Origin of the sequence: Cupriavidus sp. D39 (genome assembly GCF_026627925.1) — a bacterium.
GTDB lineage: Bacteria > Pseudomonadota > Gammaproteobacteria > Burkholderiales > Burkholderiaceae > Cupriavidus > Cupriavidus ulmosensis.
In genome coordinates, this window is record NZ_JAPNLE010000009.1 from 1,137,361 (window position 1) to 1,194,423 (window position 57,063).

Annotated in this window: 42 protein-coding genes and 13 pseudogenes (2 of these 55 cut by a window edge); 19 read left to right on the top strand and 36 right to left on the bottom strand. The window is 66.3% G+C overall.

Features of this window, described 5'->3' with window-relative positions; translation table 11 throughout:
* Positions 1-794 (top strand): annotated as a pseudogene (locus tag OMK73_RS39280) (CMD domain protein); it begins 327 nt to the left of the window's first position.
* A 184-nt stretch (positions 795-978) separates the two neighbouring features.
* On the opposite strand, the gene OMK73_RS17140 reads toward OMK73_RS39280, so the two are convergent.
* A complete protein-coding gene (locus OMK73_RS17140) occupies positions 979-1,350 on the bottom strand; it encodes a cupin domain-containing protein (RefSeq protein WP_267603060.1) in 372 nt (123 codons plus the stop codon).
* Between the two features lie 37 nt (positions 1,351-1,387).
* A pseudogene (locus tag OMK73_RS17145) lies at positions 1,388-4,992 on the bottom strand (DNA translocase FtsK).
* A 275-nt stretch (positions 4,993-5,267) separates the two neighbouring features.
* Here OMK73_RS17145 and OMK73_RS17150 point away from each other — a divergent pair.
* The gene (locus tag OMK73_RS17150; protein ID WP_324291747.1) at positions 5,268-6,518 is read left to right on the top strand and encodes an EAL domain-containing protein; all 1,251 of its coding nucleotides are present in this window, start codon (positions 5,268-5,270) and stop codon (positions 6,516-6,518) included.
* Here OMK73_RS17150 and OMK73_RS17155 read toward each other — a convergent pair.
* Together OMK73_RS17155 and OMK73_RS17160 are read right to left on the bottom strand one after the other, a co-directional pair.
* On the bottom strand, positions 6,515-6,928 hold the full coding sequence (locus tag OMK73_RS17155; protein WP_267603061.1) for a DoxX family protein: 414 nt from the start codon (positions 6,926-6,928) through the stop codon (positions 6,515-6,517). The two genes, OMK73_RS17150 and OMK73_RS17155, sit on opposite strands and share 4 nt — an antisense overlap.
* A 143-nt stretch (positions 6,929-7,071) precedes the next feature.
* Positions 7,072-8,028: a LysR family transcriptional regulator gene (locus OMK73_RS17160; RefSeq protein WP_267603062.1), complete on the bottom strand. Its 957-nt coding sequence runs from the start codon at positions 8,026-8,028 to the stop codon at positions 7,072-7,074.
* 150 nt (positions 8,029-8,178) lie between these two features.
* On the opposite strand from OMK73_RS17160, the gene OMK73_RS17165 reads away from it, so the two are divergent.
* Both OMK73_RS17165 and egtB read left to right on the top strand, forming a co-directional pair.
* Positions 8,179-8,781, top strand: a complete 603-nt coding sequence (locus tag OMK73_RS17165) for an FMN-dependent NADH-azoreductase (RefSeq protein ID WP_267603063.1) — start codon at positions 8,179-8,181, stop codon at positions 8,779-8,781.
* A 334-nt stretch (positions 8,782-9,115) separates the two neighbouring features.
* On the top strand, positions 9,116-10,405 hold the full coding sequence (gene egtB / locus OMK73_RS17170) for an ergothioneine biosynthesis protein EgtB (protein ID WP_267603064.1): 1,290 nt from the start codon (positions 9,116-9,118) through the stop codon (positions 10,403-10,405).
* Between the two features lie 352 nt (positions 10,406-10,757).
* Here the strand turns inward: egtB and OMK73_RS17175 are convergent, their stop codons facing one another.
* From OMK73_RS17175 to mltG, 7 genes and pseudogenes are all read right to left on the bottom strand, one after another.
* On the bottom strand, positions 10,758-11,447 hold the full coding sequence (locus OMK73_RS17175; protein ID WP_267603065.1) for an ankyrin repeat domain-containing protein: 690 nt from the start codon (positions 11,445-11,447) through the stop codon (positions 10,758-10,760).
* 1 nt (position 11,448) lies between these two features.
* Positions 11,449-12,241 (bottom strand): annotated as a pseudogene (locus OMK73_RS17180) (TatD family hydrolase).
* 107 nt (positions 12,242-12,348) lie between these two features.
* Positions 12,349-12,870, bottom strand: coding sequence for a GNAT family N-acetyltransferase (locus OMK73_RS17185; protein ID WP_267603066.1), 522 nt, complete (start codon positions 12,868-12,870; stop codon positions 12,349-12,351).
* An 84-nt stretch (positions 12,871-12,954) separates the two neighbouring features.
* Positions 12,955-13,392, bottom strand: coding sequence for a PilZ domain-containing protein (locus OMK73_RS17190; RefSeq protein WP_267603067.1), 438 nt, complete (start codon positions 13,390-13,392; stop codon positions 12,955-12,957).
* A gap of 64 nt (positions 13,393-13,456) precedes the next feature.
* Positions 13,457-14,464 (bottom strand): DNA polymerase III subunit delta', encoded by a 1,008-nt coding sequence (locus OMK73_RS17195; RefSeq protein WP_267603068.1) that lies wholly within the window; start codon positions 14,462-14,464, stop codon positions 13,457-13,459.
* 117 nt (positions 14,465-14,581) lie between these two features.
* A complete protein-coding gene (tmk, locus tag OMK73_RS17200) occupies positions 14,582-15,196 on the bottom strand; it encodes a dTMP kinase (protein ID WP_267603069.1) in 615 nt (204 codons plus the stop codon).
* Between the two features lie 8 nt (positions 15,197-15,204).
* Positions 15,205-16,200, bottom strand: a complete 996-nt coding sequence (mltG, locus tag OMK73_RS17205) for an endolytic transglycosylase MltG (RefSeq protein ID WP_267603070.1) — start codon at positions 16,198-16,200, stop codon at positions 15,205-15,207.
* Between the two features lie 188 nt (positions 16,201-16,388).
* Between mltG and OMK73_RS17210 the strand changes: the two genes are divergently transcribed.
* The 3 genes and pseudogenes from OMK73_RS17210 (at position 16,389) to OMK73_RS17220 (ending at position 18,646) form a co-directional block, all read left to right on the top strand.
* The gene (locus OMK73_RS17210) at positions 16,389-17,384 is read left to right on the top strand and encodes a YgfZ/GcvT domain-containing protein (RefSeq protein WP_267603072.1); all 996 of its coding nucleotides are present in this window, start codon (positions 16,389-16,391) and stop codon (positions 17,382-17,384) included.
* Between the two features lie 31 nt (positions 17,385-17,415).
* On the top strand, positions 17,416-17,706 hold the full coding sequence (locus tag OMK73_RS17215; RefSeq protein WP_150990383.1) for a DUF4936 family protein: 291 nt from the start codon (positions 17,416-17,418) through the stop codon (positions 17,704-17,706).
* Positions 17,707-17,820: 114 nt separating this feature from the next.
* Positions 17,821-18,646, top strand: a pseudogene (locus OMK73_RS17220) (NRDE family protein).
* A 10-nt stretch (positions 18,647-18,656) separates the two neighbouring features.
* Here OMK73_RS17220 and OMK73_RS17230 read toward each other — a convergent pair.
* Positions 18,657-19,139, bottom strand: a complete 483-nt coding sequence (locus OMK73_RS17230; protein WP_267603077.1) for a hypothetical protein — start codon at positions 19,137-19,139, stop codon at positions 18,657-18,659.
* Positions 19,140-19,229: 90 nt separating this feature from the next.
* The gene (locus OMK73_RS17235; protein WP_267603078.1) at positions 19,230-20,129 is read right to left on the bottom strand and encodes a LysR substrate-binding domain-containing protein; all 900 of its coding nucleotides are present in this window, start codon (positions 20,127-20,129) and stop codon (positions 19,230-19,232) included.
* A 156-nt stretch (positions 20,130-20,285) separates the two neighbouring features.
* Here OMK73_RS17235 and OMK73_RS17240 point away from each other — a divergent pair, with 156 nt between their 5' ends.
* Positions 20,286-21,557, top strand: a complete 1,272-nt coding sequence (locus OMK73_RS17240; protein ID WP_267606416.1) for an MFS transporter — start codon at positions 20,286-20,288, stop codon at positions 21,555-21,557.
* Positions 21,558-21,577: 20 nt separating this feature from the next.
* On the opposite strand, the gene OMK73_RS17245 is transcribed toward OMK73_RS17240, so the two are convergent.
* Complete coding sequence (locus OMK73_RS17245) at positions 21,578-22,003, bottom strand: GNAT family N-acetyltransferase (RefSeq protein WP_267603080.1); 426 nt, start codon at positions 22,001-22,003, stop codon at positions 21,578-21,580.
* Between the two features lie 209 nt (positions 22,004-22,212).
* Between OMK73_RS17245 and OMK73_RS17250 the strand changes: the two genes are divergently transcribed.
* The 7 genes and pseudogenes from OMK73_RS17250 (at position 22,213) to denD (ending at position 29,272) form a co-directional block, all read left to right on the top strand.
* The gene (locus OMK73_RS17250; RefSeq protein WP_267603082.1) at positions 22,213-22,965 is read left to right on the top strand and encodes a FadR/GntR family transcriptional regulator; all 753 of its coding nucleotides are present in this window, start codon (positions 22,213-22,215) and stop codon (positions 22,963-22,965) included.
* 42 nt (positions 22,966-23,007) lie between these two features.
* Positions 23,008-23,904 carry an L-threonate dehydrogenase gene (gene ltnD / locus OMK73_RS17255; protein WP_267603084.1) on the top strand — a complete coding sequence of 299 codons (897 nt, stop codon included), beginning with the start codon at positions 23,008-23,010 and terminating at the stop codon, positions 23,902-23,904.
* 11 nt (positions 23,905-23,915) lie between these two features.
* A pseudogene (gene otnK, locus OMK73_RS17260) lies at positions 23,916-25,219 on the top strand (3-oxo-tetronate kinase).
* Positions 25,216-25,854, top strand: coding sequence for an aldolase (locus tag OMK73_RS17265; RefSeq protein ID WP_267603086.1), 639 nt, complete (start codon positions 25,216-25,218; stop codon positions 25,852-25,854). The pseudogene otnK and the gene OMK73_RS17265 overlap by 4 nt, the downstream one beginning before the upstream one ends.
* A gap of 184 nt (positions 25,855-26,038) precedes the next feature.
* Positions 26,039-27,369 (top strand): annotated as a pseudogene (locus OMK73_RS17270) (MFS transporter).
* 57 nt (positions 27,370-27,426) lie between these two features.
* Positions 27,427-28,209, top strand: coding sequence for a 2-oxo-tetronate isomerase (gene otnI / locus OMK73_RS17275; protein ID WP_267603089.1), 783 nt, complete (start codon positions 27,427-27,429; stop codon positions 28,207-28,209).
* Between the two features lie 73 nt (positions 28,210-28,282).
* Positions 28,283-29,272: a D-erythronate dehydrogenase gene (denD, locus tag OMK73_RS17280; protein ID WP_267603092.1), complete on the top strand. Its 990-nt coding sequence runs from the start codon at positions 28,283-28,285 to the stop codon at positions 29,270-29,272.
* Positions 29,273-29,352: 80 nt separating this feature from the next.
* On the opposite strand, the gene OMK73_RS17285 is transcribed toward denD, so the two are convergent.
* From OMK73_RS17285 to OMK73_RS17300, 4 genes and pseudogenes are all read right to left on the bottom strand, one after another.
* Positions 29,353-29,790: a YbgC/FadM family acyl-CoA thioesterase gene (locus OMK73_RS17285; RefSeq protein WP_150990356.1), complete on the bottom strand. Its 438-nt coding sequence runs from the start codon at positions 29,788-29,790 to the stop codon at positions 29,353-29,355.
* Positions 29,791-29,918: 128 nt separating this feature from the next.
* Positions 29,919-31,288 (bottom strand): annotated as a pseudogene (gene ltrA, locus OMK73_RS17290) (group II intron reverse transcriptase/maturase).
* Positions 31,289-31,746: 458 nt separating this feature from the next.
* Positions 31,747-32,733 (bottom strand): tripartite tricarboxylate transporter substrate binding protein, encoded by a 987-nt coding sequence (locus tag OMK73_RS17295; RefSeq protein WP_267603095.1) that lies wholly within the window; start codon positions 32,731-32,733, stop codon positions 31,747-31,749.
* Between the two features lie 116 nt (positions 32,734-32,849).
* A complete protein-coding gene (locus tag OMK73_RS17300; protein WP_267606417.1) occupies positions 32,850-33,815 on the bottom strand; it encodes an alpha/beta hydrolase in 966 nt (321 codons plus the stop codon).
* Positions 33,816-34,122: 307 nt separating this feature from the next.
* Between OMK73_RS17300 and OMK73_RS17305 the strand changes: the two are divergent.
* Together OMK73_RS17305 and OMK73_RS17310 are read left to right on the top strand one after the other, a co-directional pair.
* Positions 34,123-35,270, top strand: a pseudogene (locus OMK73_RS17305) (iron-containing alcohol dehydrogenase).
* A gap of 81 nt (positions 35,271-35,351) precedes the next feature.
* Positions 35,352-35,873: an O-acetyl-ADP-ribose deacetylase gene (locus OMK73_RS17310; RefSeq protein WP_267603097.1), complete on the top strand. Its 522-nt coding sequence runs from the start codon at positions 35,352-35,354 to the stop codon at positions 35,871-35,873.
* A gap of 129 nt (positions 35,874-36,002) precedes the next feature.
* Here the strand turns inward: OMK73_RS17310 and OMK73_RS17315 are convergent, their stop codons facing one another.
* The 15 genes and pseudogenes from OMK73_RS17315 to OMK73_RS17385 form a co-directional block, all read right to left on the bottom strand.
* A complete protein-coding gene (locus tag OMK73_RS17315; RefSeq protein WP_267603099.1) occupies positions 36,003-36,713 on the bottom strand; it encodes an aspartate/glutamate racemase family protein in 711 nt (236 codons plus the stop codon).
* Between the two features lie 157 nt (positions 36,714-36,870).
* Positions 36,871-37,792, bottom strand: a pseudogene (locus OMK73_RS17320) (alpha/beta fold hydrolase).
* A 76-nt stretch (positions 37,793-37,868) separates the two neighbouring features.
* Positions 37,869-38,771: an SDR family oxidoreductase gene (locus OMK73_RS17325; protein ID WP_267603101.1), complete on the bottom strand. Its 903-nt coding sequence runs from the start codon at positions 38,769-38,771 to the stop codon at positions 37,869-37,871.
* A gap of 55 nt (positions 38,772-38,826) precedes the next feature.
* A pseudogene (locus OMK73_RS17330) lies at positions 38,827-39,761 on the bottom strand (glutathione S-transferase family protein).
* A 147-nt stretch (positions 39,762-39,908) separates the two neighbouring features.
* The gene (locus OMK73_RS17335; RefSeq protein WP_267603102.1) at positions 39,909-40,730 is read right to left on the bottom strand and encodes an SDR family oxidoreductase; all 822 of its coding nucleotides are present in this window, start codon (positions 40,728-40,730) and stop codon (positions 39,909-39,911) included.
* Positions 40,731-40,734: 4 nt separating this feature from the next.
* Entirely contained in the window at positions 40,735-41,589 is an 855-nt protein-coding gene (locus OMK73_RS17340) for a class II aldolase/adducin family protein (protein WP_267603106.1), read from the bottom strand.
* A 237-nt stretch (positions 41,590-41,826) separates the two neighbouring features.
* Positions 41,827-42,837 (bottom strand): NADP-dependent oxidoreductase, encoded by a 1,011-nt coding sequence (locus tag OMK73_RS17345; RefSeq protein WP_267603110.1) that lies wholly within the window; start codon positions 42,835-42,837, stop codon positions 41,827-41,829.
* An 80-nt stretch (positions 42,838-42,917) separates the two neighbouring features.
* A pseudogene (locus OMK73_RS17350) lies at positions 42,918-44,214 on the bottom strand (serine hydrolase domain-containing protein).
* Positions 44,215-44,392: 178 nt separating this feature from the next.
* Positions 44,393-44,836: a PaaI family thioesterase gene (locus tag OMK73_RS17355; RefSeq protein WP_267603111.1), complete on the bottom strand. Its 444-nt coding sequence runs from the start codon at positions 44,834-44,836 to the stop codon at positions 44,393-44,395.
* A 91-nt stretch (positions 44,837-44,927) separates the two neighbouring features.
* Positions 44,928-45,709, bottom strand: a pseudogene (locus OMK73_RS17360) (SDR family oxidoreductase).
* 70 nt (positions 45,710-45,779) lie between these two features.
* Positions 45,780-47,630 (bottom strand): acyl-CoA dehydrogenase, encoded by a 1,851-nt coding sequence (locus OMK73_RS17365; protein WP_267603112.1) that lies wholly within the window; start codon positions 47,628-47,630, stop codon positions 45,780-45,782.
* 204 nt (positions 47,631-47,834) lie between these two features.
* The gene (locus tag OMK73_RS17370; protein ID WP_267606418.1) at positions 47,835-48,242 is read right to left on the bottom strand and encodes a PaaI family thioesterase; all 408 of its coding nucleotides are present in this window, start codon (positions 48,240-48,242) and stop codon (positions 47,835-47,837) included.
* A gap of 37 nt (positions 48,243-48,279) precedes the next feature.
* Entirely contained in the window at positions 48,280-49,458 is a 1,179-nt protein-coding gene (locus OMK73_RS17375) for an acetyl-CoA C-acyltransferase (RefSeq protein WP_267603113.1), read from the bottom strand.
* 138 nt (positions 49,459-49,596) lie between these two features.
* Positions 49,597-50,232, bottom strand: a complete 636-nt coding sequence (gene pncA, locus OMK73_RS17380; protein WP_267603114.1) for a bifunctional nicotinamidase/pyrazinamidase — start codon at positions 50,230-50,232, stop codon at positions 49,597-49,599.
* A 92-nt stretch (positions 50,233-50,324) separates the two neighbouring features.
* Positions 50,325-52,405: pseudogene (locus OMK73_RS17385) on the bottom strand (3-hydroxyacyl-CoA dehydrogenase NAD-binding domain-containing protein).
* Positions 52,406-52,870: 465 nt separating this feature from the next.
* Here OMK73_RS17385 and OMK73_RS17390 point away from each other — a divergent pair.
* Positions 52,871-54,391 carry an amino acid permease gene (locus tag OMK73_RS17390; RefSeq protein ID WP_267603116.1) on the top strand — a complete coding sequence of 507 codons (1,521 nt, stop codon included), beginning with the start codon at positions 52,871-52,873 and terminating at the stop codon, positions 54,389-54,391.
* Positions 54,392-54,593: 202 nt separating this feature from the next.
* Here OMK73_RS17390 and OMK73_RS17395 read toward each other — a convergent pair whose 3' ends face one another.
* Genes OMK73_RS17395 through OMK73_RS17405 form a run of 3 tightly spaced genes read right to left on the bottom strand, consistent with a single transcriptional unit; the run spans position 54,594 to position 55,746 of the window.
* Complete coding sequence (locus tag OMK73_RS17395) at positions 54,594-54,836, bottom strand: hypothetical protein (protein ID WP_267603117.1); 243 nt, start codon at positions 54,834-54,836, stop codon at positions 54,594-54,596.
* A 50-nt stretch (positions 54,837-54,886) separates the two neighbouring features.
* Entirely contained in the window at positions 54,887-55,426 is a 540-nt protein-coding gene (locus OMK73_RS17400) for an RNA polymerase sigma factor (RefSeq protein ID WP_267603118.1), read from the bottom strand.
* A 2-nt stretch (positions 55,427-55,428) separates the two neighbouring features.
* Positions 55,429-55,746 carry a YgaP family membrane protein gene (locus tag OMK73_RS17405; protein ID WP_267603119.1) on the bottom strand — a complete coding sequence of 106 codons (318 nt, stop codon included), beginning with the start codon at positions 55,744-55,746 and terminating at the stop codon, positions 55,429-55,431.
* A 240-nt stretch (positions 55,747-55,986) separates the two neighbouring features.
* Here OMK73_RS17405 and OMK73_RS17410 point away from each other — a divergent pair, with 240 nt between their 5' ends.
* Positions 55,987-57,063, top strand: partial view of an IS630 family transposase gene (locus tag OMK73_RS17410; protein ID WP_267603120.1) — the 5' portion only. Its footprint extends 9 nt past the window's final position; only the first 1,077 of its 1,086 coding nucleotides appear in the window; its start codon is at positions 55,987-55,989; its stop codon lies off the right edge, out of view.

The window sequence follows — 57,063 nt, forward strand, 5'->3', positions numbered from 1 at the left end:
GCCATCCTCGCCTTCACCCGCACCCTGATCGAGAACCCGGTCGCCGGCGACGAAGCCGCCCTCAAGGCCCTGCCCGCCGCCGGCCTGGCCACGCCTGACGTGGTGACGCTGGCCCAGCTGATTGCATTCCTGTCCTACCAGGTGCGCCTGGTAGCCGGCCTGAAGGCCCTGAAAACCCTGCAATCCCAGGAGGCCGCAGCATGAGCGCACCCATCAAGGCAAACGGCTTCACCAACGAGGTACTTGACTGGAAGGCCTGGCTGGACGTGGTACAGGTGGACCAGGCCACGCCCGAGCAGATCGCGGTGCTGGAAGAAAGCCATCCCAAGGCCAAGGTATCGGACTACTACCTGTTCCTGGTGCACCAGCCCGAGATCCTGCGCCAGCGCTCCACGGCCTTCAACGCCATCATGTACGCCCCCGGCGGCATGGCGCGCGCCGAGCGGGAGCTGGCCAGCACGGTGGTGTCGCGCATCAACGGCTGCGTGTACTGCGCGTCGGTGCATGCCCAGCGCTTCGAGCAACTGGCCAAGCGCAACGATGTGATCACCCAGGTCTTCGAGGACCCGCATACGGCGGGCACCACCGCGCGCGAGCAGGCGATCTCGAAGTTCTCGATCGCGCTGACCGAGCGGCCGGATGCGGTCAACGCCGACACCTTGCGCGCCCTGCGCGAGGTGGGCGTGAGCGACGCAGAGATCCTCGACCTGATTCACTCGATCGCGATCTTTGCGTGGGCGAACCGGTTGATGCTGAACCTGGGGGAGCCGGTGTTTCCGGTTGACGGGGGCTGAGTGTAGTGTTAAGCGCTGCCGGCTTCGGCTCGCGCCCGCCCTCTCCCCAACCCCTCTCCCGCACGCGGGAGAGGGGAGCTAAGCCTGCGAGAGATTGAGGCTATGCGCTTGCGGATCGCTCGGTTTGCTCCCTCTCCCACGCAGTGGGAGAGGGGCCGGGGAGAGGGCGGGCGCTCGCTCGACGCTAGCCTTCAATCTGGCTTGGAGCACTGCAATGCACCGCCAGCCAGACGGTCGGCTGTTGCGCATCGGTCCACGCCACGCGATGCCGGCAATGCGCCGGCAGATGCAGATAGTCGCCGCACGCAAGCTTGCGCGGCTCGGCCTCGCCCTCGATATGCAGGCCGGCGCTGCCGCTCACCAGCAGCACCCATTCGTCCTGCGCGCTGTCGTACCAGAAGCCCTTCGGGCTGGCCTGGCCGTTCGAGACGATGCGCTCGATCTTCAGGCCGGGCCGTTCCAGCAAGGCGTCGAAGCGCTCGGCAGTCCGGTCCACCGGTACCTGCGCCAGCAGGTTCCCCTGCGGCACAGGCGGCGGGTTGCCCTTGGCATCCATCATCGTCTCCGGTTGAGCGGCACGCCTGCCGCCAACGTCATTCGCCCGAGCCCGGCGCGAGCACGTCGCGCGCACCATTGCGGCCCATCGGCGAAACCAGTCCCGCCACCTCCATCTGCTCGATCAGGCGCGCGGCACGGTTGTAGCCGATGCGCAACTGGCGCTGCACGGCGGAAATCGACGCCCGGCGGCTGGTGAGCACGAAGGAGGCGGCTTCGTCGTACAACGGGTCGGCCTCCGCATCGCCACCGCCTTCGCCGAACAGGTCCGACGCTGCGGCCTCGCCAGGATCGCCCGCGAGGATGGCCTCGTCGTAGTCGGGCTCGCCGAACTGCTTCCAGTGCTCCACCACGCGGTGCACTTCGTCATCGGCCACAAAGGCGCCGTGCACGCGTTGCGGATAGCCGGTGCCCGGCGGCAGGAACAGCATGTCGCCCTGCCCCAGCAGGCTCTCGGCGCCCATCTGGTCGAGGATGGTACGCGAGTCGATCTTGGACGAGACCTGGAATGCCACCCGGGTGGGGATATTGGCCTTGATCAGGCCGGTGATCACGTCCACCGACGGGCGCTGCGTGGCCAGGATCAGGTGGATGCCGGCGGCGCGGGCCTTCTGCGCCAGACGCGCGATCAGCTCTTCGATCTTCTTGCCGGCCACCATCATCAGGTCGGCCAGCTCGTCGATCACCACCACGATGAACGGCAGCGTGCGCAGCGGCTCGGGCGCATCGGGCGTGAGCGAGAACGGATTGGGCACATGCTCGCCCGCGGCCTCGGCGGCGCGGATCTTCTGGTTGAAGCCGGCCAGGTTGCGCACGCCCAGCGCCGACATCAGGCGGTAGCGCTTTTCCATTTCGCCCACGCACCAGTTCAGCGCGTGCGCGGCCTGCTTCATGTCGGTCACCACCGGCGAGAGCAGGTGCGGGATACCTTCGTAGACCGATAGCTCCAGCATCTTGGGGTCGATCATGATCAGGCGCACATCGTCCGGCGTGGCCTTGTACAGCAAGGACAGGATCATGGCGTTGACCGCCACGGACTTGCCCGAGCCGGTGGTGCCGGCCACCAGCAAGTGCGGCGCGCGCGCAAGATCGGTCACCACCGGGTTGCCGGTGATGTCCTTGCCCATCGCCAGCACCAGATGGGAGTTATGCGCGAGGAACGACGAGGCGGCCACGATCTCGGACAGGCGGATCATCTGGCGCCGCGCGTTGGGCAGCTCCAGCCCCATGCAGGTCTTGCCGGGAATGGTCTCGACCACGCGGATGGAGGTCACGCCCAGCGCCCGCGCCAGGTCCTTCATCAGGCCCACCACCTGCGCGCCGCGCACGCCCATGGCGGGATCCACCTCGAAGCGCGTGATGACCGGGCCGGCCGAGGCGCCGACCACCGACACCGGCACCTTGAACTCCGCCAGGCGCTGCGCGATCAGGTTGCCGGTTTCCTGCAACTGCTCCTCGGTCACCTGCTGGATGTCGGCCGTGGCGGTTTCCAGCAAACCTAGGTCCGGCAAGCGGTAGTCCGAAATACGGGAAGGCGGCGGCGTGACGGCAATGACTTGCGACGCCGGCACTGCGCTCGCCGCGGGTGCCGCGGATACCGCGGCGGCTACCGGCGCATCGAGCGCCACCACCTTGCCGACCACGGCCGGCAGCACGATGCGCGGCTTGGCGCCGGCGGCGCGGCTGGCAATGTTTCGGGCAACGGGGCCGGCGCTTCTTCTATCGTGGGCTCGGGATTGGGAGCGCTGTCCTCGCTGCGGTGCTCGACCAGCAGGTTGGCATCGAGAACGCCCTCGGCGATCTCTTCCGTGGTGTCTTCGAGCTCGGCCGCAGGCTCGATGTCGGAGTCGGCTTCGGCATCCGGAATGAATACGATGTTGGGAGCGGCGTCGGCCTCCGGAGCCGCTTGTGCTCCTACTTCAGGCTCGACTTTGGCTTCGACCTTAGCGTCCACGGCCGGCTCGGCGGCGCCTTCCGGCTCCTGAGCGATTGCCGGTTCGTCCGCCTGGGGCGCAACGGCAGCATCTGGCAATGCAACCGCCTCGGACTCGGCCGGGACAGCCGCCCCGGTATCCATGGCGGACGCCTCGGCAACAACTTCGCTATTGGCTTCGGCTGCCACTTCCACCGGGCTTTCGATCGATGCCTCGGCCACGACCGGCGCTGCCTCCTCGCTTACCGCATCGGTGACCGCATCGGTGGCTGCCTCGGCGACGGCAACGGCGGCTTCCGGCTCAGGCTGCGCATCGGCCGCCGGAGCAGCCGGAGCAGCAGGGGCAGCAGGCCGCGTCGACTTCCAGGCGCTGGCCAGTGCGGTCAGTTCCGCCATCAGCGCCTCGGCTTCCAGGCGGAGTTCGTCCAACGTCACGGAGGGCGTCGCGCCTTCCCCGGCGGATTCCGCGCGCGGCTGCGCAACCTGCGGGGCATCAGCGGGTGCGGTGGCAGGTGCGGCGGCGGGTGCGGCGGCGGGAATGGCAACATCCTCGGGGGATAGCACCGCCACAGCCTGCGGCTCGGCGGGCGCCACTGCGGGGGCTGCCTCGGCCTCCAGCACCTCGGTTTCCTGCGCCTGGCTGGCCGGCTCTTCCGCCGCCGGCCGCGCCTGCACGGCGGCAACCTGTTCGCTTTGCTGCTTGCGCGCACCGTCATCCTGCGCAACCGGCATGACAGCCGGCGGCACCGCGGCAGCCGTCGTCACGCTCTTTGCCGCAGCGGGCTGGGCGGGTCGCGCGTTGGCTTGCGGCAGTGTCGTGATGGCCGAGCGTGCGCTCATCTGCGGCTGGCGCACGGGGCCGCTGACCACGGTAGCGCGTGCAGCCGCTGCCGGGGCAGGACTGGCGGCGCGCGCCTGCACTGCCCCCGCGGCACTGGCCGCCGCAGCCGACGCCGCGGCGGATGCCGTGCGGGCGGTTGCCGGGCTGGTGGCTTGCGGCTGGCTGGGGGTGCGCAGCGGCGCCGGCCTGACGGGCGCCTTGGCTGCAGGCGGCGGAGATACGGGCGCGGAGGCCTCAGGCTTGGCGGCGCCCGGCGGCCCGGCCTGCTGCAGCCAGATCTCGCCCGGCTGCGGCGGCGAATTGCGGGTGCGCGCCGGCGGCTGCCAGACCGGCTGGCGCCGCGCCGATACGGCTTCGATGCCCTTGTGGCGGGGCACGTAATCGGTCGAGCCCGGCACCGCGGCATGCGTGGCGCCGAGGTGGGTGGTCTCCCAGCTGTCCGGCTCGCGCGCGGTGCGGGCGGGCGTGCGCAGGGGCGCCATGTCGGCCTCGTCCGGCTCAGGCAAGCTGGGCTTGCGCAGGAACAGGCTGCGCCAGGTTTCGCCAAACACCATCGGCGCGGCCAGGGCCAGCACACCCAGCATCAGCAGCAGGCTGGCGCTCCAGCCAAGTATGCCGGAAACCAGGGTGCCCAGCGCGCGCCCGGCGCTGCCGCCCGACGTGCTGCCTGCCATGCCACCCTCGCCCGCCGCGCCTGTCAGCGCTTCGAGCGAGGCGCTTGCACACAGCACGATCAACGTGCCCAGCCATACCCGCAGCGTGCCGCGTCCACTGAAGAACCGGCGCTCGCCGGCGAGCAGGCGCGCCACCTGGCGCCACACCAGCGGCACAAGCCACAAGGTCGAAAATCCGAACCAGCCAAAACCCATTATCGAAACGCCATCATCAAATACCTCGGGCGACGATTGTAGCGGGTCTGGGCGCGGCGTTTCCGCCCAAGATGGCACGCGCAACGGAATATCGCCTGTTTTCCAGCACCACGCGCCCTCCCCCGCCACGCGAACCACGCGCGCTGGCGTCGGCATCCGCCCGTGCGAAGGCGTGCCCGCGGTGCGGCATGTGCGCTAATATGGACGAAGCCTGCCTCGAATCCACTCGGCCGTTCTCATCGGCCGATTTCCATCGCCCCAATCCCGAGCCAACCATGCAGACGCGCTACGCCGGACTGTCCGCCCTGGTGGTCGATGACCACCCGTTCCAGTTGCTGGCGGCGGAACAGTTGCTGACCCAGCTGGGCGTGAGCGACGTGCATTGCGCCGCCGACGGCCGCATCGCGCTGGACCTGCTGGCCGCGCGCAAGGTCGACCTCGTGCTCTGCGATATCGAGATGCCGGGGCTCAACGGGCCCGGCATGATGGACGAGCTGACCCGGCGCAAGGACCACGCCTTCGCCGGCGCCCAGCCCCTGTGGGTATGGGTGTCCGCGCTGCAGGACGACATCATCGATTCCCACGTGAGCCTGGCCGATTCGGTTGGACTCGCCCATGTGCGCGCGGTGCGCAAGCCGATCTCGGCGGTGGTGCTGGAAGAAATCCTGCAGGATGCGCTGGAGCGCGACCTCACCGCCGAAGCCCCGGCGGCCGCGCCAAGCCAGCCGGACGACCGCGACCTGCTGGCAGCGATGCAGACGCCCGGCGCCATTTTCATCATGCTGCAACCGCAGTTCAGGATCAGCACCGGCGCGCTGGCCGGCGCGGAAGCGCTTTGCCGCTGGCGCCATCCGACCATGGGGCTGATCCGGCCCGACCTCTTCATCCCGAGGCTCGAGGCGCTGGGCGAGGCCGATGCCATCTTCCAGCTGGCGGGCCAGCAATGCCTGTCGGTGCAGCGCCAGTTGCTGGCGCGCGGCGTGCGCATCCCGCTGAGCATCAATGCTTCCGCGCAGACGCTGTGCCGGCCCGGCGTGCTCGACGCCTTCGACGCCATGGTGGAAGCCAGCGGCATGCCGCGCCAGTTGCTGAATATCGAATTGACCGAGGGCTACCCGGTAAACGACACCCGTGCCCTGTCGATTGCGCTGAACCGCCTGCGCCTGCTTGGCTACGGCGTGGCCATCGACGATTTCGGGATCGGCATCGCCACCCTCAAGCTGCTGGCGGACCTGCCCTTCACCCAGATCAAGCTCGATCGCTCGTTCGTGGTGGCGGTGCCGGGCAACAGCCAGCGCGCGGCGATCTGCCGCAACGTCATCAACCTCGCGCGCGACCTCAAGCTGGAATGCGTGGCCGAGGGCATTGAAACCCCGCGCAGCGCGACGCGCTGCAAGCCCTGGGCTGCGACCTTGGCCAGGGCTACCTGTGGTCCCCCGCCCTGCCGCCCGACATGTTCGTGGCCGAAACGCTGGGCCGCTGGACGCCCTGAGGGCGCCCCGCAGCGCTGCGGGCAGCTACGCTAGTTCCACTTGCCGTTGACGCCGCCTACGCTCAGGCGCCCCGCGCCCAGCAGCGCGACCGCGATGGCGCCGCCCAGGAACATCGCTTGCAGCTCCAGCGCCCAGCCACCGGTGTCCGCCAGCATGGCTAGCTGCTTCATATGCACCAGGCCCACCGCCACCAGCATATTGACGACCACGATCAGCGCGGCGACCCGGGCCCACAAGCCGAGGATCAGCAGGACCGGCGCCACCACCTCGCCGATGTAGACACCATAGGCCAGCGCCGGAGGCAGTCCGGCCTGCGTCACCACCTGCGTCACGAACCCCGGCCCGGCGATGAGCTTGGAGATCCCGTGCAGCAGAACCAGCACGCCTAGCACGATCCGCAATACCGCCTTGCCCAGGTCCTGCGATGGCTGAGAACCACTCATGGTCGTCACTCCTTGTCCGGATCAGAAAACGAAAGCGCGAATGTGCCGCCTGGAGCCGAAGCGCCTCTGGCTCCACGCGCGACATGCATATTTACCTTAGTGCGCCGCGCCGTGAAGGTAAAGGCACAAGTTGCGCGCACGTCTCAGATCTGGCCGATGGGCCGGTGCATGCCCGGCTGGCGCGGCGGCTGCATGCCCGCCTTCCAAGCCGTTTCGGGCAGGATGTCGGCAAGGAAATCCAGGAAGCGCCGCAGCGCCGGCGGCATGCCCTTGCGCGAGGGAAAGACCGCGTGCAGCGTCCCGACCGGCATGATCCACTGCGGCAGCAGCACCTCCAGCTCCCCGGTCTCGATGGCATCGCGGCAGAACATGCGCGGCAGCATCGCCACGCCCACGCCCGCGATGGCCGCCGCGCGCAGCAAGGCGAATTCGTCGGTGACCAGGCGCGGGTCGTAGGGCACGTAGATCGATTGCCCGGTATTGCAGGTCAGCGTCCAGACATGCTTGCCGTCGTGCGGCTTCTGGTTGACGCCGGGCATGCCGTCCAGCGCCTCGGGCGTGCGCGGGCGGCCGATGCTGTCCAGCAACGCCGGGCTGGCTACCAGCATGAGCGGGCTCTCGCCGTAGGTGCGCACCACCAGCGACGAGTCGTCCATCACCTCGCGCACCCGCAGCGCCAGGTCGAAGCCTTCGGCGATCACGTCCACGCGGCGGTTGGTGGCTTCCAGTTCGATGCGCACGCCGGGGTTGGCCTGCATGAAATGCCCGATGGCGGGCGCCAGCAGGTTCTGGGCAATCGCCACGGGGCAACTCACGCGCAAGGTGCCTCCGGGTTGGTCACGAGCCTGGTCGATCACTTCACGCGCCGCTTCCGCCTCCGCCAGCATGGCGCGGCAGCGCTCGTAGTAGGCCTCGCCGATGGGCGTCACGCGCACCTGCCGGGTGGTCCGGCGCAACAATTGCACCCCCAGGTCGCGCTCCAGCTGGGCAATGCGCCGGCTTAGCCGTGATTTCGGCACGCCACTGGCACGGCTCGCGGCCGAGAAACTGCCGTGCTGGACCACCTGGGCAAACAGCGAAAGGTCGTTCAGGTCTTGCATGGGTCATCCTTGGGGAAAGGAGCGCGCCAGGGTAGCAGCTCGGCTTGCGTTCTGCCCCTGGAACAATAAGTTCTATTTTGCCCCACTACCGGCATCAATGGCAGACCGCTATCTTTCATTCATCCAACCCGAACCCCAGTGGAGATGAACATGAAGATCTTGCAAATCGACTCGAGCGTACTTGGCGGCCATTCCGCTTCCCGTAGCCTGACCGCCAAGGTGGTTGCCGACCTGCGCGCCAAGCACCCTGAAGCCACCCTGACCGTGCGCGACCTGGACCAGGACGCACCGGCGCACCTGTCCGGCGCGCTGCTGCCCGTGCTGGGCGGCCCGAAGGACGGCCTCAACACCGTGCAGGAGAGCGAGCTGCAACGCACTGAAGCCTTCCTCAAGGAATTCCTCGAAGCCGATGTGCTGGTCGTCGGTGTGCCGCAATACAACTTCGGCATCCCCAGCCAGCTCAAGTCCTGGATCGACCGCATCGCCCAGGCTGGCCGCACCTTCAAGTACACCGAGACCGGCCCGGTCGGCCTGGCCGGCGGCAAGCGCGTGATCGTGGTTTCGTCGCGCGGCGGCGTGCGCCAGGACGCCAACGCCCTGGACCTGCATGAACAGACCGTGGACGTGGTGTTCCGCTTCCTGGGCATGACCGACATCACGTACGTGCGCGCCCACGGCCTGGCAATGGGCCCCGAAGCCCGCGAAGCCAGCCTGGTCGCCGCCAACGGCGCCGTGGCAGCACTGGCAGCCTGATCGCGGCGGTGCGGCCTCGCGCCGCACCGCCGAAGCGCAAGACGTCCGCCCGCAGTCATGCCGGCGGGCGTTTTGCGCTTGCGCCCGCGTGTCTTGCAGCGCCGCGCCCTGCTATGGATTCGTGTAGGCGCGAGCCTGCTATGCCCACCGCGCGATCGGGTCTATGATGGTTCCGAACGCCTTAGCGGTTTCGGTGCATGTCCATCCAGGGGGAAGCCCGCGCGGCCTTGTTGTGCAGGCCTGGGTCGGAACCTGTCCGCAATCCACACGCCACGGCCAGCCGCAGCCCAAAGCGGCATCCGCGGCAGATGCATAGTCCGATCCGGGAGCCCGCATGTCCTCTGCCCTGCTGCCTGCCAGCGCCGTGCATCCGCCGCACGAGCCAGCCCTGCTGTCCAAGTACCGCCACGTACGCGCGGCCACCGAGGCCATGGTCGCCGACATCACCGACGCCGACGCCACGGTGCAGTCCATGGACGACGCCAGCCCCGCCAAATGGCATCTGGCGCATACCACCTGGTTCTTCGAGGAGTTCGTGCTGACGGCGCGTATCCCGGACTACGAGCCGCTGGATCCGCAGTATCGCTACCTGTTCAACTCCTACTACGAATCCGTCGGCGCCCGCCACCCGCGGCCACGCCGCGGCCTGCTGTCGCGGCCGTCGCTCGACGAGATCCTGGCTTACCGCGAGGCCGTCGACGAAACCATGCTCGGGCTGCTGACCAGCGCGCAGACCGATGCCGAGGCGGCGCTGATCGAGCTTGGCCTGAACCACGAGCAACAGCACCAGGAGCTGCTGCTGACCGACATCCTGCATCTGTTCGCACAAAACCCGCTGAAGCCGGCCTTCGCGCCGGAGCTGCTGGCGCCCGTGATCGCCGATCCGCGCCCGGCTGCGGAATGGATCCGCTTTGCCGGCGGCGTGGTCGCCATCGGCCATGACCGCGACGGCTTTGCCTTCGATTGCGAAGGCCCGCGCCACAACGTGCTGCTGCAGCCGTACCAGCTGTGCTCGCACCCGGTCAGCAACCACCAGTGGTTCGAATTTATCGAGGATGGCGCCTACCGTACCGCCGGGCTATGGCTGTCGGATGGATGGCGCTGGGTGTGCGAACAGGGCATCGAGGCGCCGCTGTACTGGGAGGAGCGCGAAGGCACCTGGTGGCAAATGAGCCTGCGCGGCATGCAGCCGGTGGATCCGGACAGCCCGGTCACGCATATCAGCTTCTATGAGGCCGATGCCTTTGCCCGCTGGGCCGAGCGCCGCCTGCCCACCGAGGCGGAATGGGAGCACGCCGTGCGCAACCTGCCGGCTACCGGGAATTTTGTCGAGGGACGCGTGCTTCGGCCCCTGCCCGATCGCCAGAATACGTCCGGCGTGTTGCGGCAGATGTTTGGCGACGTGTGGGAATGGACTGCCAGCCCCTTCCAGCCCTACCCGGGCTTCCGGCCTAGCGCCGGCGCGGTGGGGGAATACAACGGCAAGTTCATGTGCAGCCAGATGGTGCTGCGCGGCGGTTCCTGCGTCACGCCGGAATCGCATATCCGCGCCAGTTACCGCAATTTCTTCTACCCGCACCAGCGCTGGCAGTTCACCGGCATGCGGCTGGCCGACGACGCTTGAAAGTCTGAACGCGTGGGCGCTTGGGCAAGAACCAAGCAAAAACGCGCCGGGTTTTAGCCCGGCGCGTCAGCTTGATGACAAAGCCGGATCTGCGTTGTCGTGCTCCCCTCTCCCACTTGTGGGAGAGGGGCTGGGGGAGAGGGCGGGCGCTCGTCACGCCTGCGTGCTGAAAAACACCTCGGGCCTCGCTTCAAGTAGCTCCTAGCTAAGCCACCCCTCTCCCCAGCCCTCTCCCCCTGAGGGGAGAGGGAGAAATAGCCGTCGTCATGGCGCGCGGCTTTGGCCCGTTCGGCGGCTTCGGCTAATGCATCAGGTTTGTCAGCGGTTTTAGCCTGGCGCGTTTTTCTTCATCTCAGTTCCAGCCCTTTTGCGGAGGCTGCGAGCTTAACGGCGTCTGCGGATACAGCTTCTGCCAGCGCGACCTCAGTCCGTCCGCGATCTCCTTCTGGTGATAGCGCTCGGCAAAGTCGATCACGGTCATGCCCTGCTGGTTCTTCAGCCGCATGTCGGCGCCTTCGTCGAGCAGCAGCTTGACCGTCTCGATATGCCCGCCGCGCGCCGCCATCATCAGCGGCGTGCTGCCGTTGGGGCTTTCCGCGTCGATATAGGCAGCATGGTCGACCAGAAACTTGACGATCTCATTGTTGCCGTTGGTCGCCGCGTAATGCAGCGGCGTCCAGCCCGTCTTGTTGATCTCGACCTCCATCTGGTCGACCATCAGCTTGACCAGGCCCAGCTCGTTCTGCAGGCTGGCCATCATCAGCGGTGTCTCGCCGGCCGCATTGGCCTTGTCGAAATCGATGTCCTTCGCGCGGATCAGCGCCTCCGCCACCTTCAGCGACTTCTCGCGCAACGCCACCACCAGCATGGGATTGCCCTTGGCATCCACCAGGTTGGGATTGACCCCGCGCGCCAACATCTTCTGGGCCGCCTTGACGTCATCGAACTCCACCGCATGGCGCATATCGTCGACAGGCGTGGCCCAGGCCATGGTGCCTGCCAGCATGGCGGCGACAGCGGCGAGGTGTCGGACAGATTTCATGTTAAGCATGAGATTTCCTATCTATATGCTTGAAAAGACGGAAGAAATTATCCGATGTACGCTCCGCCAGTTCCTCAACCGGGATGCCGCGCAGGTTGGCGATGAACTCGCCCACGTGGCGCACCCAGGCCGGCTGGTTGGTCTTGCCACGGTATGGCACGGGCGCCAGGTATGGCGAATCGGTCTCGATCAACATGCGGTCCAGCGGGATCTTGCGCGCGGTTTCCTGCAACTCCACCGCGTTCTTGAAGGTGACGATACCGGAGAACGAGATGTGGAAACCCTGATCCAGCGATTGCCGGGCGACCTCCCAGTTCTCGGTGAAACAATGCATCACCCCCGGCTTCGCCCGCGCTTTCCTCGCGCATCACGCGCAGGGTGTCTTCGACAGACGAACGGGTATGGATGATCAGGGGCTTGCCAGTCTGCCGCGCGGCGCGGATATGGGTGCGGAAACGCTCCCGCTGCCACTCCATGTCGGCGATGCTGCGGCCTTCGAGCCGGTAATAGTCGAGCCCGGTTTCGCCGGTGCCGACCACCCGCGGATGCGCCGACAGCGCCAGCAGGCGCTCCAGCGTGGGCTCCTCGCCCTCCTCGTAGTCGGGATGCACGCCGACGGTGGCGTACAGGTGCGGATGCTGCTCGGCGAGTGCCAGCACGCGCGGGAAGTCTTCCAGCGTGACCGAGATGCACAGGGCATGCGTCACCTGGTTGGCGCGCATGTTCTCAAGCAATTCGGGCAGGCGCTCGGCCAGTTCGGGGAAATCTAGATGGCAGTGGGAATCGACAAACATTGGGGCGGTTTCCGGAGAGAGACGCCGCCGCGGGCGGCGCCACCCGCCATTGTATATGGTCGTGCCAGCGCGCCAGCCGCATGGCCGCGCCTGGCTCGCGTGCGGTCCTACTCAGCCGGCTTCGTCAGATGCCGGCCAAGGATGATCAGGTCGCGTTCGACCCCATCGAGCACGGCCACGCGCGGCAGGTTGCCCCAGCGCTCGAAGCCCAGCGAGGCGAACAGGACCAGGCTGGGCGCGTTATGGCCAAAGACGAAGCCCAGCAACGTGTTGACCCCGATCTGCGGCGCATGCGCGATAGCCTGCTGCAACAGGTAGCGCCCCAGGCCCTGCCCGCGGCGGGTGGCGTCCAGGTAGATCGAGACTTCGGCGGTGGCGCCGTAGGCCGGGCGTCCGTAGAAGTCGGAAAAACTGAGCCAGCCGGCCATGCGCCCTTCACCGTCCTCGGCCACCCACAATGGACGTCGCTCAGGCTGATGCTCGTCGAACCAGGCCTGGCGCGATTCCACCGCCACGGGCTCGGTGTCCGCCGTGACCATGCGCGAAGCGACGGTGCTGTTGTAGATGGCAACGATGTTGGCCAGGTCGCGCTGCAGCGCGGGACGGACGGTAAAGGCGGTATCACGCATTGTTGAATTTCTTCTAGGACAGACTAAACAAGTCTTGGAAAAAACCAGCTACATCAAAGACTTAAGCCACAAATCTAAGGTCAGCTATAACGTCTGGCTGGGCCGGCCGGACTCAATGGTCTTGCCCAGGATCTCTTCCACCGCGCGGCGCAGGTTGCGGCCGTTGTCGTCATCCGGCAGGTGAATCCCGATGCCGGGCGTCTTGTTGGGCGTGCCAACCGGGGTAATCCATGCCACCTGGCCGGCGATCTGGTACTTCTGCGGCCGGTCCAGCAGCGAGAGCACCAGGAAGACCTGCTCGCCCAGCCGAAAGGGACGGTTGCTCGGGACAAAGATCCCGCCGCGATGCAGGAAAGGCATGTAGGCCGCGTAGAGGCCCGCCTGGTCCTTGATCGACAACGAAAGCACGTTGGGCCGGGAAGCTGCGCCCGGGACCGTCGGTGCCCCGATGCCGCCGGCGGCGGCCAAGCCTGCGGCCCCGGGAACGCTGGCGCCCCGTGCCCCTGTCACGTCTGTGTTCATCACTGACCCCTTGTTACTGACTTTTGGCCTTCAGGCCATATTGGACTTGTTCAACGAATTCGACTTACTGAAACAACTGCCGGTATTCCAGAAACACGGACTCCATCACCAGGCGAGCCGCCAGCGGATGGTTCTCGCTGCGGCGGTGGCCCACCAGCCGCGTGGAGAACGCCTGCAACCGGTGTGCATCCGTAGCCTGTGCGCAACGCGCCAGGGCAGCCTGCTCGCGCGGAAAATAACGCGGCCCCGGGGTTGCGGCCAAGCGGGCCGACAGCAGATCGTACGTCCAGCGCTGCAGGATGCCAAGCACCGACGGTACGGGCAGCTTCTGCACCTGCTCGGCGGCCGCCAGCGCATCGAAGCCGGCGCCCGCGCCAAGCTGGCTCACCAGCCAGCGCTGCATCGGCTGCTCCTCTGCCTCGGCGGCATGCAGCGCGGTCAGCGGCGAGCCTCCGGCCAGCGCCAGCTGCGCCTCGGCGTCCCCCACGCCCTGGCTGCTCAGCCAGCGCATGGCAGCGTCGGCCGTAGGCCGTTGTACGGAAAACTGGCGGCAGCGCGACAGGATGGTGGGCAGCACGCGGTCCAGCCGGTCGGTCACCAGCAGGAACACGGTGGACGGCGGCGGCTCCTCCAGCGTCTTGAGCAAGGCGTTGGCGCCTTCATGCTGCAAGGCGTCGAGCGGATAGACCACCACCAGGCGCCGCCCGGCGCGGTGCGTGCCGATGCCGACCGTTTCGATCAGGGCCCGCACCTGCTCCATGCGGATAACCTTGCTGGGCGCTTTCTTCTTGCCGCTTTCATCCGTCTCCGCGTCGCCCGCCGCCTCCATGGCCTCCGGGCGCACCACGCTGAAGTCCGGATGGTTGCCCTGGCTGAACCAGTGGCAAGCGGGGCATGTGCCACAAGGCTGGCCATCGGGGCGCGGCGTCTCGCACAGCAGCCCCTGTGCAAAATGCAGCGCCAGGTCGCGCTTGCCGATGCCTTGCTGGCCGTGAATGAGCAAGGCATGCGGGAGCCGCTCGCGCAGCGCGTTCAGCCGTTGCCAGTCTTCTTTCTGCCAGGGATAAAGCATGCGGATCAGTGAGTTAGGGTTGAAACTTGGTGTGACTACGCAGGTAGCGCGAGCGACAGGCGACGGCGGGCTCGGCCAGTCCCACCATGATCACGATTCTCGAATAATGCTGCCAATTCAAAGTGTTGCGAGGATTTTCTCAAGCTCTACCTGAATCTCGGGAATGCTCCGGGTGGCGTCGATGACCCGGAAACGCTGCGGGGACTCCGCCGCGCGGCGCAGGTACTCCTGCCGCGTGCGCTCGAAGAAGGCGCGCGATTCGGCCTCGAACTTGTCGGGCTCGCGGGCGCCGGCCAGGCGCGCGCTGGCGGTTTCCAGCGGCACATCGAACAGCAGCGTGAGATCGGGCTGCAGGCCATCCTGCACCCAGGTTTCCAGCACTTCGAGCCGTGCGCGCGGCAGGCCCCGGCCACCGCCCTGGTAGGCAAAAGTGGCATCGGTGAAGCGGTCGGAAACCACCCAGTCGCCGCGCGTCAGGGCGGGTTCGATGACCTCGGCAATATGTTCGCGGCGGGCGGCGAACATCAGCAAGGCCTCTGTTTCAAGGTGCATCTTGCGATGCAGCAGCAACTGCCGCAGATCCTCGCCAAGCGGGGTGCCGCCGGGCTCGCGGGTGGTGACCACGGGTGCGATGCCCGCCAGGCGGGCACGCAGGCGGTCCGCCACCCATTCCACGTGGGTGCTCTTGCCGGCACCGTCGATGCCTTCGAATGTGATGAATTTTCCGCGCATGGGGAGACTTATTTGCCGCGCTGGTATTTATCTACCGCGCGGTTGTGTTCGGGAAGCGAGTTGGAGAAATGGCTGCTGCCGTCGCCGCGCGCCACGAAATACAGTGCGTCGGACGGGGCCGGCGCGGTGGCGGCGGCCAGCGAGGCCAGCCCGGGCAATGCGATCGGGGTGGGCGGCAGGCCGTTGCGTGTGTAGGTATTGTAAGGGGTGTCGGCCTGCAGGTCGCGCTTGCGGATATTGCCCTCGAACGCTTCGCCCATGCCGTAGATCACCGTAGGATCGGTCTGCAGCATCATGCCCTTCTTGAGCCGGTTGACGAACACGGCGGCAATCAGCGCTCGCTCGGCCTGCTGGCCGGTTTCCTTCTCCACGATCGAGGCCATGATCAGCGCATCATAAGGCGACTTGTACGGCAGGTCGGGCGCCCTGGCGTTCCAGGCGTCCGTCAGCCGGCGCTGCATGGCGCGATAGGCATGCTTGTACAGTTCGAGATCGCTGCTGCCACGGGCGAACAGGTAGGTGTCGGGGAAGAACAGGCCCTCCGGCCCCGGCTCGGGCGCGCCGATGGCCTTCATCAATTCTGCGTCAGACAGGCCGCGGCTATCGTGCTTGAGCGCCGGGTGCGCATCCACGGCGGCGCGCATCTTGCGGAATTCCCAGCCTTCGATGACGGTCAGCACATAGTGGTTGACCTCGCCCCGGGCGATCTTGCCGATCACCGACAGCGGCGTAGCGCTATTGTCGAACTCGTAGCCGCCGGCCTTGAGGTCGGCGCCGTGGCCGGTAAGCCGCACCAGCAGCGCAAACAGGCGAGGGTCCATCTGCACACCGCCGCGCTGGATCTGGCGGCCAACGCTGGCCACGCTGGAGTTAGGCTTGATCACCACCTCGATGGGCGAGGCAGTCAGCGTGAGCGGACGATTGGCCCACCAGGCAAAGGCGCCGGCGGCGGCAATCGTAAAAATCACGGCGACCAGCACCAGCCGCAGGAAAAGACGTTTCATGTAAAGAGAGAGTAGCGGCGCACAATGCACCGCGGCAAAGCCGGGCTCACCCAGTGATGACCATGGGCATCCCGGCTGAAATGGCGACAGCCTCATATAATACCGGGAGCCTTGCACCTTTAGCCGCTTGTAGCTCCTTGCACCTTCCATCCGGCGCATCCGTGCGCCCCTTGCTTGCGATACCTGCCATGAATGCCCCTGCCCCAGACCGTGCCACCCAGTTCGAAGCCGTGCGTCAAAGCGGAGTCGTCTGCCGCCCCGCGCACCTGGGCCTGATCCGGGTTGCCGGCGAAGACGCCGGCAGTTTCCTGCATACCCAGCTGACCAATGCCGTGGACGACCTGGCCGCCGGCACCGCCCGCCTGGCCGGCTACTGCTCGCCCAAGGGCCGGCTGCTGGCCAGCTTCCTGATATGGCGTGACGAGGAAGGCATCGTCCTGCAGCTGTCCGCAGACCTGCAGCCCGCTATCCAGAAGCGCTTGTCGATGTTCGTGCTGCGCGCCAAGGCCAAGCTGTCCGATCTCACGCCGGCCCGCGCCGTGCTGGGTGTGGCGGGCGCCAGTGGCGCCGCCGCCCTGCAGGCGGCAGGCCTGCCCGCGCCGGCCGAGCCCTGGGACAGCGCCGCGGCTGCCAGCGCCACCGTGATCCGGCTGCCCGACGGCGCCGGCCTGCCGCGCTGGCAGGTGGTGCTGCCGGCCGAACAGGCCGACGAAGTCCAGGCTGCGCTGTCGGCACAACTGGTGCCGGTGGATGCCGTGGTGTGGGACTGGCTGGAAGTACAGGCCGGCGTGCCGCGCATCGCCGTTGCCACGCAGGAGCAGTTCGTGCCACAGATGATCAACCTGGAGCTGGTCGGCGGCGTGAGCTTTCGCAAGGGCTGCTATCCGGGTCAGGAAATCGTCGCGCGCAGCCAGTACCGCGGCACGCTCAAGCGCCGCATGTGGCTGATCCATGGCGAAGGCGAGGTGCCGGCCGCGGCCACCGAGATCTTCCGCCCCGAGGATCCTGAGCAGCCCTGCGGCATGTTGGTCAATGCCGCCGCCGCGCCGCAAGGCGGCTGGGACGGCCTGGCCGAACTGAAGATCGATGCGGCGGGTGGCGCCCTGCACCTGGGCAGCGCTACCGGCAGCCCGGTGCGCGTGGGCGAGCTGCCCTACGCGGTCCCGTTCGGCGACGCCGCCTGAGTCCCTGGCAATAGCCATACTGGGAATAACCATGAGCGACCACCTTTACGTCTATTTCCGGGTACCCGAAGCCCGTGCCGATGAGGCCATTGCGCACTGGCACCGCTGGATGGAGACCGTTGCCGAAGCGAGCGGAATTGGTGGTACGCTCTTACGCAGGCCCGAGGCGCGCGACGGCATGCAGACCTGGATGGAAGCCTACGCCGATGTGCCGCCAGCCTTCGACCAGTTGCTCGATGGGCTGTGGCGGCAGAGCGGGCTGCAGCAGTGGATCAGCGGCGAGCGGCAGGTGGAGCGTTTTGTCGATATCGACCAGCTCTGATGGTGGCCGCGGAACGGCCCCGCCGCAGTGGTCCCCGAATGACGAAACCGACGATCGAATCGCAGACAATGCAGTGAATGTGGCAACCGCAGTGAATGCAGCAAAGGAAGCGCTATGTGCTTGATTCTGGTGGCCTGGCAATCGCACCCGGACTATGCCCTGGTGGTGGCCGGCAACCGCGACGAGTTCTACGCCCGCCCGGCGTCGCCTGTGCATTGGTGGGAAGACGCCCCCAGGTGCTGGCCGGCCGCGACCTGGCGGAAGTGATCGGCGAGCCGGGCACCTGGATGGGCCTGGCCGGCGACGGCCGCTTTGCCGCCCTGACCAACTACCGCGCCCCTTCCGAAAAACGCACCGATGCCCGCTCGCGCGGCGAGCTGGTAGCCGGGTTCCTGCGAGGCGACAGCAACCCCCAATCCTATCTGTCCGGGCTGACGCCCCGTAGCGGCGTCTACAACGGATTCAACCTGCTGGCGTGTGACCTGCGCGAGCTCTGGTGGTACAGCAACCGTGGCGCATCGCCCTATCCGCAGCGCCTCAAGCCCGGCATCTACGGCCTGTCCAACGCCTTGCTGGATACGCCATGGCCCAAGGTGCGCAGCCGCGTCGGCGCGCTCGCCGAGACCCTGGCCGCCGATACCGGCTTGGCCGGCGCCAGCATCGAGCCCTATCTGGACCTGCTCGCCAACGATCGCCAGGCCTTGGATTGCGAACTCCCGCGCACGGGGTGACCCCGGAGTGGGAGAAGCTGCTGTCCTCCGCCTTCATCCGCTCGCCCAGCTATGGCACCCGCGCCAGCACCGTACTGCGCGTGCGCCATGATGGCCGCTTCGAGCTCAGCGAACGCAGCTTCGACGCCAACGGCCGCACCGGCGAGGTGTCCTACCGCGGCCACCTGCGGGTGGCGCGCGACGCCGGCTCGATCCCCGCGCCGCGCTAGGGCGGCTGGCTCAGTACTGCTGGGCCGCCAAGCCGGTCGGGCGCAATGCCACGTTCAGCGCCCGGATGGCGGCGGGGTCATTGCGCACGGCCAGCAGCCATGCATCGTCGAAGTGCCCGATCTCCAGCAGTTGCATGCCGTGCGGCGCCAGTTCGCGGTTGACATGCACCAGGTAGAGTGCGGCGGGCTCCATATCGAAATCGTTGTCGTCACCGCCTAGCGGAATGCCGTCTTCGTCGTAGAGATCGTCGACGTCGATGGCCGAGACGCCGGCCGCGCGCAGCGTCGCGAGGCGCGCCACGGCTTGCACGCCCAGCGTGCTGAAATCCCGCCAGTCGACTTTCACCAGGCAATGCTCCGCGAGCCAGGGCTGCAGCCATGCGGACAGCAGGTCTTCGCCGGCAGGGGGCTCGCCCGGCGGGGCGCGGTCGAGGTCCAGGGCCGGCGTGGCATCGGCCAGGGCCTGGAGCAGGCGGGAACGGATTTCTGACATGGACGGGATCAACGCGAAAAGCGGCGGCAAAAACAAAGACCGCGATGGTACAGCGTAGACGGCTGACCGCAAGCCCCGCGTGCCATGGCTTCAGGCCGCAGCCGCCAGCCTGGCCGGCAACGCGGCCCGAACCGCCTCGCTCACGATGCCTGCCAGCCGGGCAGCGGGCGCCTCCAGCTCAGCATCCTTGCGGTAAAGCGCCAGTGCCAGCGAGGGCAGTTCGGGCAGCCCGCCCTCGCCCGGCTTCCAGGCCCTCACGGACGGCGGCAAGCCCATGTCTGTGCGGATGGTCAGCCCCAGCCCGGCCGCTGCCCCGGCCCACAGGCCGCCCAGGCTCGCGCTGCTGAAAGCCACCCGCCAGGCCATGCCGGCGCGGTCCAGCGCGGCGGTGCCGGCCGTGCGGAAACGGCACGGCGCCTCGAACGCCACCAGGGGCAGCGGGCCGCTGCCTTGCCACGGCGCGCGCGCGGCGGCGGGCCCGATCCAGCGCATCGGCAACATCGCCACCTGTTCCACATGCGGCATCCGCACGCCGTCGTCCCACGCCAGCGCCAGGTCCAGCCGGCCGGCGGCCACGCTGTCCAGCAGCTCGGTGTTGCGCGCCACGCGTGCCTCGATCTTCACCTTGGGATGCGCACGGGCGAACCGGCCCAGCACCTGGGGCAGCAGCACTTCGCCAAAATCCTGCTGCAAGCCGAACCGCACCCAGCCCTCCAACGCCACGCCGTGCACGGCGGCGGCGGCCTCGTCGTTAAGCTCCAGCAGCCTGCGTGCATAGGCCAGCATGGTCTCGCCCGCCTCCGTCAGCGCCAGTCCCCGCCCGGCCTTGCGAAAGATCGCCGTGCCCGCCTGCTCCTCCAGCTTCTTGAGCTGCGCGCTGACCGCCGAGGTGGAGCGGCCCAGCCGGTCGGCGGCCCGCGCATAGCTGCCAAGCTCCATGCCCACCACGAAGCTGCGCAGCACATCGAGGTCGAAGTTCACAGCTGCCATTGCAAACCGTCCTGTTCTTTGGGATGTTTAATCAATAATTATCTGATATTCAGGATTATTCTGGAGCGGCAGAATCAGTGCGTCAAGGCCTGCATGTGCCGCTTTCCCAAGGATGATCCCGTGCCCCGCGTTCCCGCCCCGCTCCCGTTTGCCGCTATGCCTGGCCCTGCCGGCGCAGCCCTCGCCCCACGCCACGGCCCGGGTCACCGCTGGAAAGTACTGGCCCTCGGCGTCGCGGCCAATGCCAGCTTTGCCGCCGCGTTCTCGGGCATTCCCACCACCGCGGTGCTGATGCGCGCCGGCTACCGGATCAGCGATGGCGAGCTGGGTTTTTGCCTGGGCATGATGGGGCTTGGCATTGCGGTAAGCGAAGTGCCGTGGGGCTTGCTGACCGACCGCTGGGGCGACCGCCGCGTGCTGCTGACCGGCCTGGTGGCCACCGCGCTGTGGCTGGTGCTGATGGCGGCGTTCGTGGCGCCGCTGCCGGGCCATATCCCGGGCAACGCCGTGCTGGCGCTGGGCTTGCTGATGCTGGGCCTGCTGGGTGGCAGCGTCAACGGCTCCAGCGGCCGCGCCGTGATGGCGTGGTTCCGCGAAGGCGAACGGGGCCTTGCGATGAGCATCCGCCAGACCGCGGTGCCCGCCGGTGGCGGGATTGGCGCGCTGACGCTGCCGATGCTGGCGCAGTCCTTTGGCTTTGCCGCGGTCTACGGCACACTGGCCGTGCTCTGCGGCGTCACCGTCGTATTTGCCTGGCGCTGGATGCACGAGCCGCCGGCCGGCCCGGCGCGCGCCACGTTGCCCGCAAGCGGTGCGCCCGGCAAGGCGAGCCCCGGCCCGTTGAGAAGTGCGCAGGTCTGGAGGCTGGTCAGCGGCATGGGCTTGATGTGCGTGCCGCAAGTGGCCGTGCTGACCTTCGCGACGATCTTCCTGCACGATTTCAGCCACATCGGCATTGCCGCGGCGGGCATGGCCGTGGCGGCGGTCCAGGTAGGCGCCGCCGTCATGCGGGTATGGAGCGGCCGCTGGACGGATCGCCATGGCAACCGCCGCACCTATATGCGCGCTTGCAGCTTGCTGACCTTGCTTGTGTTCGCCACGCTGGCGGGGCTGACCTGGCTGTGCGCAGCCGCACCGGGCTGGCATGCCGTGCTTACGCCGGTGCTGATGGCTTGCCTGGTGCTGGGCGGCATCTGCACTTCGGCCTGGCATGGCGTGGCCTTCACCGAGCTGGCGACGATTGCAGGTGCCAGCCGCGCGGGCACCGCGCTCGGGCTGGGCAATACCTTTGCGTTCTCGGGCTTCTTCCTGGTGCCGCTGGCGATTCCCGTAGTGGCCGCCGGCTATGGCTGGGCGGCCGTATGGCTGGCGGCCAGCGCAAGCGCGCTATTGGCGCGGCCCTTGTTTGCGCGGCAGGCCCACGCCTGACGACAAGCCGGCCATCGCGCTCAACGCAGCAATTTGCGCATTTCCACGTGAGGAATGCCGGCCTCTTCAAATTCCTCGCCGACCTGCTCGAAGCCCACTCGCGCGTAGAACGGGGCCGCATAGCTCTGCGCATTGAGCACCAGCTCGGGGTAGCCAAGCGCCGCGGCCTTGGCCATCAGGGCGTCCAGCACCATGGCGCCGACGCCGCTGCCGCGCGCGGACTTGAGCACCGCCATGCGGCCGATGTGGCCATCCGGCAGCAGGCGGCCGGTGGCCAGCGCGCTGCCGTCCTCGGCCAGCGCCAGGGCGTGCCAGCTCGGCTCATCCCATTCGTCCCATTCCAGCTCCACCGGCACGCCCTGCTCTTCGACGAAGACGGCATAGCGGATGGCGCGCGCGGTTTCGCGTGCTTCGGACCAGGGGGCGAGGCGGATGGTGATTGTCATAGGTGTTCGGTACGAAAGCGCAAAGCGCAAAGCGGTGAAAAAACAGCCAGGGGAGCGGCCCGTCATGATACTCCGGCCACAACGTGGGCAAGCGATACCAACAATTGCTGCAATGCAGCATAAATGAAGGGATAGGGGTAATTACCGATCGGCATTCCTCCCGGCAAATTTGTATGATGACCATATTACCTAATCACCTGAGGCCTCCCGTGTTCCAGAAAGTCCCGGCCCGAGCCCTGACAGACACCGTTGCTGAACAGCTGCTGGAGAAGATCGAGAACGGCGCCTTCGGCCGTGGCGACAAGCTGCCCACGGAGGCGGTGCTGTCCGAGGAATTCGGCGTCAGCCGCACCGTGATCCGCGAAGCCATCGCGAGGCTGCGCCACGAAGGCGTGGTGGAATCGCGCCAGGGCAGCGGCGTGTTCGTTACCGAGCAGGCCGGCATCCGGCCGCTGCGGATCGACTACACCGATGTGGCCACGCTGGAATCCGTGCTGCACATCGTGGAATTGCGCCGGGCCATCGAGGCTGAGGTGGCGGCCCAGGCGGCGCGCGACCGCACCGATGCCAGCATGATGGCCATCGACTCTGCACTGGCCCGCATCGACGCCGAGGAAGCCGCCGGCGGCGATGGCGTGGCTGCCGACGTGGCCTTTCACCGGACCATCGCGGAGGCCACCGGCAATCCGTTCTTTCTCAAGACGCTGGCGTTCCTGAGCCAGTACCTGGAAACCGCTACCCGTGTGACCCGTACCAACGAGGCGCGCCGCGCGGATTTCTCGCGCCAGGTGCGCGAGGAACACCAGGCCATCGTGGCCGCCATCCGCGCCGGCGACGCGCTGGCCGCGCGCAACGCGGCCGAGACCCATATGTACAACGCGGCGCGGCGCCTGTCCCATGGCGGGCAGCCCGACACCGCCACCGACCTTGCCGACGCGCCCGCGCGCGGCCTCTCCCACTGATCCACTGATCCACTGATCACCGCCCTCCCGGCAGGAGTCTTCATGAGCAAATCAATTGGCGTCATCGGCCTCGGCGCGATGGGCAACGGCGTAGCGCACAGCCTGCTGCGCGCCGGTTTCAAGGTACATGCCTGCGACCTGCGGCCCGACGTGCTGCAGCGCTTTGCCGATGCGGGAGGCATCCCCTGCGCCAGCCCGGCCGAACTCGGCGGCAAATGCGATGTGGTGGTGACGCTGGTGGTCAACGCCGCGCAGACCGAGGCCGTGCTGTTCGGCGAACAAGGCGCGGCAAGCGGCCTGCGCCCCGGCACCCTGGTGATCGCCAGCGCGACCGTGCCGCCGAGTTTTGCCGAAGCACTGGGCAAGCGGCTGGGCGAGCGCGGCATCCTGCTACTGGACGCACCGGTTTCCGGCGGCGCCGCTCGCGCCGCCAGCGGCGAAATGACCATGATGACTTCCGGGCCGGCCGAAGCCTATGCGCTGGCCGAGGATGTGCTGGCCGCCATGGCCGGCAAGGTCTACCGACTGGGCGACGCGCATGGCGCGGGCTCCAAGGTCAAGATCATCAACCAGTTGCTGGCCGGCGTGCATATCGCCGCGGCGGCCGAAGCCATGGCGCTGGGCCTGCGTGAAGGCGTGGATGCCGATGCCCTGTTCGAGGTCATCACCCACAGCGCGGGCAACTCGTGGATGTTCGAGAACCGCGTGCCGCATATCCTGTCGGGCGACTACACGCCGCTGTCCGCGGTCGATATCTTCGTCAAGGACCTCGGCCTGGTGCTCGATACCGCGCGCACCAGCAAATTCCCGCTACCGCTGTCGGCCGCGGCGCACCAGATGTTCATGATGGCGTCCAGCGCGGGACACGGCGGCGAGGACGATTCCGCGGTGATCAAGATCTTCCCCGGCATCGAACTGCCGGCAAAGAAGGCCGAGTAAGGAAAGCCAGGATGACTGCACAGAACCCTTCCCCGCGCGCCCTGCTCGGCTGCATCGCCGACGACTTTACCGGCGCCACCGACCTGGCCAACACGCTGGTGCGCAACGGCATGCGCACCGTGCAGACCATCGGCGTGCCGGCCGGCGGCGAGGCGCTGCCGGGCGTGGAGCAAGCCGATGCGCTGGTGGTCGCGCTCAAGTCGCGCACCATCCCCGCCGCTGACGCCATCGCGCAATCGCTGGCCGCGCTGCGCTGGCTGCAAGCCCAGGGCTGCCGCCAGTTCTTCTTCAAGTACTGCTCCACCTTCGACTCCACCGATGCCGGCAATATCGGCCCGGTGGCCGAGGCCCTGCTGGCGGCGCTCGGCAGCGACTTCACCATCGCCTGCCCGGCATTCCCGGAGAACGGCCGCACCATCTTCCGCGGCCACCTGTTCGTGGGCGATGTACTGCTCAACGAATCGGGCATGGAGAACCACCCGCTCACGCCGATGCATGACGCCAACCTGGTCCGCGTGCTGCAGCGCCAAAGCCAGGCCAAGGTTGGCCTGCTGCGCTACGACGCCGTGGCGCGCGGCAGCGACGCGGCCCGCCAGGCCATTGCCGCCTTGCGCGGCGATGGCGTGAAACTGGCGATTGCCGATGCCGTGAGCGATGCCGACCTGCATACGCTGGGCGAGGCGTGCGCCGACCTGCCGCTGCTCACCGGCGGCTCCGGCCTGGCGCTTGGCCTGCCCGCCAATTTCCGCCGCGCCGGCGTGCTGCCGCAACGCACGGACGCCGACAGCGTGGCGCCCGTAGCCGGCCCGGCCGTGGTGCTGGCCGGCAGCGCGTCCAAGGCGACCAATGCGCAGGTGGCGCAGTGGCTCTTGGCCCAGCGCCCCACCCTGCGCATCGACCCGCTCGCGCTGGCGCAAGGCGCGTCCGTGGTTGAGGAGGCGCTCGCCCTGGCGAGCTCCCAGGCGGAGCCGGTGCTGTTCTACGCCACCACCACGCCTGAGGAGGTCAAGTCGGTGCAGGCCGCGCTGGGCGTGGAGCGTGCCGGCCATCTGGTCGAGCAGGCGCTGGCGGACATCGCCGCCGCCTTGAAAGCACGCGGCACGCGCCGCTTCGTGGTAGCCGGCGGCGAAACCTCGGGGGCTGTGGTGCAGGCGCTGGGCGTGCAAGCCTTGCGCATCGGCACGCAGATCGCGCCTGGCGTGCCCGCCACCGTCACGCTGGAAGCACGGCCGATGGCGCTGGCGCTCAAGTCCGGCAACTTCGGCGGCGTGGACTTTTTGATGAGGCCCTGCGCCAGCTTGGAGGTGAAGCATGAGCACCGAAGCCAGCCTGCGCGAAGAGATCTGCCGCATCGGCGCCAGCCTCTACCAGCGCGGCTACACCGTCGGCAGCGCCGGCAATATCAGCGCGCGCATGGAGGACGGCTGGCTGATCACGCCGACCGATGCGTGCCTGGGCATGCTGGACCCGGCCGCCATCGCCAAGGTGGACAGTGGCGGCAACTGGGTGGCCGGCGACAAGCCGTCCAAGACGCTGACCCTGCACCGCGCCATCTATGACAACAACCCGCAGGCCCACGGCGTGGTGCACACGCACTCCACCCACCTGGTGGCGCTGAGCCTGGCGGGCGCATGGCAACCGGACGATGTGCTACCGCCGATCACGCCTTACTACGTGATGAAGGTCGGGCATATCCCGTTGATTCCCTACCATCGCCCGGGCGACCCGGCGGTGGCGGCGCGTGTTGCCCAGCTGGCCGCTGAAGTGCGCGGCGTGCTGCTCGCGCGCCTTGGCCCGGTGGTGTGGGAGGCCACCGTCTCGCGCGCGGCCTTCGCGCTCGAGGAACTCGAAGAAACCGCCAAGCTCTGGCTGATGCTCAAGGACAAGCCTGACCCGCTCGACGAGCAAGCGCTGGCCGAACTGCGCGATACGTTCAAGGCGCGCTGGTAGGGACTCAGGCATGTAGCCAAGACACAGCCCAGGAAAGCAGAAACAAGAGCAAAGCAGAACCGCCCGCCGCACGCCCTCGCTGACGCCTGGGCCGCGGCAAGGGCAGCGTTCGCCCACGGCTTGCCGCTAACAACGGAAACAAGCCGGAACCAAGCCGGAACCAAGCCGAAATACGGAGACAACCATGAATACATCCACCCAGGCCGCGCTAGCCGGCGCCGGCCAAGACATCGACCGCGACATAGAAAAGCGCGCCTACAGCAAGGTGTTCTGGCGCATCATGCCGTTCCTGATGCTGTGCTACGTCATCGCTTACCTGGACCGCGTCAACGTGGGCTTCGCCAAGCTGCAGATGGCGCAGGACCTGGCGTTTTCCGAAACCGTGTTCGGCCTTGGCGCGGGGCTGTTCTTCATCGGCTACTTCCTGTTCGAAGTGCCCAGCAACCTGCTGATGCACAAGATCGGCGCGCGTATCTGGATCGCGCGGATCATGATCACGTGGGGCATCATCTCGGCGCTGTTCGTGTTCGTGAAGACGCCCACCACCTTCTACATCATGCGCTTCCTGCTCGGCCTGGCCGAGGCGGGCTTCTATCCCGGCGTGATCCTCTACCTGACCTACTGGTATCCCGCCAACCGGCGCGCCAAGATGATCGCGCTGTTCATGTCGGGCATCCCCGTGGCCGGCATGTTCGGCAACCCGCTGTCGGGCTGGATCATGGACGCCTTCCATGACTACGGCGGCATGCGTGGCTGGCAATGGATGTTCCTGATCGAAGCCGTGCCCGCGCTGCTGATCGGCATCATCACCGTGTTCGTGCTCAAGAACGGCATCGACCAGGCGCCGTGGCTGGATGCGGACGAGAAGCGCGTGCTCAAGCGCAATATCTCCGAAGACGCGCGCCAGGCCAGCGCCTCGGGCACCGGCCACTCGCTTGGCGCCGTGTTCAAGGACCGCCGCGTCTGGTGGATGTGCCTGATCTACTTCTGCTTTGTCACCGGGCAATATGCGCTGACGTTCTGGATGCCCACCCTGGTCAAGACCAGCGGCGTTACCGGCAACCTCAATATCGGCCTGCTCAGCGCCATCCCGTTTATCTGTGCCATCGTGGTGATGAACTTCCTCGGCCACAGCGCCGACGCCCGCCGCGAGCGCCGCTGGCACCTGATCGTGCCGGCGCTGATGGGCGCCGTGGGCTTTGCCATTGCCGCCTCATTTACCCACAATACCGTGGTGGCCATCGCCGCGCTGTCCCTGGCTGCCGCCGGCGTGCTGACCTGCGCCCCCTGTTCTGGTCGCTGCCGACTGCCTTCCTGTCCGGGCTGGCCGCGGCCTCGGGCATTGCGGTGGTGAATTCGGTGGGCAACCTGGCTGGCTTTGTGGCACCGTACATGGTGGGCTACCTGACCGACCTCACCCACAGCACGCAGTCGAGCATGTATGTGCTGTCGGCCATGCTGGTGATCGGCGCCGGGCTGGTCTGGCTGACGCCCGCCAAGCTGGTCAACCGCTGATGCGCCCTTACAAGAACAGCCAAGAACAGCCAACAACCTCTTCTCCTGGAGCACCGCATGCCGCGTTTTGCCGCCAACCTGTCGATGATGTACACCGAGCACGCCTTCCTGGACCGCTTCGCCGCCGCGGCGGCGGACGGTTTCAAGGCCGTGGAGTACCTCTTCCCGTATGAGCACACTGCTGCCGAAATCCGCGCCCGCCTCGATGCCAATGGCCTGACGCAGGCGCTGTTCAACGCGCCGCCGGGCGACTGGAACGCCGGCGAGCGCGGCATGGCCGCCCTGCCGGGGCGCGAAGCCGAGTTCCGCGATGCCTTCGCCCGTGCGCTGGAATACGCTGCCGTGATCGGCAACAACAAGGTCCACGTGATGGCCGGCCTGGTGCCGGCCGGCGCTGACCACGGGCGTCATCGCGCCTGCTACCTGGAGAACCTGGCGCATGCCGCGCAGGCCGCTGCCGCCCAGGGCGTCACCGTACTGATCGAGCCGATCAATGCGCGCGACATGCCGGGTTACTTCCTCAACCGCCAGGACGACGGACAGGCCATCTGCAAGGAAGTCGGCGCGGCCAACCTGAAGGTGCAGTTCGACTGCTACCACTGCCAGATCGTGGAGGGCGACCTCGCCGTCAAGCTCAAGCGGGACTTCGCCGGCATCGGCCACATCCAGATCGCCGGCGTGCCAGAGCGCCACGAGCCGGACCTGGGCGAGCTGAACTACCCGTACCTGTTCGACGTGATCGACGGCCTGGGCTATGACGGCTGGATCGGCTGCGAATACCGTCCGCGCGCCGGCACCTCGGCGGGTTTGGGCTGGCTCAAGCCTTACCTGAAAGGCTGAAAGGCCGCATCTGCGCCAAGCGAATCCATCAAGCCAACCGCGCCGCCCACGGCCGCAAAACTGGAAGACGAACATGCAAGTACTGATCACCGGCGGGGCCGGGTTTCTCGGCCTGCAACTGGCCCGCCAACTGCTAAAACGCGGCACCCTGGACATCGACGGCAAGCCCGTGGCCATCGCAGGCCTGACGCTGCTCGACGTGGTAGCGCCGCCCCCGCTGGACGACGCGCGCGTGCGCGTGGTCACCGGCGACCTGTCCGATCCCGCGGTACTGGCGCAGGCCATCGATGCGCGCACCGGCGCGGTGTTCCATCTGGCGGCGGTGGTCAGCGGCCAGGCCGAGGCGGATTTTGACCTGGGCATGCGCGTGAACATGGATGCTGCGCGCGCGTTGCTGGAAACCTGCCGGGCGCTTCACGTGAAACATGGCATCCGGCCACGCGTGGTGTTCACCAGTTCGGTAGCCGTGTACGGCGGCACCCTGCCCGCTGTGGTGCAGGACGATACCGCGCTCAATCCGCAATCTTCCTACGGCGCGCAGAAGGCCATCGGCGAGTTGCTGCTGTCGGACTACAGCCGCCGCGGCTTTGTCGACGGCCGCGTGCTGCGGCTGCCGACCATCAGCGTGCGGCCGGGCAAGCCCAATGCCGCCGCATCGTCGTTTGCCAGCGGGATCATCCGCGAGCCGTTGGCAGGCGTTGCCGCCAATTGCCCGGTCTCGCCGGAAACGCCGCTGTGGCTGCTGTCCCCGCGCGGGGCGATTGCCGCGCTGGTGCGGGGCATGGAAATCGATGGCGCCGAATTTGGCCAACGACGCACGGTGAACCTGCCCGGCTTGTCGGTCACGCCGAAGGAAATGGTCGCGGCATTGCGGCGCGTGGCCGGCGACAGCGTGGCGGATCGCGTGAGCTGGGAGCGCGAGGCGCGCATCGAGAATATCGTCGGCACCTGGCCTGCCGCCTGGAATACGGAGCGCGCGCTGGCGCTGGGATTCCAGGGCGACGCGGATTTCGATGCGGTGATCCGGGCGTATATGGAGGATGCGGGAATAGCGTCGCGTTGAATTTTCAGGCGCATTCGAGCGGCGCTGGCTTGCACGCAGGCCAACGCCGCCGCAGTGAAGGCCTTCAGAGGCCGGGCGGCTCAAGCGTCCGGCTTCACCACTTCATAAGCCGTGATCGTTTCCCGTACCGGCCCCGGGATCGGCGCCGACTTCTGCGTAGCGGGATCCGCGCAGACATAGACGATCTCGCCCGTGACCAAGTGCTCGTCGCCACGGTACATCTCCACGCGGAACAGCATGCTGGAGCGGCCCAGGCGGGCAATCCGCCCCCGGATCTCCAGCATGTCGTCAAAGCGCGCCGACGCGTGATACTCCAGCGTGGACTTCACCACGAAGATATCCACGCCGTGCGCGTGCAGTACATCCTCCGGATACCGGATGCCCACCGCCCGCCAGTACTCCGTCACGCAGATATCGCAGTAGGTCAGGTAATGCGCATTGAACACGATCGACTGCGGATCCACCTCGGCCCAACGCACCCGCAATGGCATGCTGTGACGGAAATCTTCCTTTGCCATGTCGGCGTTCCCCCTTGATTGCCGGCCAAACATCGGCCCGATATCGGCATAGGGGGCAGCCCACTGGCTGCGCCCCTGCCACACCACCCGGCATGCGGGTCCGCACCGGGCGGTTCGAGAGGTTGAGGTTAAGTGAGACGGGGCATGCCCAACTGATCGAAGTAGGCGATGGTCAGGACCCGGTTCAGCGTGTCGCCGCTGTTGCGCCACCAGCACCGGCTACTCGCCGCTGCTTGCCTGGCGGCATCCGCTGTAGCACCCAGCGCACGCAACTCTCGGTAAATGACCCGACCACGGCGCCAGTGCTTGAGCTGGATGGCCCTCAGCCGGTGGCGCATCCACTTGTCCAGCTCGCGCCAGACCTGGGGCGTTTGCGCCAGCCGGAAGTAGGCCTTCCATCCCAGAACATATGGCCTCACCCGATCCACGACTGCCTGCAGACTCCGCCCGCCTGAGCGGCGAGTCAGTTCGCGGATGCGTTGCTTGAACGTCAGCAGCGGCTTAACTGCCACTTTGCGCTTGACCACTCCCCCTGCGGCCACCCAGAAGCTGTAGCCGAGGAACTTGCGGCCAAACGCGCTCGCCACCGCGCTCTTTGCCTCGTTGACCTTCAGGCGCAGGCTGCCGTACAAGCGCCGCAATAGCGCCATCACTCGCTCGCCCGCCCGCCGACTGCGCACGTACACGTTCGCATCATCGGCATAGCGCACGAAGCAATGACCTCGACGCTCCAACGCCTTGTCCACCTCATCGAGCAGTACGTTAGCCAGCAGCGGTGACAGCGGCCCGCCTTGCGGCGTGCCCTCGTACCGCTGCAGCACTACCCCGCCATCCATCAGCCCGCTGTTCAGATACGCCCGGATCAGCCGGATGACCCCGGCGTCCCCGATGCGCTTCTGTAGACGGTCAATCAGGATGTCGTGGTTGACCCGGTCAAAGAACTTCTCCAGATCCACGTCCACCACCACTCGCCGCCCCGACTGCACGTACGACTGCGCGGCTAACACCGCATCGTGCGCACGCCGCCCAGGCCGGAAGCCGTAGCTGTGCTCGCTGAAGGTGGGGTCCAGCATCGGCTGCAGCACCTGCAACAGCGCCTGCTGGATCAGCCGGTCCGTCACCGTCGGAATACCGAGCTCGCGCTCGCCTCCTCCGTCCGGCTTCGGAATCGTTACCCGCCGTACCGGACTGGGCCGGTACGTCCCCTTGAGCAGTTGCTGGCGGATCTCCGGCCACGCCGACACCAGATAGCGGGCGGTCTGATCAATATCCAGACCATCCACGCCAGCGGCGCCTTTGTTGCGGCGGACCCGCCTGAACGCCTGCTTCAGGTTCTCTCGCGTCAGCGCCGCTGCCAGCAGCGCCGACCCCGTGTCCTCCGGTCCCCGCCGCGGACCGCCGGCTTCGTCGCAGGCGGGTTCACGGCCGGCTTCACCGCCCGCTACTCCTCCCGCCCCGCTCGCGCGGGCTTCTGACGCAATGCCTTCGGTATCGACATGGCTTCGAACACTCCCTCTCGTTCGGTCCTTCGTCGGCGGATTCGAGCCTTGCCGGCGCTACCCCCAACTACTTCGACCTCTGCTGACTTCTCGCTCCGGCTCGACGCCGTCGCCCTTTCAGGCATGAGGCGAGATCTCCCCAGGTAAGAACGCACTCCTTCGCTGCACAACCGCCGGATTTACGCCGCCTCCCCTTGATCACGAGAACTTCGCGGTTTCATGCCCGCTCGTCCTGGTCGGCACCGCCTTCTATCCGGTTCGTGTTCCTCGGCTCGCAGCTTCGCTCCACGCTTCCTCCCCACGATCGGTCGCCCTTTCGCAGTTGCGCTTCGCTTCGATCGCTGTGATCAACTTACGGTGGGACTTGCACCCACAGGAGTGCGCCCATGCTGGGCGCACATGAAAACGGCGCCGGCCCCGGACAGGGCAGCGCCGGCATTAAGCGGCCAAGCCAGGCTTATTGCGGCTTGTTCAGCCCAAGCTTGTCGATAATGGCCTTCTCTTTCTTGACCGTATCGGCGGCGAAATGCGCGTATTGCTCGCTGCTCATGTAGAACGGCTCCATGTCGAACTTGGTCAACGCATCGCGGTAGTTCTGCATTTCCATGGCTTTCTTGAAGCCGTCATGCAGCTTCTTGACGATCTTCGGATCGGTGCCCTTGGGTGCTACCACGCCGAACGGCGAGGTCTGCACGATGCCCAGGCCCAGTTCCTTCAACGTCGGCACATTGGGGAAGCGCGCCGAGCGCTTCTCGCCCCAGGTCGACAGCAGGCGCAGCTTGCCGGACTCCACGTACGGCGCCCAGGCCGGGGTGTCCGCCACCGACATCACGTGCCCGCCCAGCAGGGCCTGCATCGATTCCGAGTTGCCCTTGTACGGAATATGCGAGAACTGCACGTTCTGCTTCATGGCCAGCTCTTCCATGGTCAGGTGCAGCGTGGTCATCGAGCCCGGCGAGCCGTAGGTCAGGCGGCCCGGGTTGGCCTTGGCGTAGGCGATGTAGTCCTGCATGGTCTTGATCGGCGAATCCGCCGGGACCACCAGGCCGAACGAGTAGCCGGCCAGGTTGATCACGTAGGACAGGTCCTTGACCGGATCCCAGTTGATCTTGGTGGTGTACGGCAGGCGGTAGACCGGCATGGCTACCTGCGCCAGCGTGTAGCCGTCGGGCTGGGTCGATTGCATCAGCTGGGCGGGCAATACCCCGCCCGCGCCTGGCTTGTTCTCGATGATCACCGGCTGGCCGAGGATCTTGGAGGCGTTTTCCGCCAGCACGCGGAACGGCAGGTCGGTGGAACCGCCCGCGGTGTAGCCGATGATCAGGCGAATCGGCCGTTGCGGGAAATTGTCCGCCTGCGCCAGGGCCGGCGCGCTGGCCAGCCCCAGGGTAGCCGCGGTGGCGGCGAGCGCGCCCGCATGGGCGAGGAAGTGGCGGCGTTGCATGAGTCTGTGTCTCCTATTGCTACTGCTACAAGTAATGCACTACACGTAAAGCCAATGAAATCGGGGGTTCTGCGACCGCTTCGATCTGGCTGCCGGCCCCTGCCGGCGAGCCGCGCTCAGCCGTCGAAGGCAGCGCGCAAGGCGGCGACCGCGTCGCCATGGGCGGCAGCCACCGCCGGGACGAAGCGTCCCAGCTTGAAAAAATCGTGGATCATGCCCGGGTAGTCGGCCACTTGCGCCGGCACGCCCGCGGCGCGCAGCTTGGCCGCGTAGGCCACGCCTTCATCGTGCAGCGGGTCGTAGCCCGCCACGGCGATCCAGGCCGGGCAGCAACCGCGCACGTCGGCCCCCGTGCCGCCGCCGTCCAGCGGGGCAAAGCGCCAGTCGTCGCGGCTGGCTTCGCCATCCAGGTATTGCGAGAAAAACCACTGGATCATCGGCGCGGTCAGCAGGTAGCCCTCTGCCAGCGCACGGTGCGACGGCGTGTCCTGGCGCGCGCAGGTGCCGGGATAGATCAGCATCTGCAGGACAGGCCCCAGGCCCAGATCGCGCGCATGCACGGCGCAGGCGCTGGCCAGCGTGCCACCCGCGCTGTCGCCACCCAGGGCGATACGGCTAGCGTCGGCGCCCAGGCGCGCCACCTCGGTGAAGACCCATTCCATGACATCGAACGCGTCATTCGCCGCATGGGGAAATTTCCACTGCGGGCCAAGCCGGTAGTCCACCGACAGCACCATGCAATCCGCTTGCACGCACAGCAGCCGGCTCAGGGGATCATGCGAGTTGACGCTGCCCACGGTGAAGCCGCCGCCATGGAAGTACACCAGCAACGGTAACGGCTCGGCCCAGCTGGCCTCGCGCGGCGCGTACAGCCGCACCGGGATGTCGTAGCCATCGCGCGCGGCCACCGTCAGGTTTTCCACGCTGTGCACGGGCAGCGGTGCAATATCCATGATGGGCGCGCTCTTCTCGTACGCGGTCTTGGCGTCGGCCGGGTCCAGCTCGTGGATGGACGGACGCTTCACGCGCCCGATCAGCTCCAGCAACGCGGCCACCTGCGGGTCGAGCGGCGCCGACGGCATGCCGGGCAAGGCAGGCGCGGGCTGGGCGGGCGCGGCAGTGAAAGCAGGCGGGACAGCGGACATGAACAGTCAGAATCAGTAGCAACGAACCTTCGGCAGCAGCCGAATCTCCAGTGGCGTCAACGCCGCTGGCGTTCGAATTGTGAACGATCGTTCGATTTTAGTATGATTCCAGATGTTTCGGCAGCAAAGCATATGAAATTTCCCTGGGACTGGTCAGGGCGGCAGGTTTTGCGCGATCATCGACCATCGTCAGAAAAGCCGGAAGCCAGAAGAAATAAAACCCTCATCGACGGAGACAGCATAGATGGCCTTCATTTATTACCTGACCCACATCCACCTGGATTTCGGCACCATCAGCCAGCTCAAGGCAGAGTGCGAGCGCATCGGCATCCGGCGCCCGCTGGTCGTCACCGATAAAGGCGTGGTCGCCGCCGGTGTGGCCCAACAAGCCGTGCAGGCCCTGGGCGGCCTGTCGCACGAGATCTTCGACGAAACCCCTCGAACCCGACCGAGGCCATGGTCAAGAAGGCCGCGGCGCAATATCGGGAAGGCGGCTGCGACGGGCTGATCGCGGTCGGCGGCGGCTCCTCCATCGACCTGGCCAAGGGCATCGCCATCCTTGCCACCCACCCCGGCGAACTGACCACCTACGCCACCATCGAAGGCGGCAGCGCCAAGATCACCGAGCGCGCCGCGCCGCTGATCGCCGTGCCGACCACCTCGGGCACGGGCAGCGAAGTGGCGCGCGGTGCCATCATCATCCTGGAAGACGGCCGCAAGCTCGGCTTCCACTCCTGGCACCTGCTGCCGAAGTCCGCCATCTGCGACCCGGGCCTCACGCTCGGCCTGCCGGCCGGCCTGACCGCCGCCACCGGCATGGACGCCATCGCGCATTGCGTGGAAACCTTCCTGGCGCCCGCCTTCAACCCGCCCGCCGACGGCATCGCCCTGGACGGCCTGGAGCGCGGCTGGAAGCACATCGAACGCGCCACCCGCGACGGCCAGGACCGCGACGCACGCCTGAACATGATGAGCGCCTCCATGCAGGGCGCCATGGCCTTCCAGAAAGGACTGGGCTGCGTGCACTCGCTGTCGCACCCGCTCGGCGGCCTCAAGGTGGACGGCAAGACCGGCCTGCACCACGGCACCCTGAACGCGGTGGTGATGCCGGCGGTGCTGCGCTTCAACGCCGACGCGCCCAGCGTGGTGCGCGACAACCGCTACGCCCGCCTGCGCCACGCCATGGGCCTGCCGGAGGGTGCCGACCTGGCCCAGGCCGTGCACGACATGACCGCGCGCCTCGGGCTGCCCACCGGCCTGCGCCAGATGGGCGTCACCGAAGACATGTTCGACAAGGTGATCGCCGGGGCACTGGTCGACCATTGCCACAAGGCCAACCCGAAAGAGGCCAGCGCCGCGGATTATCGGCGTATGCTGGCGGAATCCATGTAAGTGCCGCGGCGGGCCGGCAGCACAGGTGCGCGGAACAGCCGGGGCGATCCAGCTTTATCCACCCAGCACGGAGAAGAGGTCATGACAGGGGAACACCTGCAGGTCTTGCACGGAGACATCACCCGCATGGAAGTCGACGCCATCGTCAATGCCGCCAATAGCGGCTTGCTCGGTGGCGGCGGTGTCGACGGCGCCATCCACGGCGCCGGCGGCCCCGCCATCATGGCCGCCTGTCGCGGCATTCGCGAAACCAAGGGCGGCTGCCCCACCGGCCAGGCGGTGATCACCACCGGCGGCCTGCTACCCTCGCCTTACGTCATCCACGCGGTCGGCCCGGTCTGGCAAGGGGGCGACCACGGCGAAGATGCCCTGCTCGCCAGCGCCTACCAGGCCAGCATCGCGCTAGCCGCGCAGCACAAGCTGCGCACCATCGCCTTTCCCAATATCAGCACCGGCATCTACGGTTTCCCGCGCGAGCGCGCCGTGGATATTGCCATCGAAGCGGTACGCAAGGCGCTGGTGGCGGCGCCCACCATCGAGCAGGTCAGTTTTGTCTGCTTTGATGATGAGAACTACCGGCTGTATCGGCAGAGGCTGACTTGAATGGGGGCGGCCTTCGCTGGAGGTATTGCGAAGGCCGCAGCCATGATCGAGGTCGACGGGGAATCGGCATCTTCTTGCGATTTCCCGTTTCTTGTTCATGAAGATCCCTGTTCCCGCCCTGTGCCCGGCCTAATTCCCAACCACCACCCCTTCCAACGCCCACCCCACCGCGGCCTGCGCATGCAACGCCGTGGTATCGAACACCGGCAGCGCCACGTCATCCTGCCCGATCAGCAGCGCAATCTCGGTGCAACCCAGAATCACCCCGCCCACGCCCTGCGCCTGCAAGCCGTCGATGATCCGGCGGTACACCTCGCGCGAGGCGTCGCGCACGATGCCGTGGCATAGCTCTTCATAAATGATCCCGTGGACCAGCGCGCGGTCGTCGGCTGCGGGCACCACCACTTCGATGCCGTGCTTGTCCTGCATGCGGCCGCGATAGAAATCCTGCTCCATGGTGAAAGCCGTGCCGAGCAGGCCGACCCGCGGGACGCCGGCGCGGCGCAGGGCCTGCGCGGTGGGATCGACGATGTGGAGGAAGGGAATGTCGAGCGCGGCTTCCAGGACCGGGGCCACGCGGTGCATGGTGTTGGTACAGAGCAGCACGAAATCCGCGCCCGCGGCCTGCACCTGCAGGGCGGCCTGCCGCATGGATTCGCCGAGCTCGTCCCAGCGTTGCGCGTGCTGCAGTGCCTTGATCTGCTCGAAGCTGACCGTGACCATGACGCTGCGCGCGTTGTGGTGGCCGCCGAGGCGTTGCTTCATATCCTGGTTGATCAGGCGGTAGTACTCGGCCGAGGATTCCCAGCTCATGCCGCCGATCAGTCCGATCGTCTTCATCTTGACCTTCCTTGCGCACCGGCGCTGTCGAATCAGGTCAATGTAGCAGCAGGCGCCGCCCTGCCCCATGCACAGTGCGGCGGGTTCCGACCGGGCCAGCGCAGGCGCGCGTGCCTGACGCGGCCCGCCATGTCAGATCAAGGCAGGTTCGGGCAGATCAGGGCAAGGCGCTGCGGATCAGCAGGTTGATGCGCTCCGGCTGCTCGTGGATGACCCAGTGCGTGCCGTCCGGGATGCGTTCCAGCCGCATGTCCGGGATGAACTTGTCCAGGCCTTCCAGCAGGCTCTTGGGCAGCGCGGTGTCGCGCTCGCCCCAGATCACCAAGGTCGGCACGCGTACCGTGAAGGCGGCGGGATCCAGCTTGGAGATATCGGGGGGCGTTTCGCCCGGGCCCGGCGGGTGCATGGGCGATGCGCGGTAATAGTTGACGCCGCCGGTCAGCGAGTGAGAGCCGCCAGCGCCGGGCTGCGACCAGGCCGCGTGGTATTTCTCGCGGGTCTCGCCGGTAGAACCAGGGCGCGGGCTGCTTGCCCTGTCCATTGAGGAAGCCTTCCAGCTTGGCGAAGCCGTCGGCCGCCAGCGCTTCTTCCGATCCCGGTGCGCGCAGCCAGTTCATATAGGCCGAGGCGGCTTGCTGCTGAGGATCGCTGGTCAGCGCCTTGGCGAATACGTAGGGATGCGGCGAGTTGATGATGACCAGCCGCTCCACCATCTGCGGAAACTGGATGGCCAGGTTCCAGCAGATCGCCCCGCCCCAGTCGTGTGCGACCACCACGCAATGCGAGTAGCCCAGCGCGTTGATGAACTGGACGAGGTCCTCCACGATGTGGCGGGGCCGGTAGGCCTCGGCTTCGGCCGGCTTGCTCGACAGGTTGAAGCCGCGCAGGTCCGGCGCCACCGCGAAGTGGGTCTTGCCGAACTCGGCTAGCTGGGCTTCCCACTCATACCAGAACTCGGGGAAGCCATGTACGAACAGCACCAGCGGCTTGCCGCGCTCGCCCGCGCTGGCGTAGTGCAAGCGCGTGCCATTGGGCAAGGTGGCGTACTGCAGATGCCGAATGACTGCAGGTTTGGTCATGAATTCCTCCCTTGCCGCAATGGCTGACTGTCTCTGGTGGACTTGCTGCTGGCCGCCCCGGGGGCGGCTCCCCTCGTTATCCGCGCAAGGCTGCGACGAGCCCGGCGCGCACTTCCGGCTTGTCGGCGAACGGGTCGCTCGGGTTGCGCTGGCTAATGATATCTTCGAAGCGCTGCCGCACGGGATCCAGCTGCTGCGGATGCGAGTAAATATAGAAGCCACCGTCGCGGATGGCGTCGAAGGTGAGCTGCGCGACTTCGGCGGCCGTGACCTTGCCCGAGCTGACCGCTTTGTCCGACATGGCTTGCGACACCAGTTGCGAGCGCGTGGGCGGCGCGTCGTTGGCCAGCCCGGCCGGCCGGTTGCGGCCCGATTGCGTGATGCCGGTCGGTACGAAATACGGGCACAGCACCGAGCAACGCACCTGCTCGCTGACCAGGCTGAGATCCTGGTATAGCGATTCAGACAGCGAAACCACGGCGTGCTTGGAGACGTTGTAGACGCCCATCGCGGGCGGGCTGAGCAAGCCAGCCATGGAGGCCGTGTTGACGATATGGCCTTCGAACGACGGGTCCTTGGCCGCGGCCGCCAGCATCAGCGGGGTGAAGATGCGCACGCCGTGGATCACGCCGAAGAGATTGACGCCCAGCACCCATTCCCAGTCGCGCTCGGTGTTTTCCCACATCAGGCCGCCCGCGCCCACGCCGGCGTTGTTGAACAGCAGGTTGACCTGGCCAAAGGCGGCGATGGCGGCATCGGCCAGCGCCTGCACCTGCTCGGCCTTGGACACATCCACGCGCACGCCGATCACCGGCACGCCTTGCGCCTTGAACTCCGCCACAGTGGCGTCCAGTGCATCTTCCTGCACATCGGCCAGCACCAGCTTCATGCCAAGCCCCGCGCCCAGCTTGGCGAATTCCTTGCCGAAGCCCGATGCACCGCCGGTGATCACAGCCACCTTGCCCTGGAATTGCTTCATGTTGTCTGCCTCTCGTTGCTTTCGTTTTATGGGATAGCCTTGCCGCGTGCGAGGCTTAGCCCGCGCGCTGCACTTGATAACCTTGGCGCGGGAAATGCACGTTGACCGCGCCCGCACGCGGATCCTGGCGGCGCAGCGTGGCACGGTGGGCGTCCAGCGCCACCAGCACGCCGGCCACGGGATCGCGCGCGTAGTCCGTTGGCGTCACGGTGACCGCGTCGCCGGCTTCGAAGCCGCTGTCGGCGGCCACCCCGCCCGGCAAAGCAGCCGGATCGGCGTGCCGCGCCACCTCCAGCGCCGACTCCGCGCTGACCACCCGCACTGTGCCATGGCCGAAGGCTTTCATGCGCGCATACCAGGCTTGCACCGCCGGATACGCGTCCAGCAGTTTGGCCAGTTCGCTGGCGCGCTGGATAAACCAGACGTTGTGGTATAGGGAAAAATCCGCCACCGACAGCGCGTGGCCGGCCACGTGCGCCACCCCGCGTTGAACTGCTGCTCGAGCCGACCGAAGGTTTCGTGCAGCAGCGCGATGGCCTCGAGCAAGGGCATGCGCAGCGCATTGGTGTCGCCGCGCATGGCCTTGCGGTCCGCGGAGAAAGCCTGGATCTGCGCCGGCGTCAGGTGGCCAAGCATGCTTTGCGCGCCGGCTGGCTGGAACAGGTAGGTGACGGCGGCGGTAAACAGCGCGGTGTCGATCCAGCCAGCGACAAGGCGCGTGGTGGCGGCCTGCACGGCGGGATACAGCGGGCACGCGGGCGCCGCGCTGTCGATCACTTCGCAGATCAGGGCGGTGTCGCAATAGATGTCGGCCCCCACCTGCAGGATCGGGGTGCGGCGGTAGCCGCCGGTCAGCGCGACCACATCCGGCTTGGGCAGGATCGGCGGGATTTCCACCGCTTGCCACGCCAGGCCCTTGGCGCCCATCAGCAGGCGGATCTTCTCGGAGAACGGCGACGTTGCGTACTGGTGAAGGATAAGGTCTGCCATGGTGTCGGTATCGCTCGTGTTGCCAGCCTGAAGCCAGACTGAAGCCAGACTAAATTCAGCCTGAAATTTTTCTTATGCCTGCTGCCGGTGCGTCGGACGGATGCCGCCACGCTTCGCAGCAAGGCGCGTGCCTGCAAGTGCTTTTCCCTACCGCCCCGTTTGCTTCAGCGCCTTGAGCGCCATGTTCTCGACCAGGCGCGGGGCCAGCAGCTTGAGCCACAGGCCAAGCCGGCCCTTGCCGGTCATCACCAGTTCGCGCTTGCGCGCGGCCATGGCCGCCAGCATCTGGCGCGCGCATTCCTGCGCGCTCATGGCGCCGTCCTCGCGCAGCCGGCTCTCGCCCAGCGGGCGGCCGTCGGGGCCGAAGCCGTTGATGCGCGTATCGGTCGCCACCACGCCGGGAAACACCACGCATACGTCCACGCCGGAGCCGCGCAGCTCAGCCCGCAGCGCCTCGCAGAACCCAGCCAGCGCGAACTTGCTGGCCGAGTAGGCGGTGCGCCCCGGCACGCCGATCTTGCCGGCCAGGCTCGACACCGCCACCATCAGGCCGCCGCGCTCGCGCAGGTGCGGCAGCGCCTCGCGCGTGCACCACATGGCGCCGAAGTAGTTCACGCGCATGACCTGCTCGTAGTAGCTGTAGTCCGATACTTGCTCAAAGTAGCCGTGGGCGGACACGCCGGCATTGTTGACCAGCACATCGAGCCCGCCGTACTGCGCAACCACCGTGGCTACCAGCCGCCGGCAGTCGAACTCGTCGGACACGTCGACGCGCCACACGCCTACATCGTCTGCCGGGTGCTGGCGGCGGATGCGCTCCGCCAGCGCTTGCAGCATGTCGACACGGCGCGCCGCCAGCGCTAGCCGCGCGCCCTGCTGCGCCAGCAGCAGGGCCAGTTCCGCGCCGATGCCGTCGGAAGCGCCGGTAATCAGCACGACCTTGCCGGTGAATGGTGCAAAGGCGGCCATGACTTCAATCCAGCAGGTCGGGCTGTTCCTTGACGATGCGGGCGTACAGTGGCTGGAACTGGAACCAGCCCGCCTGCGCTGTGCCGACGATCGAGTAAGCCTGGCGTGCGGCAGCGTCGGAGATAACCTTCAGTGGCGCGTTGGTGCGCGCGGCGGCGGCCTCTGCCAGCAGCTGCACCTGGCAAGAGCGCTCCATGGTGATGAACCACCAGGCGGCTTCGTCGACGGTCTTGCCCACCGTCAGCAGGCCATGGTTCTGCAGGATCGCAGCCTTGTTGCTGCCCAGCGCGTTGGCAATGCGCTGGCCTTCGTCGAGCTCCACCACCACGCCACCGAAATCGTCATAGAGGGCATGGTCGTTGTAGAAGGCGCACACGTCCTGTGTCAGCGGATCCAGCGTGCGGCCCAGCGTGGACCAGGCACGGCCATGGGTGCTGTGCGAGTGCGCGGCGGCGACCGCGTCGGCCCGGGTCTGGTGCACGCGCGAATGGATGGCGAAAGCCGCGGCATTGACCGGGTAGTCGCCTTCCACCACGTCGCCGTGGTGGTCGCAGCGAATCAGGTTGGACACCTTGACCTGGCTGAAATGCACGCCGAACGGGTTGACCCAGAACGTATCCGGGAACTCGGGGTCTCGCGCGGTGATGTGGCCAGCCACGCCTTCGTCAAAGCCGAACTTGGAGAACAGGCGGAAGGCCGCGGCCAGCCGCTGCTTGCGGTGCAGGCGCTCCTCGGCCGGCGTATCGAACTTCGGCGGGCGCGGCAGCACGCGGTACTTGGCCTTGACCTCTTCGGACATGCCGGCGGCCATTTCGTCCTGGTCGGCCTGGGGCTTGGTGCTTTCTGCTGGAGCATTCATGGGGTGTCTCCTTCTTCATAGTTGGTTTGCTCCCTCTCCCGCGTGCGGGAGAGGGGTCGAGGAGAGGGCGGGCGCCGGCTACGCTGTCGTGCCGGAAAAAGCCACTGGCTTCGCTTCCAGTGGCTCCTAACTAAGCCCCCTCTCCCCGGCCCTCTCCCCCTGAGGGGAGAGGGAGAGGCAGCCGTCGTCATGGCGCGCGGCTCTGGCCCGCTCGGCGGCTCCGGTGCATGCCTCTGGTTAGACCAGCTTGACCAGCTGCTTGCCGAAGTTCTTGCCCTTGAGCAGACCCATGAAGGCTTCCGGCGCGCTCGCCAGCCCTTGCGCGACGCTCTCGCGGAACTTGAGCTTGCCTTGCGCCACGGCGGTGCCGAGTTCCTGCAGGGCTTGCGGCCACACGTCCATGTGCTCGGACACGATAAAGCCTTCCACGGTCAGGCGCGACACCAGGATCAGCTGCGGGTTCTTCAGCGGCATCGGCTGGCCGTCGTAGCCGGCGATCATGCCGCAGATGGCGATGCGGCCAAAGGCGTTCATGCGGGCCAGCACGGTGTCCAGGATCTCGCCGCCGACGTTCTCGAAGTAACCATCCACGCCGTCCGGGGTGGCTTCCTTGAACATCGCGTACAGCGCCTTGCTGTCCTTGGCGGCCTTGTAGTCGATGCAGGCATCGAAGCCAAGCTCATTGACCACGTAGTCGCACTTGTCCTTGCCGCCGGCAAAGCCCACCACGCGGCACCCATGGAGCTTGGCCAACTGGCCCACCACGCTGCCGACAGCGCCGGAGGCGGCGCTCACCGCGATGGTCTTGCCGGCCTTCGGCTGGATGATCTTGTTCAGGCCATACCAGGCCGTCACGCCGGGCATGCCGACCGAGCCGAGATAGGCGGACAGCGGGATATGGGTGGTATCGACCTTCTGGATGCCGATGCCGTTGGTGACGCCCATTTCCTGCCAGCCGAACATGCCGACCACCTTGTCGCCGACAGCATACTTGGGGTTCTTGGTCGCCACGATCTCGCCGACCGTGCCGCCGATCATGACTTCGCCCAGCGGCTGCGGCGTGGCGTAGGACTTGCCTTCGTTCATGCGGCCGCGCATATAGGGATCGAGCGACAGGAAGTGGTTGCGGACCAGCACCTCGCCTTCGCCCAGGTCAGGCACGGGCACCTCTTCCAGGCGGAAGTTGTCAGGGGTCACGGCGCCGGTGGGACGCGATGCCAGGACGATGCGCTTGTAGGTGTTCGACATGATGGCTTCCTTACAGTGAAATGGACAAGGACACTCGTCCTTTGTCGTTCGTTGTGGGTGGTTGCTTGTCAGCTAGCTTGCTATTTCATCAACGACAGCGCCAGCGCCCGATACGCGCGATGCGTGACGGGGTCGTTGGCGCCGTTGGCGGCGATGGGATGCGAGGCGTAGCGCACGATGGTGAGCTCCGCCTTGGGATCAACATAAATACGTTGGCCGTGGATGCCTCGTGCCTCGAACACGCCGTGGTCATCGTTCGAGACCCACCACATCGAGCGATAGCTCCAGCCGGGCAAGGTGGCATAGCCGGCCTTGGCAAACTTGGCAGGATCGCCGCCGCGGCGGATGTCCGCCACCACTTCAGCCGGGATGACCTGCTGGCCGTTGAAGCGTCCGCCGTTGCGCATGGTCTCGCCAAAGCGGGCCAGGTCGCGCAGCGTGGTGTTGAGGCCGCCGCCGCCGGATTCGCTGCCGATGCTGTCCACCATGAAGTAGGCATCGTTCTCCGCGCCCATCTTCTGCCAGACGCGCTCGGAAAGCAGCTTGGCCAGAGACTGCCCGGACACGCGCTTGACGATCCAGGCGAGGACTTCGGCATTGACGGTCTTGTAGGCGAAGGCCTGGTCATGCTCGCCTTCCTTTTTCAAGGTGGCAAGGAATTCGTAGAATGTCTTGGGCCCGGCATAGCCGGGCTCGCGGGGCATCATGCCGCCGGCGCGGCTGTAGTCCCAGACCTCGGCCTTGGGATCGGCGTAGTTTTCCGAGTACTTGACGCCCACCGTCATGTCCATGACTTCGCGCACGGTGGCATCAGAGTAGGCGGTGCCCGCCATCTCCGGCAGGTAGCGCGTGACGGGCGCGGCAGGGTCGAGCTTGCCGTCCGCCACCAGCATGGCGGCCAGCGTGCCGACGAAGGACTTGGTGACCGACATCGCGATGTGCGGGGTATGGTCGTCCAGCGCGCCGAAGTACTTCTCAAAGACCACCCGGCCCTTGTGCATCACCAGGATGCCGTCGGTATAGGTCAGGCCCAGCATGTCGTTGAACGTGCGGCGGGTGCCGTCGGCATCGGTGAAAGGCACGCCGCCGATATCGTGCTCGGCACGCGGCAAGGCCGACACGGGCCCGCGCCCGTGCCAGACCGACGCGGTCGGGACCAGTTCGCGGATATGCGAAAAGCTCCAGCGGGTGCGCGGAAAGCCGTTGCTGGCAGGGGTGAAGCTGATGATCTTGGCGGCTACGGGGGAAGCCCTGCATCCAGCCCGCCGACACGGGATCGGTGGCGGCTGCATCCGGGAACACCGGCGCGGCTGGCGCTGCTACCGGTGCGCTGGCCGAAGGAACAGGTGCATTCTGGGCTTGGCCCGGCTGGTACATGGCAAGGGTTCCTGCGCCGAAGGCGGCAAGCACGGTCAGTTTCAATCGCCGCGTGGCGGCAATCCGTTCAAACAGCATCTTGTCTCCATTTTTTGATTTATAGGTGCTGCGCGCCGCCGGCCCTGGTGGCCCTGCCGGTCTTGGTGGCTAGTATCCCCTCCCTGTCCAGCGCCCCGGCTCAGCCGTCCGCGCCGGTATCCGAACCGCCGCTCGCCGCCCGCTGCGGCGGCACGCGCTTGACGAACTTGAACGTGCCGGACCCGCGCGACACGGTCTTGCCATCGGCATCGACAATCTCGGCCTCGCAAAAGGCCATCGTGCTGGTGCGGTGCACGCACTGCCCGCGGGCGATGAGCTTGCCGCGGCCAGGGGCCATGAAGGTTGTCTTCATCTCGATGGTCACCACGCCACGGCCGTCGGGATCGGTGGCGCGCCCGGCAATGGCCATGGCCACGTCGAGCAGCGTCATCAGCACGCCGCCGTGGGCCATGTCCCAGCTGTTCTGGTGGCGTGTTTCGAGCGCCAGTTCGATCTCGCTGCCCTCCTTGTCCATGCGGGTGCATTGCACGCCGAGGTCGGCAAGGAAGGGAATCTTGAGGGGAAATCCGTTGGTTTTAGTCATGGTTGCAAATGAGGCGAAGACGGTACGGCTGGCCGGCTGACAAGGAGTAAAGGCCCGCCCTGCAGGGGCCAACCGCATTAGAGCATGGACTTTATACCGCGCTCACGCCGCCATCCACCGCCAGTACCTGGCCGGTGATGTGCTTGCCGGCAGCGCTGGCGAACAGCAGCGCCGCGCCCTTCAGGTCCTCGTCGTCGCCCAGCCGGTGCAGCGGCACCGACGCGCACATGGCTTCCACGCCCAGGCGGTCCAGCGATCCCTGCGTCATTTTGGAGGGAAGAAGCCCGGCGCCAGCGCATTCACCGTGATGTTGTGCTCGCCCCACTCGGCCGCCAACGTGCGGGTGAAGTTCACCACCGCGCCCTTGGAGGTGTTGTAGGCAATGGTTTCCATCGATCCCGGCGGGTTGCCCGCCAGGCCGGCGATGGAGGCCACGTTGATGATGCGGCCGTAGCGGCGCGGGATCATCGACAGCTTGCCGATGCGCTGAGAGAGCAGGAACACGCCGCGGATATTCAGGTTCATCACCTTGTCCCAGGCTTCCACCGGATGGTCCTCGGCGGGCGCGCCCCAGGTGGCCCCGGCGTTGTTGACGAGGATGTCGATGTGGCCGAGCTTGGCCAGGGCCTCGTCGGCCAGGCGCACGATATCCGCGTCGCGGGCGCCGTCGGCGGCGATCCATTCGGCATCGATGCCAAGCCCTTTCAGGTGGGCTTGCGCCGCTTGCAGCTCGTCGGCCTTGCGCGCCGACAGCACGATGCGCGCGCCCTGCTCGCCAAGCGCTTCGGCGATCTGCAGGCCGAGCCCGCGCGAGCCGCCGGTGATCAGTGCGGTCTTGCCCTTCAGGTCGAACAATTGCTGGATGGTGTTCATGGTGTCTCCCGATTTGGTGTGGCGCGCGCAGACAGGTGCGCGCGCCTGATCAACTTGTGCGAGCCGCCGGTCAGAACCAGGCGCCCTGCATGTCCAGCGTAGTGCGGTCGAGCGAGGCCAGCAGGTCAAGCTGCGGCCCCACCTTGGGCAGTTCCCAGCGGAAGAAATATTCCGCCGCCGCCAGCTTGCCGCGATAGAAGTCCTGGTCTTCCTGGCTCTTGGCGCCCGCCAGCGCGGCCTGCGCGACCAGTTCCTGCTCCAGCCACGTCCACGACAGCACCACATGGCCGAACGCTTCCAGGTACACCGAGGCGTTGGCCAGCGTCACCTTGGCGTCGCCCGCTGCCCACAGCGCCTGCGTGACTTCCGCCACGCGCTTGACGGCGGCACCCAGGGCCTTTGCGTGGCTGCCCAGCGCGGCATCGCCGCTGGCCAGGGCGTGGCCAATCGTGGCCTGGATCTCCTCGCCAAGAACCTTGAAGGCCGCACCGTCCTTCATCACCACCTTGCGGCCCAGCAGGTCCAGGCCCTGGATGCCGTGGGTGCCTTCGTGGATCGGGTTGAGGCGGTTGTCGCGGTAGAACTGCTCGACGTTGTACTCGCGGGTGTAGCCGTAGCCGCCATGCACCTGGATGGCCAGGCTGTTGGCTTCCAGGCACCATTGCGACGGCCAGCTCTTGGCGATGGGCGTGAGGATATCCAGCAGCAGCGCCAGGCGCTCGTGCTCCGCACCCTCGGCGGCACGTTCCTGGTCCACCAGTTGCGCGCAGTACAGGTTGAGCGCCAGCCCGCCTTCCACATAGCTCTTCTGCGCCAGCAGCATGCGGCGGATGTCCGCGTGCTCCACCAGCCGCACTTGCGGGCTGGCCGGATCCTTGCCGCCGGGGCCGATCGGGCGGCCCTGCGGGCGGTTGCGCGCATAGTCCACCGAGTGCAGGTAGCCGGTATAGCCCAGCATCACCGCGCCCAGGCCCACGCCGATGCGGGCCTCGTTCATCATATGGAACATGCAGGCCAGGCCCTTGTGCGGCTCGCCCACCAGGTAGCCGATGGCACCGGCCTTGCCGCCCGGCTTGTACTTCATGCCTTCGCCGAAGTTCAGCAGGCAGTTGGTGGTGCCGCGATAGCCCATCTTGTGGTTCAGGCCGGCCAGTACCACGTCGTTGTGCTCGCCCAGGCTGCCGTCGGCATTGACCAGGTACTTGGGCACGATAAACAGCGAGATGCCCTTCACGCCCGGGATCAGCTTGCCGTCCGGGCCGGGGATCTTGGCCAGCACCAGGTGCACGATATTGTCGGACAGCTCATGCTCGCCGGCCGAGATCCACATCTTGTTGCCGCGCAGGCGGTACTGCTGGCCCAGCGGCGATTCGCCGTCGTAGTCGGCGCGCGTGGTGATGTCCGACAGCGACGAGCCGGCCTGCGGCTCGGACAGGCACATGGTGCCGAAGAAGCGCCCTTCCATCTCCGGCTTGACGAAGGTCTCCACCTGCGCCGGCGTGCCGTGCGTGAGCAGCAGGTTGGCGTTGCCGATGGTCAGGAAAGGATAGGAACTGGTGCCGACGTTGGCGCCCTTGAAGTAGGCGAAGCCGGCCTTCTCCACCACCACCGGCAACTGCATGCCGCCGATGTCGTAGTCCTGCCCGGCCGCCATCAGGCCGGCCTCGCAGAAGGCCTTCAGCGCGGTCTTGACCTCGGGGATGATGGTGACGGTCTCGCCGTCGAAATGCGGCTCGTGCTGGTCGCTCTTCTTGTTGTGCGGCGCGAACAGGTCGGCGGCGATCTTCTCGCAGGTATCGAGCGCGGCGTCGAAGGTCTCGCGGGAATGGTCGGCGTAGCGCGGAATACGGGTCAGCCCTTCGACCTTGAGCCATTCGTACAGCACGAAGTTCAGGTCACGGCGGGAAAGGATCAGCGACATGGCAGGAAACGGCTCCCAGACTGAAAGGGAAAATCAAAGATGCGCGATCCGGCGGCGGCGATGGCGCTATTGGCAGCCTCGCGGCGGGGATCGTCGCTGTCTCCACAACGGCACGCTCGCATGGCGCACCGCACATTCTGTAAATTCTCTAAATGGCGCGGGGAAAGAAAAGGCGCTCGCGCGCCCGTCTCTTTCCTGCCGTGCTTAGCTACCTTCGCCCAGGCGAGCGATGGTGCCCTGCGCCACCGCGCAGAGCTTTTCCTCGCCATCCTTGACCATGAACACATCGCATCGCACCACCGCTTGCTGGCGGCCGCGGTTGAGGCATTCAGCGCGGGCAATCAGCATGTCGCCAATCGCCGGGCGCAGGTAGTTGATCTTGTACTCGGAGGTCACCACCGGCGCCGCCATGGCCGCGCCGCCCGCATAGGTCAGTGCGTTGTCAGCCACGTAGCTGACCACGCCGCCATGCAGGAAGCCGTGCTGTTGCCGCAGGTCCTGCCGGATAGGCAAGCGCAGCTCGGCGCGGCCGGGCGAGAGCGCGGCCAGCTCGGCGCCGACCAGCACCAAGAAGGGCTGGCTGGCCAGCACCTCCCGGCCATGGGCCAGCATCGGGTCGGCTTGATCGCTCACGGTGCGTTGCCGCCGCTCAGAGGACTTCGAACAGGCCGGCAGCACCCTGGCCGCCGCCGATGCACATGGTCACCACCACGTACTTCACGCCACGGCGCTTGCCTTCGATCAGCGCGTGGCCGACCAGGCGAGCACCCGACACGCCGTAAGGGTGGCCCACCGCGATGGCGCCGCCATTGACGTTCAGGCGGTCCATGGGGATGCCCAGCGTGTCGGCGCAGTACAGCACCTGCACGGCGAAGGCTTCGTTCAGTTCCCACAGGCCGATGTCGGCAACCGTCAGGCCGGCCTTCTTCAGCAGCTTGGGCACCGCGAACACCGGGCCGATGCCCATTTCGTCAGGCTCGCAACCGGCCACGGCAAAGCCGCGGAACGCGCCCAGCGGCTGCAGGCCCTTGGCCTCGGCCACCTTCGAATCCATGACCACGACCGCCGAAGCGCCGTCGGAGAATTGCGATGCGTTACCGGCCGAGACCACGCCGCCGGGCATGGCGGTGCGGATCTTCGATACGGCTTCCAGCGTGGTGTCGCCGCGGATGCCTTCGTCGGCCGAGACCGTGACTTCCTTGGTCATCAGTTGGCCCGTAGCCTTGTCGGCCACGCCGGCGAGCACCGTGATCGGCACGATTTCATCGTTGAACTTGCCGGCCTCGAGCGCGGCGAACGCGCGCTGCTGGCTGCGCACGCCGTATTCGTCCTGGCGCTCGCGCGAGACGTTGTAGCGCTTGGCCACGTTCTCGGCGGTTTGCAGCATGTTCCAGTAGATTTCCGGCTTGTTCTTGGTCAGCCAGCTTTCCTGGATCATGTGGCGGTTCATTTCCTGCTGCACGCAGGAAATGCTTTCCACGCCGCCGGCCACGAAGATGTCGCCCTCATCGGCGATCACGCGTTGCGCGGCCATGGCGATGGTTTGCAGGCCGGACGAGCAGAAACGGTTCACGGTAGCGCCGGGAACGGTCACCGGGCAGCCGGCGCGCAATGCGATCTGGCGCGCGATGTTGGCGCCGGTGGCGCCCTCCGGGTTGGCACAGCCCATCAGCACGTCTTCCACTTCACCGGCGTCGATCTTGGCGCGGGCGATGGCGTGCTGGACCGCATGGCCGCCCAGGGTCGCGCCGTGGGTCATGTTGAAACCACCCTTCCAGCTTTTGGCCAGGCCGGTACGTGCGGTGGATACGATGACTGCCTCTTTCATGTCTTGCTCCTCAGTATCTCTGGTATCTGGTGACCTGCGGCGTGCGTTCACGTCCCGCAGTGTCTTGCAATAGGTCTTTGGCTGGGTTCAGCCGTGTTAGCCAGGCTTGGTCAGGCTTAGTCAGGCGATGCGTCAGGTTCAGTACAACAGGCCGGCAGATTGCAGGCGCTGTACGCCAGCGGCTTCCAGGTTTCGCCACGCGTTTGCCAGCGAGCCGTCGAGATCGATGGCGCGACAGGCGTCCTCGACCACAATGGCGTCAAATCCGGCCGTCCGGGCATCGAGCGCGCTCCAGGCAACGCAGTAGTCCGTTGCCAGTCCCACGCAAAACACCCGGCGCACCCCGCGCTCCTGCAAATAGCCCGCAAGCCCGGTGCGGGTGGTGCGATCGGCCTCCATGAAGGCCGAGTAGCTGTCCACCTCGCGGTGATGGCCCTTGCGGATCACCATCTGCGCATGCGGCACCTCCAGCCCGGCATGCAGCGCCGCGCCGTGGCTGCCCTGCACGCAATGCGTGGGCCACAAGACTTGCTGGCCATAGGGCAACGCCACGGTCTGGAACGGCTGCGTGCCGGCATGGTTGGCGGCAAACGAAACGTGGCTGGCCGGATGCCAGTCCTGGGTCAGCACCACATGCGCAAACGCCGCCGCGAGGCGGTTGATCACGGGCACGACTTCATCGCCCTGCGCCACGGCAAGCGCGCCGCCGGGCATGAAGTCGTTCTGCACGTCGATGACCAGCAGGCAATCTTCGGGGCCGTATTGCTTGGCCATGCCGCTACTCCTCGCTTGGTGACCGGTTTGCGATCAATGTTGAGAACCCCGCGCAGCCTGACTGCGCCGCGCGAACATCGCCTTGGCCGTGCTTAGCCGTTGAAGCCCTTGCCCTCGGCAGCCAGCTTGACCAGCAGCGGGGCTGCTTTCCAGGCTTCGCCGTGGTAGCCCTTGGCATAGCGCGCCATCGACTGCGCCACGTTGAACAGGCCAACCTGGTCCGCGTACAGCATCGGGCCACCACGGAACAGCGGGAAACCGTAGCCGGTCAGGTAGACCATATCGATATCCGAGGCCTTGGAGGCAATGCCTTCTTCCAGGATCTTGGCGCCTTCGTTGACCAGCGCGAACACCAGGCGCTCGACGATCTCCTCATCGGAAATCTTGCGGCGGGTGATGCCCAGGTCCTTGGAGTGCTGCACGATCATGTCGTTGACCTGCTGGTTCGGGTACGGCTTGCGGTCGCCCGCCTTGTAGTCGTACCAGCCCGCGCCGGTCTTCTGGCCGTAGCGGCCCAGTTCGCACAGCAGGTCGGCAGTCTTCGAGTACTGGATTTCAGGCTTGTCGATGGCGCGGCGCTTGCGGATGGCCCAGCCGATGTCGTTGCCGGCCAGGTCGCCCATGCGGAACGGGCCCATGGCAAAGCCGAACTTCTCGATGGCCTTGTCCACTTGCTCCGGCAGCGCGCCTTCGTCCAGCAGGTAGCCAGCCTGGCGGCTGTACTGCTCGATCATGCGGTTGCCGATAAAGCCGTCGCACACGCCCGACACCACGGCGGTCTTCTTGATCTTCTTGGCGACCTGCATGACGGTGGCCAGCACGTCCTTGCCGGTCTTCTCGCCACGCACCACTTCCAGCAGCTTCATCACGTTGGCCGGGCTGAAGAAGTGCATGCCGACCACGTCTTGCGGGCGCTTGGTGAAGGAGGCGATCTTGTTGACGTCCAGCGTGGAGGTGTTCGACGCCAGGATCGCGCCCTGCTTCATCACTTCGTCCAGCTTCTTGAAGACGATTTCCTTGACGCCCATTTCCTCGAACACGGCTTCGATCACCATGTCCGCATCCTTGATGTCGTCATAGGACAGCGTGGTGGTCAGCAGGCCCATGCGCTGCTCGACCTTCTCTTGCGTGAGCTTGCCCTTCTTGGCGCTGTTCTCGTAGTTCTTGCGGATCGTGGCCACGCCGCGGTCCAGCGCTTCCTGCTTGGTTTCCAGCATGATCACCGGGATGCCGGCGTTCAGGAAGTTCATGGTGATGCCGCCGCCCATGGTGCCGGCGCCGATCACGGCAATCTTCTCCAGCTTGCGGGTGGGGGTGCCTTCCGGTACGTCCGGGATCTTGCTGGCGGCACGTTCGCCAAAGAAGGCGTGGCGCAGCGCGCGCGATTCAGGCGTGGTCACCAGGGCCATGAAGCCTTCGCGCTCAGCCTTCAGGCCAGCGTCGAACGGCGTGAGCGAGGCAGCCACGGCGTCCACGCACTTCAGCGGCGCCGGGAAATTCTTGGCGACCGCGGCCACGGTATTGCGGGCAAAGGCGATGAAGCCTTCCGCGTTCTCGTGCTTGACCTTCAGGTCGCGCACCTTGGGGTACGGGCCGGGGTTGGCCGCCACCGTCTTGGCGAAGGCCACGGCCGCGGGCAGCACGTCGCCGTCGACGATTTCGTCGAACAGCTTGGTGCCGGCGAATTTTTCGCTGGGGATAGCATTGCCCGACACGATCATGTTCAGGGCGGCTTCCAGGCCGATCACGCGCGGCAGGCGCTGCGTGCCACCGGCGCCGGGCAGCAGGCCCAGCTTCACTTCCGGCAGGGCGATCTGCGCGCCCTTCGACGCCACGCGGTAGTTACAACCCAGCGCCAGCTCCAGGCCGCCGCCCATGGCGACGGAATGGATCGCCGCCACGACGGGCTTGCTTGACCCTTCCACGACCTTGATCACCGAGTGCAGCGTCGGCTCCTGGGTGGCCTTGGGCGTATTGAATTCACGGATGTCCGCGCCGCCCGAGAAGGCTTTGCCGGCGCCGGTAATGACGATGGCCTTGACGGCCGCATCGTCCAGCGCACGGGTCATGCCTTCGACGATGCCAAGCCGGGTGCTGAGACCCAGGCCGTTGACGGGGGATTGTCGAGCGTGATGACGGCGACGCCGTCCTGAACCTGATACTGCGCTGTCATGCTGGTTCCTTTGGTAACTAGAAGTTGTCTCGGGATTCGAATTCTCGAATTAATTTTTTCTGCGCGGCCCCAAACCACCGCCCGGCCGCCGGAGAAGCCCTGGGCTTGCACCCCTCGGCCGGCGCCCACCCTATCGCGAGCGGATCAAGCATACACAAAATAGCACGGTCGTTCAATTTCATTTTGGGGCTTCCCTGGCGCCGCCATGCGCGTTGTTCATGGCGGATCTCGCCCCCGTGCATTCAGGCTGCCAAAGCCCACCAAAAAGCTAGGGTAAGCCCGGAGCGCCATGGCTCATCCGGCACATTCCCCGCCCCCTGAGGATTGCCTCTAGTCACAGTAGGCGACTTTCCTGACATAAACCGCCGTAACCCTCGGATTTACCCGGATAACCCGGTAGACTCGCGCGCTTTGCCCGCTCGGGCGCCCCACGAGGCGTCGCCCGCCGAAGTTCCAGTGACCCTGATGTCTTCCCATCCTCACCCTCACCAGCATCCCGTCGTCGAGCATGACGATCTCCAGCGCAAGCTCAAGGCCCGCCACCTGACCATGATCGCCATCGGCGGCGCGGTCGGCACCGGGCTGTTCGTGGCCTCCGGCGCATCGATCTCCCAGGCGGGGCCCGGCGGCGCGCTGCTGATGTATTGCCTGATCGGCCTGATGGTGTATTGCCTGATGACCAGCCTGGGCGAGCTCGCCGTGCATATGCCGGTGGCCGGCTCCTTCGTCACCTACAGCGCGCTCTATGTGGAGGAAGGCTTTGGCTTCGCGCTCGGCTGGAGCTACTGGTTCAGCCTGGCCGTGACCATTGCCGTGGAACTCACGGCGGCGCAACTGGTGATGCAGTACTGGTTCCCGCACATCTCCGGCGTGATGTGGAGCGCGGGCTTCCTGTTCTTGATGTTCGGGCTCAACGCCTTCTCGGTACGCGGCTTTGGCGAGGCCGAGTACTGGTTCGCGCTGATCAAGGTAGCCACGATCCTGATCTTCCTGGCGGCCGGGCTGATGATGATCTTCGGCATCCTCAAGGGCGGGCCGCAATCGGGCTGGCACAACTTCACGCTTGGCGACGCCCCCTTCGTGGGCGGCATCCCCGCCATGTTCGGCGTGGCCATGATTGCCGGATTCTCCTTCCAGGGCACGGAGACCGTTGGCGTGGCAGCCGGCGAGGCCACCGACCCGGCGCGCACCATCCCGCGCGCCATCCGCCAGACTTTCTGGCGCATCCTGCTGTTCTACGTGCTGGCGATCCTGATCATCGGCGTGCTGATCCCCTACACCGACCCCAGCCTGCTGCGCAACGACGTCACCGACATCGGCGTGAGCCCCTTCGCGCTGGTGTTCCGCCATGCCGGCCTGGCCTTCGCCGCCGGGCTGATGAACGCGGTGGTGCTGACCGCCCTGCTCTCCGCCGGCACCTCCAGCATGTACGCCTCCACGCGGATCCTGTACGGCCTGGCGGTCAGCGGCCGCGCGCCACGGGCATTGGCGCGGCTCTCCGCCAATGGCGTGCCATACAACGCCCTGTTCGCCACCACCGCCGTCGGCGCCCTGTGCTTCCTCAGTTCGTTGTTTGGCGACAAGGCGGTCTACCTGTGGCTGCTGAATACGTCCGGCATGACCGGCTTCATCGCGTGGCTCGGCATCGCCATCAGCCATTACCGCTTCCGCCGGGGACTGGTGTACCAGGGCTACAAGCCGTCCGACCTGGCCTACCGCTCGCCGCTCTATCCCTTCGGCCCCATCTTTGCCACCGTGCTGTGCGTGGTGATCGTGCTCGGCCAGAACTATCAGGCATTCAGCGATGTGCGCGGGCGCTGGCTGGAGATTGTCGGCACCTATATCGGCGTGCCGCTGTTCCTGGTGCTATGGCTGGGGTATCGGCTGGTCAGGAAGACGCGGCTAATCGACTATGAGGACATGCCGTTCAACTGCAAACGTGCGGGCGAGGCGGAGGCGGTTGGCGTAGGTGCGCCGGAGCGCTGAGCGAGCGGCCTAGCCGCGCACACCTAGCGCACCACATACTGCCAGTGCCTGCGCCGGAATTTAGTCTCCTGGCACCTGCGTGGTGCGGGGGGACTAGGCGTGCATAGAGATGTTCACTTCAAAACATCTCGACGCCATCGTCGCCATCCGGCTCCCGCTACTCAAGAAAGGGAACTGGATGCTTACCCAATACCTTCTCCGCTCAATTTTCAGCTGGGAACTTCGCATCCAGATTGCGAGCTTTACGGTTGGCGATGGTTTCGAACAACCCCACCAACCAACACATCGGGCAACCCCGAAACAGCAGGAATGCGCCGATAAACAGCACGGGAGTAACAAAGACATAGGCTTGTTGGTACGCGCTCAAATACAGCGCTAAGCCAATCAGCACGAAAGCGCCCAGGCCTTTCAGCAGGTGAACACCGATGGATCGACTGCGGAACATAGCTTTCCCTTTCTATAAATGAGGGCAGAATGGACGCCGCCGTACCGACATCACGCGTCGTCGGCCCAATAGCTGCCAGCCATCAGTTGGTCGCGCATCAGACCGCGGGCGCGATGCAAGCGGCTTTTGACCGCGGCCACCGAGATATTGAGGTGCGTCGCGGTCTCCGGCGCGGACAGTTCTTCGATATCGCGCAAGATCAGGATTTCCCTGTAATGCGGCGGCAACGCAGCAATCGCCACCACCAGATCATGACGCAGTTGATGCGGCACCGGCACTTGGTACAACGTTTCCTCAAGCGCTTCCGATAGTGGCACCGTCTTTTTAAAGACCGAAAACAGCCGAAAACACTCACGCTCGACGATGCGAAACATCCAAGCTGCTAGTGCCGACAGCTTTTGCAGCGTGTGGATCTTGCTGTGCAGTTTCCACAGTGCGACCTGAACCGCGTCCTCAGCGTCTTCATTGGTGGCGCAAGTGCGGCGGGCGAAGCGCCTGAGGTCCGGCTGCATGGCGATGAGCAACTGGTCGAGCGCGCGTGAGTCACCCTGAAAGGCAGCTTCCACCAACTGAGCATCGAGTCGTCCCATGATCAATCGGAGCGTTTCAGCTTGCGGCCGAACATGGCACACATCGGGCAGAAGCCGATGAAGCCGGTGCAGGCGAACACAACGCCAGCGGCCACCGCCACCCATTTGATGGCAGGTTCCATCGGCATGACGAAGGAGGCGATTACGATAACCAAGCCGATGCACAAGCGCAGTGCGCGCTCCCATTTCGGAAGATTCTTCTGAAAAAACATATAACCTCTCTTGCGGTTGAAGGACAGCGTTCCTACAGGGTAGGAGGCGGCCAGCGCCGCAAAGGATTCAAAAATTCCTGTTTTTTTGTCGTTCCAACTGCCGCCCAATGCACGCGCCAGTTACAGCCTGGTTTCCAGGACTTTGGCCCGGCTTTGCAGCAGATAACTCTCGACCACTAACTACGCTGCGTCGTGGTAGTTACATTGCTTGCGCACCCAGCCGCCTCCAGCGACGCTTGCTGGGTGCGTATCGACACGTTGGCAGCTAGTGTCCTGCGTCAGAAGTTCCTTGCATTATTGACACCACATAGTAGTCTGCGTTGAAGGCACGCAAACGGCGAGGCGGTGATGAGAGGAAGACCAAAGGCGGAACTCGTGTTGGATGAGGCCGAACGTGAGCAACTCAAGGCGCTGACGATGCGGCGCAAGACCGCACAGGCGTTGGCGTTACGCGCGCGCATTGTGCTGGCTAGCGCTGAAGGCTTGGACAACAAGACCGTCGCGGCAAAGCAGCGTGTCACTCAGCAAACCGTATCGAAATGGCGTGCGCGCTTCGTGGCGCATCGGCTCGATGGACTGCTCGATGCGCCGCGCCCAGGGGCACCGAGGTCCATCGATGACGCACAGGTGGATGCGGTTATTGCCAAGACGCTCGAATCCGTGCCAGCCAACGCCACCCACTGGAGCACGCGCAGTATGGCTCGCGCGGCAAATCTATCTCCGTCGACCGTGACGCGTATCTGGCGTGCCTTTGGATTGCAGCCTCATCGACAGGAGACCTTCAAGCTCTCCACCGACCCATTGTTCGTGGAGAAGGTGCGCGATATCGTGGGGTTGTACCTCGACCCACCGCTCAAAGCCATGGTGTTGTGCGTTGACGAGAAGAGCCAGATTCAGGCACTGGACCGCACGCAACCCATGCTACCGCTGGCGCCTGGCATCCCCGAGCGACGCACGCACGACTACATGCGCCATGGCACGACAACGTTGTTCGCCGCGCTGGACATCGCCACTGGAAAAGTTATCGGTGAATTGCATCGCAGACATCGCAGCAGTGAGTTCCTGCAGTTTCTACGCACGATTGAAGCCAACGTGCCACCCAAGCTCGATGTGCATCTCGTCATGGACAACTACGGCACGCACAAGACGCCGTCGATCAAGGCTTGGTTCGCTCGCCATCCGCGCTTCCATGTTCATTTCACACCGACCTCCGCCTCATGGATCAATCAGGTGGAACGCTGGTTTGCAGCCATCACGGAACAATACATCCGCCGCGGCACGCATCGATCAACCCGACAACTTGAGCAAGCCATCCATCAATACCTCGACCTGAACAACGCCAACCCCACGCCTTTCGTGTGGACGAAGTCCGCCGATGACATCCTCGCCAGCATCAGGAGATTTTGTCTGCGAATTTCTGACGCA

Excerpts from the sequence above, each read along its gene's own strand:
- denD (WP_267603092.1), top strand. The coding sequence starts at position 28,283 with ATGCAAGTACTGATCACCGGCGGGGCCGGGTTTCTCGGCCTGCAACTG.
- OMK73_RS17300 (WP_267606417.1), bottom strand. The coding sequence starts at position 33,815 with ATGCCGTCGGCGCCGCTCGACCCGCAGGTGGCCGCGTTGCTGGAGCTG.
- OMK73_RS17150 (WP_324291747.1), top strand. The coding sequence starts at position 5,268 with ATGCAGACGCGCTACGCCGGACTGTCCGCCCTGGTGGTCGATGACCAC.
- OMK73_RS17310 (WP_267603097.1), top strand. The coding sequence starts at position 35,352 with ATGACAGGGGAACACCTGCAGGTCTTGCACGGAGACATCACCCGCATG.
- OMK73_RS17370 (WP_267606418.1), bottom strand. The coding sequence starts at position 48,242 with ATGCTGGCCCATGGCCGGGAGGTGCTGGCCAGCCAGCCCTTCTTGGTG.
- OMK73_RS17390 (WP_267603116.1), top strand. The coding sequence starts at position 52,871 with ATGTCTTCCCATCCTCACCCTCACCAGCATCCCGTCGTCGAGCATGAC.
- OMK73_RS17325 (WP_267603101.1), bottom strand. The coding sequence starts at position 38,771 with ATGAAGCAATTCCAGGGCAAGGTGGCTGTGATCACCGGCGGTGCATCG.
- OMK73_RS17155 (WP_267603061.1), bottom strand. The coding sequence starts at position 6,928 with ATGAGTGGTTCTCAGCCATCGCAGGACCTGGGCAAGGCGGTATTGCGG.
- OMK73_RS17195 (WP_267603068.1), bottom strand. The coding sequence starts at position 14,464 with ATGCTTTATCCCTGGCAGAAAGAAGACTGGCAACGGCTGAACGCGCTG.
- OMK73_RS17400 (WP_267603118.1), bottom strand. The coding sequence starts at position 55,426 with ATGGGACGACTCGATGCTCAGTTGGTGGAAGCTGCCTTTCAGGGTGAC.
- OMK73_RS17345 (WP_267603110.1), bottom strand. The coding sequence starts at position 42,837 with ATGTCGAACACCTACAAGCGCATCGTCCTGGCATCGCGTCCCACCGGC.
- OMK73_RS17175 (WP_267603065.1), bottom strand. The coding sequence starts at position 11,447 with ATGAAATCTGTCCGACACCTCGCCGCTGTCGCCGCCATGCTGGCAGGC.
- OMK73_RS17340 (WP_267603106.1), bottom strand. The coding sequence starts at position 41,589 with ATGAATGCTCCAGCAGAAAGCACCAAGCCCCAGGCCGACCAGGACGAA.
- OMK73_RS17375 (WP_267603113.1), bottom strand. The coding sequence starts at position 49,458 with ATGAAAGAGGCAGTCATCGTATCCACCGCACGTACCGGCCTGGCCAAA.
- otnI (WP_267603089.1), top strand. The coding sequence starts at position 27,427 with ATGCCGCGTTTTGCCGCCAACCTGTCGATGATGTACACCGAGCACGCC.
- OMK73_RS17140 (WP_267603060.1), bottom strand. The coding sequence starts at position 1,350 with ATGGATGCCAAGGGCAACCCGCCGCCTGTGCCGCAGGGGAACCTGCTG.
- OMK73_RS17315 (WP_267603099.1), bottom strand. The coding sequence starts at position 36,713 with ATGAAGACGATCGGACTGATCGGCGGCATGAGCTGGGAATCCTCGGCC.
- ltnD (WP_267603084.1), top strand. The coding sequence starts at position 23,008 with ATGAGCAAATCAATTGGCGTCATCGGCCTCGGCGCGATGGGCAACGGC.
- OMK73_RS17185 (WP_267603066.1), bottom strand. The coding sequence starts at position 12,870 with ATGCGTGATACCGCCTTTACCGTCCGTCCCGCGCTGCAGCGCGACCTG.
- OMK73_RS17235 (WP_267603078.1), bottom strand. The coding sequence starts at position 20,129 with ATGGCAGCTGTGAACTTCGACCTCGATGTGCTGCGCAGCTTCGTGGTG.
- OMK73_RS17160 (WP_267603062.1), bottom strand. The coding sequence starts at position 8,028 with ATGCAAGACCTGAACGACCTTTCGCTGTTTGCCCAGGTGGTCCAGCAC.
- pncA (WP_267603114.1), bottom strand. The coding sequence starts at position 50,232 with ATGGCCAAGCAATACGGCCCCGAAGATTGCCTGCTGGTCATCGACGTG.
- mltG (WP_267603070.1), bottom strand. The coding sequence starts at position 16,200 with ATGAAACGTCTTTTCCTGCGGCTGGTGCTGGTCGCCGTGATTTTTACG.
- OMK73_RS17335 (WP_267603102.1), bottom strand. The coding sequence starts at position 40,730 with ATGGCCGCCTTTGCACCATTCACCGGCAAGGTCGTGCTGATTACCGGC.
- OMK73_RS17395 (WP_267603117.1), bottom strand. The coding sequence starts at position 54,836 with ATGTTCCGCAGTCGATCCATCGGTGTTCACCTGCTGAAAGGCCTGGGC.
- OMK73_RS17265 (WP_267603086.1), top strand. The coding sequence starts at position 25,216 with ATGAGCACCGAAGCCAGCCTGCGCGAAGAGATCTGCCGCATCGGCGCC.
- OMK73_RS17215 (WP_150990383.1), top strand. The coding sequence starts at position 17,416 with ATGAGCGACCACCTTTACGTCTATTTCCGGGTACCCGAAGCCCGTGCC.
- OMK73_RS17190 (WP_267603067.1), bottom strand. The coding sequence starts at position 13,392 with ATGAACACAGACGTGACAGGGGCACGGGGCGCCAGCGTTCCCGGGGCC.
- OMK73_RS17365 (WP_267603112.1), bottom strand. The coding sequence starts at position 47,630 with ATGTCGCTGATCCTTTCCCGCCGTGACCTGAACTTCGTGCTGTACGAA.
- OMK73_RS17295 (WP_267603095.1), bottom strand. The coding sequence starts at position 32,733 with ATGCAACGCCGCCACTTCCTCGCCCATGCGGGCGCGCTCGCCGCCACC.
- tmk (WP_267603069.1), bottom strand. The coding sequence starts at position 15,196 with ATGCGCGGAAAATTCATCACATTCGAAGGCATCGACGGTGCCGGCAAG.
- OMK73_RS17245 (WP_267603080.1), bottom strand. The coding sequence starts at position 22,003 with ATGACAATCACCATCCGCCTCGCCCCCTGGTCCGAAGCACGCGAAACC.
- OMK73_RS17230 (WP_267603077.1), bottom strand. The coding sequence starts at position 19,139 with ATGTCAGAAATCCGTTCCCGCCTGCTCCAGGCCCTGGCCGATGCCACG.
- OMK73_RS17355 (WP_267603111.1), bottom strand. The coding sequence starts at position 44,836 with ATGACTAAAACCAACGGATTTCCCCTCAAGATTCCCTTCCTTGCCGAC.
- OMK73_RS17165 (WP_267603063.1), top strand. The coding sequence starts at position 8,179 with ATGAAGATCTTGCAAATCGACTCGAGCGTACTTGGCGGCCATTCCGCT.
- OMK73_RS17285 (WP_150990356.1), bottom strand. The coding sequence starts at position 29,790 with ATGGCAAAGGAAGATTTCCGTCACAGCATGCCATTGCGGGTGCGTTGG.
- OMK73_RS17210 (WP_267603072.1), top strand. The coding sequence starts at position 16,389 with ATGAATGCCCCTGCCCCAGACCGTGCCACCCAGTTCGAAGCCGTGCGT.
- OMK73_RS17240 (WP_267606416.1), top strand. The coding sequence starts at position 20,286 with ATGCCTGGCCCTGCCGGCGCAGCCCTCGCCCCACGCCACGGCCCGGGT.
- egtB (WP_267603064.1), top strand. The coding sequence starts at position 9,116 with ATGTCCTCTGCCCTGCTGCCTGCCAGCGCCGTGCATCCGCCGCACGAG.